The following is a 55837-nucleotide window of genomic DNA, read 5'->3' on the forward strand; positions in this document are numbered from 1 at the left end:
ATGCCCCAGTCGAACGTCGAGCGGGAGATGGAGAGGTCCTGCAGGCCCTGGCGGACGAAGTTCAGGACCTCGTTGCGCGCGGACTCGGGCTGGATGAAGTCCGGGTTGGCCTCGTAGTGGGCCAGCAGCTTCTCGGTGTACGCGCTCAGCTTGAAGAAGTAGTTCTCCTCGCTGAGGATCTCCACCGGCTTCTTGTGGATCGGGCAGAGCTTCTGGCCCGCGTACTCGCCCTCGCCGTCGAGCAGCTCGCCCGGCAGCTTGTACTCCTCGCAGCCGACGCAGTACGGGCCCTCGTAGCCGCCCTTGTAGATCTCGCCCTTGTCGTGCAGGTCCTGCACGAACTCCTGGACGCGGTCGGTGTGCCGCTTCTGCGTGGTGCGGATGAAGTCGTCGTTCGCGATCTCCAGGTGCTCCCACAGGGGCTTCCAGGCCTCGCTGACGAGCTTGTCGGCCCAGGCCTGGGGCGTGACCCCGTTGGCCTCGGCCGTGCGCATGATCTTCTGACCGTGCTCGTCCGTGCCGGTGAGGAACCACACCTTCTCGCCACGCTGACGGTGCCAGCGGGTGAGCACGTCGCCTGCGACGGTCGTATAGGCGTGGCCCAGGTGAGGAGCGTCGTTGACGTAGTAGATGGGGGTCGAGACGTAGTACGCCTTCGACCCCTGCTTCTCGGATCCAGTGGCCGCCATAAGTCGAAATCCTACTTGGCCGCCGAAGATCGACTCACACGCGTTTCGGGGGGTGGACGCGTCGTCCACCCCCCGGCACCGGCCTCCTACGGACGCCAGGCCGCGAGGACGCCCTCGTAGAGCTCGGTGTCCGTGAGCTCCCGGGGGGTGGGGCCGGCGTGGAAGAAGGACGTGTTGCCGGTCTTCAGTTTGCGCAGGTAGTCGAAGGCCTTGTTGTCGTGCTCGCCGAACGCGACGAAGGAGAAGAAGACGCCGGGGTGGTTCTTCGCGGCCTCGGTCAGGGACTGGGTCGCGGGGGTCTTGGCGTCGGGGGCGCCGTCCGTCTGGAAGACCACCAGGACGGGGGTGCCGGGCTCGTCGTTCTTCTCGTGGTGGGCGAGTACGGCCTCCACGGCGGCGTGGTAGCTGGTGCGGCCCATGCGGCCGAGGTCCGCGTGGACGTCGTCGATCTTCGTCTCGTGGTCCTCGGTGAGGGTCAGGTCGGTGGTGCCGTCGATCTCCGTGGAGAAGAAGACGACGTGGACCGTGGCCTCGGGGTCGAGGTGGGCGGCGAGGGCGAGGGTCTGGTCGGCCAGGGCCTGGGCGGAGCCGTCCTTGTAGTAAGGGCGCATGCTCGCGGAGCGGTCGAGGACGAGGTAGAGCTTCGCTCGGGTGCCGGTGAGGTTGGTCTTCTTGAGGGTGGTGGTGGCTGCCTTGTAGGCGGTGGCGAGGCTGGGGGTGTTGGACTTGATCTTGGTGAGGGGGGTGGCGGGTTTGGCGGAGGGTGCCTGGGGTTCGGGGGTCGCCTCGGCGGGGGGTGTCTGCGGCTCGGGGGTCGCCTCGGCTTCGCCTTCGGCGGGATCGTTCCCACCCGCACCACCCGTGCGGGTCTCGTTGTCGGGTGCGGGCGGCCCCTGCGGGGTGTCCTCGCCGTCGGCGGCCTGCGGCTCGGAGGTGGAGGGCTTCGGCTCCGCCTCGGCCGCTGCCGTCGCCGCGGCCGGCTTCGGCGTCGTCTCCGCCTTGGGCTCGTCCTGAGCCTTCGGCTCCGCCTTGGGCTCGTCTTCGGCCGGCTTCGGCGTCGACTCGGGCTCCGGTTCCGCCTCGACCTTCGTCTCGGCCGCCGGTTCCGCCTTGGTCTCCGGTTCCGCCTCAGCCTTCGCCTCGGGGTCCGCTTCCGAAGCCGCCTCAGGCTTCGCCTCGGGCTCCGCTTCCGAAGCTGCCTCAGCCTTCGGCTTCGCCTTGGCGTCGGCCGGCTCGGCCTTCGCCTCCGGCTCGGGCGTCGGCTCGGCCTCCGGCGTCGGGTCCGGCGCCGGCTCGGCCTTGGCCTTGGCCTCCTGCGTCGGCTCGGCCTTGGCCTCAGCCTCCTGCGTCGGCTCGGCCTTGGCCTCAGCCTCCTGCGTCGGCTCGGCCTTGGCCTCAGCCTCCTGCGTCGCCTCGGCCTTGGCCTCAGCCTCAGCCTCCTGCGTCGGCTCGGCCGTCGTCTCCAGCTCAGGCGCCGGCTCGGCCTCCGGCTTCGCTTCCGGCGTCGGCTCGGCCTCCGGCTCAGGCGTCGGCTCGGCCTCCGCCTCCTGCCTCGCCTCGGCCTTCGTCTCCGGCTCGGGCGTTGCCTCCGGCTCAGGGTCCGGGGTCAGGTTGAGGACCAGTTCCGGGGTGGGGGTGTCCGTGGCCGGGGGTTCCGTGGAGCGGTCCGGCTGCCTGGGGACCGTGATGTTGTCGAAGGCTGCCGAGACCAGATCGTGTTCGTCCGGGGACGAGGTGCGGGGCTCGGGGACCTGGGCGGTCGGGGCCGGGGCCGGCTCGGTGGTCGTCGGCTCCGGTTCCTGCGACGGACGTCGGTCCGCACCCTCTGCTTCGGCGGCGCGCGCCTTGCGCCCCCGGCCGAATGCGTTCCGCAGGAGAGTGAGAATGCCCATGTGCGCAACCCTTTGCGTGAGTTGGTACCCGTTAATCCCTGGCCAGGACGGACACGTAAGGTTAGCGGCCCGAAGTTGCTTTTCGGTCTCTGGCGGAGCCGTGGAGCGTGACGTCGGATACGTGCGGGCGATGGGCGGTGTCCGTCAGGCGCGGGAATGGGGCGCCGTCGGCGGGAAGGGCGTGCCGTCGATCCGGGCCAGGAAACGGCCCAGCACCTCGTTGAACTCCTCCGGCCGCTCCAGGTTCGGCATGTGGGCCGCGCCCTTGGACACGTGCAGGGCGGAGTCGGGCAGCAGCGCGTGCATGGCCTCCGCGTCGGCGACCGGCGTGAAGGTGTCGTCGGCGCCCACCACGACCAGCGCCGGAACCGAGACCCGGGCCAGCAGCGGGCGGTAGTCGGGGCGTTCGGCGCGGCCGCGCAGGGCGGCGGCGGCGCCCTCGGGGGACGTGGCCGTCATCATGCGGTGGACATGGGCCTTGACCTGCGGATCGGCGTACGGGGCGACCATCCGCTCCAGGACCTCGTCCGCGTAGCCGTGCATGCCCTCGGCGAGAAGGCGGGCGGCCAGGGCGGTCCGGCCCTTCCTGCCCTCGGGGGTCTCGGGGTCGGGGAAGGTGTCCGCGAGGACCAGGCCGCGCACGCGGTCGCCCAGGCGGTCGTAGCACTCCATGGCGATCTGGCCGCCCATCGACAGCCCGGCCAGGGCGAAGGTGTCCACCTCCAGGAAGTCGAGCAGTTCCACGATGTCGCGGGCGTGACGGGAGAGCGGGACGGTGCCGGGGGTCACGGGGGAGGCGCCGTAGCCGCGCAGATCGGGGGCGATCACCCGGCGCCCGGCGGAGAACGCGGCGATCTGCGGGGCCCACATCGTGCGGTCGAAGGGGTGGCCGTGGACGAGGACGAGCGGGGTGTGGGTGGAGGACGCGGGGTTTTTGTCGTCGTATGCGAGGAACGGGGGCATGTGATCGACCCTAGGGTTCCGCGTCTTCTCGGTGCAATAAAATCTTTGCCCTCGGTGCAATTCAACGCGTCGTGTGACAGGGGGACTTGTGGAGGACTACCGGCGTATCGCCGACCGGATCGCCGGTGACATCGGTTCCGGGCGGCTCCGTCCGGGGCAACGGCTGCCACCGCAGCGGGCGTTCGCGCGGCGGCACGGGATCGCAGCCTCCACGGCGGGCCGGGTGTACGCCGAACTCGTGCGCCGGGGGCTGGTGGTGGGCGAGGTCGGGCGCGGCACGTTCGTGCGGGCCACCGAGCCGGACGGGCAGCCGGGGCGGGCGCTGACCGAGGCGGCCGCCGCGCCGCCGGTGAACCTGGAGCTGAACTACCCTTCGGTGCCCGGCCAGTCGGAGCTGCTGGCCCCCGTGCTCGCGTCGCTGCTGCGGCCGGACGCCTTGACCGACGCGCTGCGGCCCGCCGCGGCCGCCGGCACGGGCGCCGCGCGGCAGGCGGTCGGCGGGCTGCTGGCCACGGAGGGCTGGCGGCCCGACCCGGCGGGACTGCTCTTCACCGGGAACGCCCGCCAGGCCGTCGCCGCCACCCTCGCCTCCCTGGTCCGGCCGGGCGGCCGGGTCGGTGTGGAGCCGCTGACGTATCCGCTGGTCAAGGAGATCGCGGGGCGGCTCGGCTGTGTCCTCGTCCCGCTCGCGGCCGACGACCGGGGGCCGCTCGCCGAGTCGGTCGCCGCGGTCCACCGTGCCGCTCCGCTGTCCGCCCTCTACCTCCAGCCGACCCTGCACAACCCGACCTCGCTGACCATGGACGCCGAGCGCCGGGCGCGGGTGGCCGATGTCGTCCACAGCCTGGGGATACCGGTCGTGGAGGACCGGATCTGGTCCTTCCTCCAGCCGTCCGGACCGCCGCCGCTGGCCGCGCTCGTCCCGGAGCTGGTGCACCTGGTCGACGGGCTGTCCAAGCGGGTCGCGCCGGGGCTCACCGTGGGGTTCGCCTCCGTGCCGGCCGGGCGGGCCGAGGCGGTGGCGCGCGCCGTCAGGTCCGGCGGCTGGAGCGCGGGGTCCTTCGCGCTGGAGGCGGCCGTGCGGTGGATAGGCGACGGGACCGTGGCGCGACTGGTCGCCGCGAAGCGGCGGGACGCCGCGCGCCGGCAGCGGCTGGTCGCCGACGAGCTGGCGGGGTTCGACGTGCGGTCCGACCCGGCCGCCTACTTCGCCTGGTGGCGGCTGCCCGCGCCCTGGCGTGCGGACACCTTCACCGCGGCCGCGCGGGCACACGGGATCGCGGTGACCCCGGGCACGGCCTTCCGGGTGGACCCGAGCCATACGCCGGACGCGGTCAGAATCGGGCTCGGTTCGGCTCCGGAGTCGGAGCTTGCCTTCGCTTTGCGGACTCTGGCCGGCATCGCGCGGGACGGGGCGGCCTCGGTCGGCGGGTGAGTCGGGCGGTCTGGCGAGCGGAGCGTGCGGCTTGGCAGCGCGGGGTGGAGGGGGTCTGGGTCTGGCCTCGCCCGGTGACCCGAGCCATACGCCGGACGCGGTCAGATTCGGGCTCGGTTCGGCTCCGGAGCCAGAGCTCGCGTGGGCTTTGCGGACACTGGCCGGTATCGCGAGGGACGGGGCGGCCTCGGTCGGCGGGTGAGTCGGGCGGTCTGGCGAGCGGAGCGTGTGGCTTGGCAGCGCGGGGCGGAGGGGGTCTGGGTCTGGCCTCGCCCGGCGACCCGAGCCATACGCCGGACGCGGTAAGAATCGGGCTCGGCTCGGCCCCGGGGTCGGAGTTTGCGCGGGCTCTGCGGACCCTGGCCAGGGTCGCGCGGGACGGGGTGGCCGCCGTCCGCGGATGAGGCGGGGCGGTGAGGCCCGGGGGCCTGCGCGGCCGCCGGGCTCGGTCAGACCTTGGCCCGGGTCGGTTCCGGGGACGGAGACTGGGTGGGCTCCGTGGAGTGCTGCTGGGGTCGGGCGGGGCGGGGTGGTCGTAGGCGGCGGGTGAGCAGGGTGGTGAGGGCCGCCCCGAGGCCGAGGCCGATCAGCAGCCAGGAGGCCGTGCGCAGGGTGCCGGTCAGGGCGTCGTAGACCGCGCCGGCGGCCGGGTGGGACACGCCTTCGGCCAGGCCGTCGAGGGTGAGGCCGCGGCCGACGACGAGGGCGAGGTTGAGCAGGCCGCCGCCCAGGGCGGTGCCGAGCGCGGTCGCCACGATCGCGCGCCGGCGGTGGACGGCCAGGGCGATGCCGGCGACCGCGAAGACGACGGCCGCGACCGGGCACCAGAAACCGGCGACTTCGAGCACGTGGAATCCCTTCCGCAGCGGTGCCACCTCGTGCGCCTCCAGCACCGGCACCGCGGTGTGCTCCACCGGGATGCGCGCGGCGAGCGTGATGTGGTCGTCGGTGAGCTGCTGCTTGACCTGGGCGGTGACGGGGGCGAGATCGACGGTGACCGGGCCGTCGTCCGCGTCGCCGGCGGTGGCGTCCCCGCGCAGGGCGCGCAGGACGGCGTCGTGGGTGACCCGGTTGCCGGTGTCCCAGGCCTTGCGGAAGGCCCGGGTCTGGGTGAAGGAGCGCACCGCCTCGTGCACGAACGGGGCGACCGAGCCCTGCAGCGGGCGGACGTGCATCCGCTGGTCCACCTCGCGCAGGATGCCGTCCCCGACGGTCTCCGCGACGGCTTCCCGCACGTCGGGGTCGGCGGCGAGCGGGGCCATCGCGGTGACGTACCGGCCCGTGTCGGCGAGTCCATACGCCGCCCAGGCCGCCAGCGCGCCGAACGGCACGAGGAGGCAGGACACGGCGATCAGGGCGGCCGACAGGGCGCTCCTGAGGCGTGGGGGCACTCTTCAAGGCAAGGGCCGCGCGTCCGGACGCGCGAGCGGAGCGCGTGCATTCGGGGGACGGGACGGGGCCGGACGGGCGGTGCGGGGCCTCGTCCGCATCGTCCGCCCCGCCCCCGTACTCCGTCCCGCTTCCTCTTGGTGGAAGCGGGGAGCCCCGGCTCCGGTGGAGGGCTCACCCGAACGGGTGTTTCCTGGTGCTGGGAGACGCCGGGCCGCGGGAAGCGGGCCCGGCGACCGGTGAGGAAGGAAGCACAGGGGAGCGCGTGGGCCCCGGCCGGGTCGTCCGGCCGGGGCCCACGCGCGTGCCGCGCGCACCGCGCTCACCGCCCCACGCGCACCGCGGTCACCGCCCCGCATGCTCCGCGCGGGCGGGACCGTGTGCTCAGCGGATGCGGTGGCCGGCCGCGTCCTCGTGCGTGTAGTACCGGTAGAACAGCACCGCGAACGTGGGCACGGCGACCGCCAGGGCCAGGACCGTGGACTCCCACACGCCGTGGCCGCGGCCGCTCAGGCTGTACAGGAAGCCGATGGCGATGCCCGTGAAGGCCGCCCACAGCACCGCGTGCACCTCGCGCCGGCAGCGCGCGGCGAAGAACTCGAGGGCCCGGAAGACGGCGAAGAAGACGACGCCCGTCGCGACGCCGAAGAACACGTTCCAGCCGGTGATGGGGCCGCCGTAGCGGGTGTTGGCGGCGGCCCAGTAGCCGTAGATCAGGCCGAGCACGATGGGCAGCGCCCACCGCGCGATCGCGTGGGTCCGCTCGTCGAAGACATCGGGCGGCCGGTGGCGGGCGGCCGCGTCCCGGCCGCCGAGTGCGGGCGCTGTCGTGCCCCGGTGCGTGCCACCGGGCGCGGGTGCCGCTTGAGCCATGAGAGCACTCCTCTCGCTCCTCGCCCCCGGACTCCAGGGCACACCTGGGGGGACGGCCTGGCAAGTCGGTCGGACGGGCCGGGTGCCCGGATGCGGCGGTTTCGATCCCGTGTTTCGCTGAGGGGCATGGAGCGCTGTCCGCCGTGACGCAAGTGGAGTCCCGGCGCCGGCGGCAGCCGCTGTGGACCGGTGGGCGGATCGCGTTGCAGGCGCTGCCCCTGCTGCTGCTCGCCGGCATCACGCTGCTGGACCTGCGGACCGGCGAGTGGTTCCGGATCGTCTCCTGGATCGTCCTGGTCCCCGGCACGGCCGCCGCCGTCTGCGGGGTGTGGACGACGGCCGGGTACGGGGTGCTGTCGCTGTTGACGTACGTCGCCGTGGACCGCGTCTGGCCCAGCGAGCACCGGGCCGGACTCGCCGACTTCCTGCTGGTCGCCCTGGGCGGCGCCCTCGCCACGCTGGCCTCCGCCGCCCGGGTGCGCCGGGAGCGGCAGATGCTGCACATGCGGGACATCGCCGACACCACCCGCCGCACCGTGCTGCGCAGGCTGCCGCCCGACTGGGGCGGGCTCGAGCACGCGGGCGCGTACCTCGCCGCCGACGTGGACGCCCGGGTCGGCGGCGACTACTACGACATCCAGCCCGGCCCGCACGGCACCCGGGTCCTCGTCGGGGACGTCCAGGGCAAGGGGCTCGGGGCGGTGGAGACGGCGGCCGCACTGCTCGGCACGTTCCGGGAGGCCGCCTACCACGAGGCGGACCTGAGGGTCGTCGCGGAGCGGCTGGAGACCCGTATGACCCGGCACCGGGCGCACCGCGTCGCGCTCGGCCGGGACGACGCCGACCGCTTCTCCACCGCCGTGCTGCTCGGTTTCCCCGAGGACGCCCCGGACACGGTCGAGCTGATCAACTTCGGCCACGAGCCGCCGCTCGCCGTCGGCGCGCACAGCGTGCGCGTCCTGCCGGCCGGCGACGGCCTGCCGCTCGGGCTCAGCGAACTGGTGTCCGGCTGCCCGCCCCTGCACCGGGTGCCGCTGGACCCCGAGGAGACCCTGCTGCTGGTGACCGACGGGGTGACCGAGGCGCGGGACAGGACCGGGGAGTTCTACCCGCTCGTCGCGGAGGTGACCCGGGCGGTCGCGGCCGACCCGCGCCGCGCCGACCCGCACCGGCTGGTGCGCCGGGTCCGCGACGGCGTGTTCCGGTACACCGGCGGCCACCTGGAGGACGACACCACGGTGTTCGCCGTCCGGCGCCTGCGCGAAGACCCCGTATAGGGACGTTTGCGGTCCTGAGCCGACCCTTTGCAGCAGCAGCGGCTACGGTGCTGGCTGTAGGGCGATCCACAGGGGAGGGACGATGCCCGGAACCGTGCTGCTGCTCGCGGCCTCGCCGCTGGGCCGGGGGCGTCTGGTGGACGCGGCCGGTGTGCTGCCCGTCCTCGCCGCGGTCGCGCCGGCGGTGCTGTCCGGCACCGACACCGCGAACGTGGTCGAACTCGCCGATCCGCTGGAGCCGCAGGCCGTCCTCACCCGGCTGCGCGCCGCCGCGGCCGCGCCCGGACCGCTCACCGTGTACCTCACCGGTCAGCTGCACCTGGACCGGCGCCAGCGCCGGCCGCACCTCGCGCTGGCCCGCACCACCCCGGCGACCGTCCGCTACACGGCCCTGCCCTGGGCGTGGATCCGGGAGGAGCTGCGGCTGCGCTCCGCCGCCGACACCGCGCTCCTGGTCGATCTGCACGCGGACGCGGAGACCTGGCGGCAACTGGCCGGGCAGCCGCTGGACTCCGGGCGCACGACCGCGGTCTACGGCCGTATCGCGCCCCCGGCCAGGGGGCGGGGGCCGGCCGAGCCGTCGTACATGAAGGCGGTGGCGACGCTGCTGCGCAGCGGGCACCGGCCGCCGCTCGCCGAGCTGCACGAGCACGCCCTGGCCCGGGCCGCCGAGCAGGGCGCGGCAGGGGACCTGGTGCTGGCCGGTCCCGGAGGCTTCGCCCACCGGCCCGCCCCGGTGCCGGCGGTGCCCCGCCCGTACCAGCCGGACGCCCCGCCGTCCGGGCCGCCCGCGGCGCAGGGCGATCCGCACGCGGCCATCAGCGACGCCGTCCGGGCCGGCCGGCACGCCGAGGCCGACGCGCTCGCCGCGCGGCAGGAGGAGGCCGCCGTGCGCGCCTTCGGCGCCGCCTCCGCCCAGGCCCTGCACTGGGCCGAGGTCCGGGCGGACCTCGCCATGTTCGCGGGGGACGCGGCGCGGAGCTGCCGGGCCTGGCTGGCGGTGGCCGGGGTGCGGCTGGCGGCGGGGCAGCCGCCGGACGCGCCCGCCGTGGAGGCGGCCGTGGACCGGGCCCACCACCAGTGGGGGACCATCACGGACGCGGCGCGGGCCCGTGAACTCGGGCCCGCGCTCGCGGAGCTGAGACTGCGGGTGCCGGGCCGCCGGCGGGGGGCGCTGGAGAACGTCCAGCGCCACCTGCGGCAGCTTCAGGCGGGATGACCCCGCTCAGCTGGTGAAGATGTAGTACTTCCAGGCGCCGTGCGTCGTGGAGTTGACGTTGTCGCCCGAGGAGAAGTTGTAGTACGAGGAGCGGACGCGGGTGCGCCAGCCGGTGCTGTGCGTTCCGGTCAGGTGGACCCGGGAGACACCGTCGGTGCCCAGCGCGAAGTACTGGGCGCCGACGCGCTGCCAGCGTCCGTCGGCGTACACGTCGATCTCGAGGCGCTGCTTGCGGCCCCGGTAGTACGTCATGTCCGTCGTGAACAGCGGGTCCTTGGACTTGTGGAAGTAGTAGTAGGTGTGGCCGCTGGTGTACTTGGTCTTGTAGTGCCCGCTCACCGACGTGGACACCCTGACCTCGGCGCCGGCCGTGCTGGACACCGAGCGCGGCTGGTAGTGGGAGTCGCCGGCGAACTTCGCGGTGACCTTGGTGTCGCGCTTCATGTCGACGACGGCGGACAGGTTGCCGTGGGAGTCGACCGTGCCGCTCTTCACCAGCTTGTTCGGCTTGTCCGCGCCGTACGGGTCGGCCCAGATCTCCACCGTGCGGTTCTTGTACGTCGAACCCAGGTGCGCGGTGAACTTCACGTCCTTGCCGTACGCGTACACCTTGCCGTTGTTGTCGACCGACAGGCTCGGCGTGGCGCGGGAGACCTGGACGCTGTCCGAGGCGGTGGCGGAGGTGTGGGTGGCGTCACCGGCGTACGTCACCGTGTACGTGACCTTGGAGCCGGCCGGCGGGGCGTCGGTGAAGGAGAACGTGCCGCCGGTGCCGAGGGTCCTGGTGCCGAGGGACTTGCCGTTCGGTGAGTCCAGGTCCGTGCGGGTCACCTTCAGCGGGGTGCCGGCGGGCAGGGCGACGCCGGCGGTCAGCTTGCCGGTGACGGTGAGCGTCTTGGTCCGGGTGCCGGTCGACGGGGCGTTCACCGTCAGGACCGGCGCGTACCTGCGGGGCTCGTCGACCCGGTGCAGCCGGGTGGAGGTGTCGTAGCCCGTCTGCGCGAACAGCGCGCCGCCGTCCGGCGTCCAGCTGATCGAGTGGCCGCCGCCCGGCGTGAAGGCGGGGGAGAGGTCGCGGACGCTCGGCGTGCCGTCGGCGCCGCCGGTGAACACGTAGGTGTCACCGTCGCTGCCGGTGTCCGCGACGGTCGCCGCGACCGTGCCGTCCGGGGCGATGCTGACCGCCTTCGGGCTGTCCGGGACCGGGTAGGTGCGCACCTCGGACAGGTCGGACAGGCGGTACTCGGTCAGGGCGCGGGTGCCGGGCCCGGCCACCACGACGTCCTGGCCGTCCGGGGTGAGGGCGGCGTCCGCGTAGGAGCCGCCCTTCTCGGCGGACACCCTGATCTTCGGGGTGCCGGAGGAGATGTCGTAGACGACGATCGGGCCGGAGCTGATGTTCGCGTCGAGCGCCAGCAGCGTGCCCGGGTTGCCGGGGGCCGCGTAGAGCCGGGGCGGGCTGGAGAAGTCGTGGCCGTCGTCGAGGCCGAGGGTGACCGCCGGGGTGCCGGCGGTCAGGTCGACCACGCCGAGCCCCGAGTCCCACTGGTCGCCGTAGCCGAACCAGAGCCTGCCGTCGGCGAGGGCCAGGCGGGACGGGGCGGTCCCGGCGCCGGTCGGGTACTCGGCGGTCTGCCGGAGCGTGCCGGTGTCGATCGCGACGATCTTGTCGGCCTCCTGCACGGCCGCGTACAGGGTGCCGCCGTCCGGGCTCAGCTCCAGGTCCCTGACCTGGCCGAGGCCGGAGACGGTGCCGACGACCTGGCCCGCGTAGTCGGTGACGACGATCTGGCTCTTGTAGCTGTCGCTGAGGAAGACCTGCTGGTGGAGGCCGTCGACCACGGTGTCGTCGACGTTCCAGACCGGGATGGACCGGTCGGTGTCGGCGTACGACGGCGCGGCGAGCGCCATCGAGCCGATCATGGCCGCCAGGGCGGCGGCCGCGGGAAGGGTGCGTATGCGCACGCTGATTCGAACCCCCCGGAACGAATGAGGAGATGGGGCGCCACGCGGCACGGCTGGTGTGAGAGCCCCCTGGGCGCCGGGCGTGGCGAGTGAGCGAAGACTAGGTCACGCCGTCGGTGAAAGCGCTGGTGGCCCCGGGTTTCTTTGCCTCCGGGATACCAGCTCTACCAGGTGAAACCCGGCTGAACCGGCATGCAGGCGTCGGTCTTGCCGCCGTTCAGCACGGCCGCGGACTCAGGTGCCTTGGCCGGCGCCGCGGACTTCGGGTAGGCGCCGCCGCTGCGCCAGTCGGGGCCCACGGTCAGCGTGACGCCCTTGACGTCGGTGGACGGGCGCACCTGGGTCAGCGGGATGCCGAGGGCCTTGGCCACGGCCTGGGCGTCGCCCTCCAGGCGGTGGCTCGTGTACAGCACGGTCGTGGCGGTTCCCGTGGCGGGCGTGACATCCGCGGCGGCCTTGGTGAACCCCTGGTCCCGCAGCGCCTTGACGACGGCGTCGGATCGGTGGAGCACGGGGGCCTCGGCGGTGGTGCCGGTGCCGTTGCGGACCCGCACGGCGAGGGCGCCGGCGGGGGCGGCGGGGTCGTCCGACACCTGCTCGGTGAGCTGTCGCCCGGCCTTGCCGTCGAGCGGGGTGTCGGTGCGGACCATGGAGATGAGCTGGTCGGCGTCCTCACCGGCGGGCACCAGCCGGTTGCGGTCCTGGGCCCACTGCACGGTGGGCAGCGTCGTCATGGTGATCCGCTCGGTGGGGACCTTCTGCAGCTCGGTCGACAGGTCGTACAGCTTCTTGACCGTGCCGAGGCCCTCGTCGACGGTGAGCGCCTTCGTCGCGGTCTCCGCGAGCCGGCGCATCTCGGTGGGGTTGCCCAGGGTGGCGTTCTCGCGGAGCTGGCGGACCATCGCGTTCATGTACATGTGCTGGGCGTGGGTGCGGCCGATGTCGGTGCCGTCCTCGAAGCCGTAGCGGGTGCGCAGCCACTGCAGGGCCTGCTCGCCCTTGACGTACGTGGTGCCCGCCTTCAGCTTGAGGCCCGAGCCGTGGCCCTCGGAGGTGTGCGACCAGACGTTCTCCTTGACGCAGACCGGGACGCCGCCGATGGCGTCCGCCATCGAGACCACGCCGGAGAAGTCGACCATCATGAAGTGGTCGATGTGGATGCCGGTCAGCTTCTCCCAGGTGGCGACGGTGCAGCCCGGGCCGCCCCGGCCCAGCGACTCGTTGGCCATGGCCAGGGTGAGCGCGCCGTACACCTTGCCGCCGTCCGGGTCGGTGCACCTGGGGATCGGGATCATCGTGTCGCGCGGCAGGCTGACCACGGACATGTCGCCGCGGTCCGCCGAGACGTGCAGGAGCATCTGCACGTCCGCGAGCGGTGGGCGGCCCACGTCGGCTTTGGAGCCGCCGAGCTTCAGGTCCGCCGCGGTGTTCCGGCTGTCCGAGCCGAGCAGCAGGATGTTCAGCGGGGTCTGGCCCGCGGCGTTCGGCGCGGCCTTGGGCGGCGTGGAGTCGCCGAGGTTCAGCCGGGCCTTGGTGATGTTGGCGTTGAGGTGCTCGTAGTAGAGGTATCCGGCGACCGCGCCGCCGAACACGAGGGCCGCCAGGGTGAAGGCCGTCCAGCGCAGGATCCGGCGTCCGCGGCGCGGTCTGCCGGAGGTGCCGTCGTCCTCGTGGCCGTCGTCGTCCCGGCCGCGGCCGGCCGGCCGCGCCTGTGCGTCCAGCGTCATTCTCTGCCTTCCCACCCCGACGGCGCCTGCCGCGTCTCCGGCTGCACCGGATCGCACACATTATCGGCGTGACGCGATGAGTTGGGGTGAGTGGTGAGATATGCCACTCCCGTACAACCTTCACAGGGGTTGACGAACTCGGCCTGACTCGTCAGTAGTTCGGATGCGGGGAGAAGGTCTCAGGGCAGGGTCCGGCCCGCGGCCGGCGGGGCCGGTGCGATGTCCGCGGCCCGGGCCGGTCCCGCGTTGGCCGCCGTGACCAGCGCCGCCACGGCGAGCACGGCCGCGGCCACGCCCCGGGCGGTGGGCTTCCGCCCGCCCGGACGGAGCCGGGCGGGGGCCGGTGCGCAGGGGCGGCCGTAGGGTTCGGATGTACGTCCGGGCACGTCGACCTCGCAACGACAGCGACCTGTTAAACATGCTTAATCCGCCGTTTAACCTAGAGGCTGACGGACGCGAACGGCAAGGCCTGCCAAGCGAGTTGAGGGTGACGGGGAGATGCCGGAACGGGATGATCCGCAGGTCGTGGGGCGGCGCGTGCAGCAACTGCGCACCGAACGCGGTCTCACGCAGCGGCAGTTGGCCGAACCGGCCTACACGCCCGCCTACATCTCCACCCTGGAGGCGGGCCGGGTCCGCGCTTCCGACGAGGCGCTGCGGCACATCGCGGGCCGGCTCGGGGTCGCCTTCGAGGAGCTGGCCGTCGGCCGGCCCGCGCACCTGGCCACCGCCCTGCGGCTGCGGCTCGCCGAGGCCCAGCGCGCCCTGGCGGACGGCGACTGCGAGGAGGCGACCGCCCGGTACTCCGGGCTGCTCGCCGAGGCGGAGGGCCACGGGCTGGTCGCCGAGCAGGCCACCGCGCTGCTCGGACTCGGCGAGACGGCCCTGCAGTCGGGCGAACTGGGGCGGGCCCGCGAGCACTTCGAGCGGGCCGAGGAGCGCCTGGCCGGGGAGTCGCTGCCCGTCCGGGTGCCGGCGGTCCGCGGCCGGGCCGTCTCCCACTACCTCGCCGGTGAACTCCGGTACGCCGTCTACCTCCTGGAGACCGCCCTCGACGAGCTGAACCGCGGCGGCCTGCACGACCCGGACGCCCTGCTGCTCCTCTACGCGAGCGTCATCGGCCCGTACATGGACATGGGCGCCCACGCGCGCGCCGCCCAGGCCGCCGAGTTCGCCCTCGCGCTCGCCCCGCGGGTCGCCGACCCGGCGCTGATCGCCCGCATGCACCGCACCGTCGCCCGCACGCTGCTCGCCGAGGGCCGGCTCGCCGAGGCCGACGCCTCCCTGGCCAAGGCGGCCGAGCTGAACCGGCAGCTCCAGCTCCGCACCGAACTCGCCAACTGCCACTGGATGCGCGGCTACGTCTGCGCCCAGAACGGCGAACTGGAGCGTGCCGAGGCCGAGCTGCGGCAGGCGCTCGCCATGTTCTCCCGGACCCGGGCGGCCCTCTACGGCAGCCAGGCCGCCGTCGAGCTGGCCGACGTCCTGCACCGGCAGGGCAGGTCCGCGGAGGCGGCCGAGCTGCTGAACGGGGTCCTCGGGGACTTCTCCTCCGAGCGCGGCGCCGTCCACGCGGCCGCCGCGCACCGCCTCCTCGGCATCATCGCCGAGGACGACCGGGACACCGAGGCTGCCGAAGAGCACTACGTCCGCGCGCTCAGCCTGCTGGAACGGGCCGGGGCGGCCGGCGACCTCGCCGACCTGTGCCGCCTGCTGGGCGACCTGCTGCGCCGCACCGGCCGGGTGGAAGCGGCCCTCGACGCCTACCGCACCGGCCTGGGCCACCGCACGGCCCCGGGCACCACCACCCTCGGCCCGGCCCCGGCCCAGCCCCCGCTGTGACGGCGGCAGGAGCGGGCGCGGCACGGTCGTCCGGCGCGGGGCGGCGCCGGACCGGGCTCGGTTGAGGGCGCCGTCCCGGCCGCTCAGACCTCGGCGCGGCCCTGCTTGCGGATGTCCGCGAGGCGCATGGCGCCGATCTGGACGGCCGCCTGGGTCGCCTCGTTCGGTACGTCGCCCAGACCGCCGTTGGTGAGCGCGAAGGAGTCCTCCCCGACACGGACGGCGGCCACGTCCATCGTGAGGACGACGTCCTGGCCGTCGGACGTCATGGTGTAGAGGGTGAGCCGCAGGCCCTGGCGGGCGTCGCCGACCTCCGGCAGCGGGGCGTCCTGCACCTGGACGTCCTCCACCAGGCCGTTCTCCGTGGTGGCGGTGAACCGGGCGCACCGCTCCGGCATCGTCCGCAGCCAGGCCAGGGCGGCGTCGACGTCGGCCGGGCGGCGCGCGCCGATCTGGTAGCGGAGCTGGGCGTCGGTGTCGGCGTCGTCCAGGCCGACGGCGACCCGGGCGGGGGCGCCGAGGAGCTCGTCCGCGTACAGCGCGTCGAGCAGGCGCTGGCACTCCGCGGTGCGGGAGCTCGCCTTGAGCAGGCCGTCGCGCCAGGTGGCCGCCCCGCGCGTCGCGGACCAGGGTGCGCCGAGGTCGTTCTGCGTCAGGAGCGCTGCCCTGGCCTGGTCGTCGGTGAGCAGGCCGTCCCCTCCGCCGGACGCCTTCGGTGTGGGCGAGGCCGCGTCGACGGTGGGCAGCGGCTGCTCGGCGGTCGGCGGGTGCTCCAGGCCGAGGGCGGCGCAGCCGGTGAGGGCGAGGAGACCGGCCGCGAGAGCGGCGAGCGGGAGGGCACGGGGGCGTATCGCGGCGGTCATCGGGGGGGCCTCCTGTGCGGACCGGTGGTGGTGCCACCTCTCACGCCACCACCGCCCACACCGGCCCACCAGCGCGACGGGCCGTCCGGGTGAGAGGACGCGCCGGCTGGCACGGATGCTCGGTGCGCGTGCCGCACGGCATTCCGGGCGCCCTGGAGTGTCCGGCTCCGGGCGTCCGGGCGGCGCCGGCTGGAACGCGCGCATGGTGTCGAGCCTCGCCGCGGCCGCCCTGAAGCGTCCGGCTTCGGGCCGCCGGGAGCGTGGGCCCGGTCGTGGCGGCGGTGCGCGGCTGGTCCGGCGGCAGGGGCGCCCGGCCGGGCTTCGGTCCGCCGCGCGTCGTGACCGCCCCGCGGCTTCGGGATGCCGGGGTGGAGCTGCCCGGCTTGAGGCGTGTTCCGGGGCTTCCGGGCGGGTCAGGGCGGTGGGGTCCGGCTTGGCGGCGGGCGTCCCGTTCTTCGGTCGGCCCCGGGCGTCCGGCCACCGCCTCGGTACCGGCTTGTTCCGGCGCTCGCCGTGACCGCCCCGCGGCTCTCAGGGCGCCGCCCAGGGCAGGTCGCCGCGCGGCCGGGGGCCGGGGGCCGGGGGCGGTCGTAGGCTGAGGGGGCCTTCGGGGGGAGTTCCTGGTGGAAGGAGACCGTCGTGGCCGGGCAGGCCGGTATTCCTGTGATCATCGACTGTGACACCGGCGTCGACGACGCCCTGGCCCTGCTGTTCGCCGTACGCCACCCGGGCCTCGACCTGCGGGCCGTCACCTGCGTGGCCGGGAACACGGACGTGGACGGGGTGGTCCGCAACACCCTGACCGTGCTGGAGCGGGCCGGCGCCCCGGACATCCCGGTGGCGCGGGGCGCCGAGCGCCCGCTGATCGAGCCGGCCCGCTCGGCCCGGCACGTGCACGGCTCGGACGGGATGGGCGACCTGGGCCTGCCCGCCCCCACCCGCGCCCCCGCCGACGTGGACGCCGTGTCCCTGCTGCGCCGGGAGATCCTGGCCTCGCCCCGCCCGGTCACCCTCGTGCCCACCGCGCCGCTCACCAACATCGCCCTGCTGCTGCGCACCCACCCCGAGGTGACCCGCAACATCGAGCGGATCGTGTTCATGGGCGGCGCGGTCGCCACCGGAAACGCCACGCCCGTCGCCGAGTTCAACGTCTGGCACGACCCCGAGGCGGCGGCCGTGCTGCTCACCGCCGGGGTGCCGATCACGATGTACGGGCTGGACGTCTTCATGCGGGTCGTCGTGCCCGGCGCCGACGTGCACCGGCTGCGCGGCAGCGCCGACCCGGGCACCCGGCTGGCCGGGGATCTCCTCGCCCACCGGCCCACCGCGCAGGGCGGCGACCCCGAGGCCGAGGAGGCGGGCGGACTCGGTGACGCGGGCGCGGTCTGCGCGGTCGCCGACCCGGCGGGCATCGCCACCCGGCTGCTGCCGGTGGAGGTCTGCCTGGCGCCCGGCCCGGCCCGCGGCCAGACGCTGGTCGACCGCCGCCCCCGCCCCGGCGAGTCCGAGATCCACGAGGGCGCCCGCGAACAGCCCCTGGTGGACGTCGCGCTGGACGTGGACGTGGACCGGTTCGTGAAGCTCTACCTCGAGACGGTCGAGGGGCCCCCGGCCTAGGCCGGCGCAGGCCGCCGACCCCGGCTCAGTCGGACGCCGCCGGGACCTGTGCCGTCCCACCGACCCCGGGTCAGTCGGACGCCGCCGGACCTGTGCCGTCCCACCGACCCCGGGTCAGTCGGACGCCGCCGGGACCTGTGCCGTCCCACCGACCCCGGGTCAGTCGGACGCCGCCGGGACCCGTGCCGTCCAGCGCTCCTCCACCCGCGCCAGCCGCCAGTACGCCAGCGCCGCCGCCCACACCACCACGAACAGCCCCACGATGACGTAGCCGACGCTGTCCAGGTCCAGCCCGGCGATCCAGCCGGTCACGGCGTCGCCCAGGGCGAACTTCTCGTGCAGGACGCCGACCAGCTCGATGGTGCCGATGAGGAACGCGACGGCGATGGACAGCCCGGTGATCGTGAGGTTGTAGAAGACCTTGCGCACCGGGTTGGAAAACGCCCACTGGTAGGCGAAGTTCATGAACGTGCCGTCGAGGGTGTCGAACAGGCTCATCCCGGCGGCGAAGAGCAGCGGCAGGCACAGGACCGCGTACCAGGGCAGTCCGGCCGCCGCGCCCGAACCGGCCATCACCATCAGCGTGACCTCGGTGGCCGTGTCGAAGCCGAGGCCGAACAGGAAGCCCAGCGGGAACATCTGGCCCGGCCGCGAGATGGACTTGGTCAGCCGCCCGAGGACGCGGTTCATGAACCCCCGCGAGTCCAGGTGCTGTTCCAGCTCACCCTCGTCGTACGTGCCGGACCGCATCGCCCGGAACACCCTCAGGATGCCGGCCAGCGCGACCAGGTTGAGGGCGGCGATGAGGTAGAGGAAGGCGCCGGAGATCGTCGTGCCCATGAAGCCGAGCACCTGGTGGGTGCGCGAGTGCTCGTCCATGACCCGGCCGGCGAGCCGGGTGCCGCCCGCGATCAGCAGGGCCAGCAGCACCACCACGCCGGAGTGGCCCAGCGCGAACCAGAAGCCCACCGACACCGGCCGCCTGCCGTCGGCCATCAGCTTGCGGGTGGTGTTGTCGATCGCGGCGATGTGGTCGGCGTCGAAGGCGTGCCGCATGCCCAGGGTGTAGGCGGTGACGCCGAGGCCGACGCCGAAGACGTCCTGGCCGACCTTGTAGTGCCCGGGGGCGACGAGCAGGAACAGCACCCCGAAGGCGACGACGTGCAGGGCGGCGATCACCCCCAGCAGCCCCGCCGTCCTGATCGTGTCCTCGCGTCGCCATCGGAAGGCAGCGGCATCGGCCATCGGATTCACGCTCCAGCACCTCGTGGATCATCTCGTGAGCTGCCGTGGCCGGTCTCCTGGCTTACGGGGTGGTGCGTTCGCCGTCCCTGCCTTCCCAGCCGTGGACACGGCCAGTGGCCCGGCGGACGCCGGACGGGACGGGAACTCCCCGATCACAGTGGCGAGGGCCGCGTCGGCATGGACCCTTGAGGGGCCGTCACCGACTTCCCGAGCACCACGGCCCGCCCACCGTAGGCGGGTGAACGCCCGTCCGCCTAGCCGGGCACCGGTGCGGGTACGCAAGATCACATGCGAGACGCCCCCGCCGTCCCGCGGGCCTTGCGGCTGCCGCGGGACGGCGGGGGTCGTGGTGGGCCGGGTGGAGGGCCGGGCCGTCAGCCCTGGGCGCCCCGCCTGCGGCGCGAGACGAGCACGAAGGCGGCTCCGCCGGCGACCAGCACGGCGGCCCCGCCCGCGATCAGCCCCGAGTTGCCGCCGCCACCGGTCTCCGCGAGGTCGCCCCCGTCGTCGCCCCCGTCCGGGGTGGGCGCCGAGCCGGCCCGCGACTCGGAGGCGGACGGGGCCGGCGCCGACTCCGTGGCGGCCGGGGACGGCGCGGCGGACGACTCCGAGTCGCTCGGCGTGGACGGCTCCGACGTGCTCGGCGCGGGCGACGCCGAGTCGTCCGCGGGGGCGCTCGGCGACGGGGACTGCGGCTGCTCGGGCGTGGTGGCGCAGTCCTTGGTGCCGCCGTTCCAGGCCGCGATCAGCTTGTCCTTGATGACCGGGTGGTCCGGGCCCTTGGGCAGGTCCCCGTGCTCGAAGCCGTCGTTCGCGCCGTTCTTGCCGTCGAATTTGACCGCGCCGCGGTAGAGGTCGATCTGCGCGAAGCAGCCCGCGTCCGGCACCGCGATGTCGAGGGAGTCGGTCTCGCCCGGCTTCACGGCCACGGTGTCGAAGTCGACGAAGACCTGCTCGCCGGAGGTGGCGAAGCTCGCGCCGTGGGCCAGGTAGGAGGCCAGCGAGGCGGTGCAGCCCGCGGCGCCCCCGGCGGCACGCACCTTGACGTGGACCTTGCCGTCCTCGGTCGGCCGGAGGTTCTGGTCGTCCACCTTCACCGAGTCGAAGAAGTTCACGCCGTCCAGCGAGAACTGGCAGCGGTCGGTGCCGGTCTCGGTGCCCGCGCCGGTGCCGGGCGCGTAGTGGCCGCCGGACCTCCAGCCGTCACCGCCGTGCGCGCCGTGGGCCCAAGCGCCGGAGGCGGCGGCGACCGAGGCGGCGCAGAGGGCGAGTGACGCGGCGCCCGTCCCCAGCAGGCGGCGCGCGGTGACACGTCTGGCTATGGACATGGGTATCCCATCGCAGAAGCTCGAGTGAGCGAAGAAGTCAGAAGAGACACGCGGCCCATTGGTCACATGCGCCACAGTGTGAGGCCATGGTGATCGGCCGTGTTGAAACCTGTCAACCTGCGTGTATGCAGAGGGCGTTCATGGCTCCGTCACAACTTCGTCACACGGGGAAGGATCCACTCCCCATCACCTGAAGGTTCCCTTTCCGGGCAATGTGGACAGGCTCTGTACTGTCGTCCTTCCCGAAGGGAGTCCGCATGGCAGACCTCTCGTCCCGGAACCCGGACTGGTGGCGCCAGGCCGTCGTGTACCAGGTGTATCCGCGCAGCTTCGCCGACGCCGACGGCGACGGGCTCGGCGACCTCAGGGGAGTCGCCCAGCGCCTGAACCACCTCGCCACGCTCGGCGTCGACGCCCTGTGGCTGAGCCCCTTCTACCCCTCGGAACTGGCCGACGGCGGCTACGACGTCGCCGACCCCCGGGGCGTCGACTCCCGCCTCGGCACCCTGGACGACTTCGACGCACTGGTGGCCGAGGCCCACCGCCTCGGTCTGAAGGTGGTCGTCGACGTCGTCCCCAACCACACCTCGCACCGGCACCCCTGGTTCGAGGAGGCGCTGCTGGCCGGCCCCGGCTCCGCGGCCCGGGACCGCTACGTCTTCCGTCCCGGCCGCGGCGCGCACGGTGAACTTCCGCCCACCGACTGGCAGTCGGTGTTCGGCGGCAGCGCCTGGCGGCGGACCGCGGACGGCGAGTGGTACCTGCACCTCTTCGCGCCCGAGCAGCCCGACCTGAACTGGGAGAACGAGGAGGTCCGCGCCGACTTCCGCGCCACCCTGCGCTTCTGGTCCGACCGGGGCGTGGACGGCTTCCGCGTCGACGTCGCGCACGGCCTCGCCAAGGACCTCGCCGAGCCGCTGCGGGACATCGGCGGCATCGGCGCCACCGGCGAGGAGGCCCTGCGGCGCGTCGCGCCCGGCAGCCACCCGTACTGGGACCGCGACGAGGTGCACGAGATCTACCGCGACTGGCGCAAGATCTTCGACGCCTACACCCCGCCCCGCACCGCGGTCGCCGAGGCCTGGGTCCCGGACGCCCGCCGCGCCCTGTACGCCCGTCCGGACGAACTGGGCCAGGCCTTCAACTTCGAGTACCTGCAGGCGTCCTGGGACGCCGACGAGCTGCGGGAGGTCATCACCGGCTCGCTCGCCACCGCCCGCACCGTCGGCGCCTCGGCCACCTGGGTGCTCTCCAACCACGACGTCGTACGGCACGCCTCCCGCCTGCTGCTGCCGCCCGGCACCGACGAGAACGCCTGGCTGCTGTCCGGTGGCCGGGCCCCGGCCGTCGATCCCGAGGCCGGTCTGCGCCGGGCCCGGGCCGCGACCCTGCTGATGCTGGCGCTGCCCGGCTCCGCGTACGTCTACCAGGGCGAGGAACTCGGCCTGCCCGAGGTCGCCGACCTGCCCACCCAGGTGCTGCAGGACCCGATCTGGGAGCAGACCGGCCACGTCCGCAAGGGCCGCGACGGCTGCCGGGTGCCGATCCCGTGGACGCCGGACGGCCCGTCGTACGGTTTCGGGCCGGGGGCCGCCTGGCTGCCGCAGCCGGAGTCCTTCGCCTCCTACGCGGTGGCGGCGCAGGCCGGCGCCGAGGGTTCCACCCTGGAGCTGTACCGCACCGCCCTGCGGCTGCGCCGGAAGCTGCTGGAGGGCGAGACGCTGACCTGGACGCCCGGCGCACCGGCCGGCGTCCTCGACTTCGCCCGTACCGAGACCTGGCGCTCGGTCACCAACCTGACCGGGCGGCCCGTACCGCTGCCGCCGGGCGAGGTGCTGCTCGCCAGCACCCCGCTCGCCGGGGCCGGTTCGCTCCCGCCGGACACCACCGTGTGGCTCGGTTAGCCCACGGTCGGGCTCGGGGTGGGGGCCGGGGCGCCGCCGCCGGAGCCGCCGCCGTCACCGGTGAGGCCGCTGAGGTTCAGCGGGGTGGAGGTCGCGTTCGGCGGCGGGGTGAGGACCACCTCCGGCTGGCCCGCGGGCGGCGGGGGCGGGGTGAGGTTGTCGGAGGGCAGCTTCGGCGGGGTGGTCTGCTGGAAGATGGTCTGGTCGAAGTCGACCAGGCCGGTCTTCTCCATCACCGTCATGTGGTCCAGCACGGTGTCGTTGGCCTGGTCGGCGAGGGCCCGCACCAGCGAGTTCTTGGTGGTGGAGCGGATCTTGGCGATCGAGTTGAAGATCGAGCCGTGCGTCATCCGCAGGATGTTGGCGAAGTCGGTGTCGAACGCCTTGCCGCTCTCCGCCTTGAGCTGGGTGACGAAGCCCTCCTGCTGGGGGCTCGCGATGTTGGGCAGCGTGATGTTCAGCATGGGCGCGATCTTGCGGCAGCTCGCGTCCAGCGCGGCGTGCCCGTCGACCAGGTGCTTGCTGGCTTCAAGGACGCCCTTCGAGGCGCCCTTCTGCAGCCCGATCTGACCGAGCGGGTACTCCCAGAGACCGGCGGCCCGCACCCTGACCACGAAGTCCCGGTCGCCCTCGGTGAGCGGCCCCCACTGCGTCTGGGCGATGATCCGTGTCTGCGAGGTGGAGACGGTGTTCAGCCCGAGCATGCTCGGGTAGGCGAGCGCGCCGAGTGTCAGGGCCATCGCACCGCCCACGAAGAGAGTTCCCGTCGCGTTCCGCGAAAAGCGCACCGTGCCTCCTGCCCGGTCGTGGATCCCGCCCCCGGCGACGCGTGGGCAGTTCGTACGCACAGCAGTACGGACACGGGGGCCGATCGTCTCTGTGTCGCGGGTAAAAACTGTGGCCGGGCGCCGACGCGGGTGAAAAGTGCCGCCGGGCGCCGGTGCGGGTCCCCGGCGCCCGCGCTCCCGGCCCCCGGGCGATTGCGATCCGTTGGCGATCGATGGATGTGCATGACAGATGGTTGGGCGAAGGTTGACCCGCCGCCGGGAGAAGGCAGACCGGAGGCGGTCCTAGATTCGCCGCATGCCCCCGCAACCGTCCCCGAGGACGCCCGCCGCGCTGCCCGTCCTGCCCTACCGCAAGCCCACCCGGGGCCGTGACTACTGGGTGCTGGACGACGTCCTGCCGGACCCCGACGCCGTACGGGAGCGGTGCCTGGCCAAGGACGACTGGACCCGCGGGTACCCGTACACCTCCGAGACCTGGCCGGGGCTGCGGGCCATGCCCGGCCTCGAACCCGGCGAACTCGAGCGGGTGGAGCGGCTGGTGAGGAAGGCGACCGGGGCCGGGAAGCTGTGGGTGCAGCGGGCGCCCGGCGGCGGCACCCTGAACCACAACTGCGTGCAGGTGGTCGGCGAGGGCGAGAGCGAGCCCCGCCCGCACACCGACTCGCGCGCGCTGTGCCGGTACGCGGCCGTGCTCTACCTCAACCCGGACGTGCCCGAGGACTGCGGCACCAGCTTCTACCGCCAGTCCCTGCCCGGCGGCCGGCTGGGCGGCAACGTCGTCCAGGCCCCGCACGACAACCTCGTGGCCGCGCTCGGCACCCGGTTCGTGGCCGCCGACGCCTTCGAGGAGGACGTGCGCGTCCCGCACCGGTACAACCGGCTGCTCCTCTACAACGCCAACATGGTGCACGGCGCGACGGGTTACTCCGGCCGGGAGCTGGCGCGCAAGCGGATGACCGCGGTCTTCTTCTGGATGGCCTGAGTCGGGCACCCGGCGGTGCCGGGACCCGGGCGTTCTGGCAGCGTGGCCCCATGGCGTACTCGGAGACGGACACCGGCGACGACCCCGACCCCTACCTGGAGCACCGGCGGACGCTGTTCGCGACGGCGTACCGGATGCTGGGCAGCGTGGCGGACGCGGAGGACGTCCTGCAGGACACCTGGCTGAGCTGGCACCGCGCGGACCGCTCGGCGGTCCGGGACCCCCGCGCCTATCTGGTCCGCACCGTCACCAACCACTCCCTGAACCGCCTCACCTCGGCCCGGGCGCGCCGCGAGCGGTACGTCGGCCCGTGGCTGCCCGAACCCCTGCTGACCTCCCCCGGTGCCCAGGAGGAGGCGGAACTCGCGGACAGCGTCTCGACGGCCCTGCTGGTGGTCCTGGAGACGCTGACCCCGGTGGAGCGGGCGGTGTTCGTCCTGCGCGAGGTCTTCGGCTACGCGCACGCGGAGATCGCCGGCTTCCTGGACCGCCCCGAACCCACGGTCCGCCAGATCGCCCGCCGGGCCCGCGAGCACGTCCGCTCCCGCCGCGCCCGCTACGACACCGACCCCGAGCGGCGGGCCACGGTCACCGCGCGGTTCATCGAGGCGTGCGCGGGCGGCGACCTGAACGCGGTGCTGGAACTCCTCGCACCGGATGTCACCTGCTGGTCCGACGGTGGCGGCAAGGTCTCCGCGGCCCGGCGGCCGCTGCACGGCGCGGACCACGTGGGCCGGTTCGTCCTGGGCGTGCTCCGCAAACCCCGGATGGCGGGCGTGGCCGTCGAGCTGGTCCCGGTCAACGGCGAACTGGGCGTCCTGCTCACCCTCGGCGGGGAGCCGGTGGGCGCCGTCACGTACGACCTGCTCGACGACCGCTTCGAAACCATCCGCGTACAGCTCAACCCGGACAAACTACGCGGCCTGCGACGCTGAGTCGCCGCGGGTGCGCGGCGCGGCCCGGCCACCGGTGAGAGCGCCGGCCCCCTCGGCCCGGACACCCACGACGGCGTCCGGACCGCACTCTTTTCCAGTGGCCGGCGCCGACCCGTAACGCGGGTGGGGTCCCATCGCGTGTAAAGGGTGACGTCCGACCACGAAGGGACACACGGTGAGGGAAGCACCCGCGGACTACCTGGAGTTCGCAATCGCCCGCAGCGGTCCGCTGTTCCGGACCGCGTGCCTGCTGACGGGCGACTGGCACCTCGCCGAGGACCTGGTGCAGGAGACCCTCGCCAAGATGTACCGCTCCTGGCGGCGGATCAGCCGCGCGGGCTCCCCGGTGGCCTACGCCGACACCGTGCTGGTGCGGACCTTCCTCTCGCAGCGCCGGCGCCGCAGCTCCACCGAGCGTCCCAGCGACCGGCTGCCGGACGCCGCCGGTCCGGCGCGGGACGCGGAGCTCCGGATGGCGCTGCTGGACGGCCTCGCCCGGATGGCGGCCAGGGACCGGGCCGTGCTGGTGCTCCGCTACTGGGAGGACCGCTCGGTGGAGGACACCGCCCAGGTCCTGCGGACGACCCCCGGCGCCGTCCGGGCGCAGAGCAAGCGCGCCCTGCAGCGGCTGCGCACCCTCCTCGGCGGCCAGTTGGCCGACCTGGCCGCCTGACCGGCCGGGCGCCGGCGCCCTCCCCGGACGACGGCCGGGCACCGTCACCCAGACACCCTCCCCAGACGAACGGAGAGCCCCACCGCCATGCCACGCGACGAGCACCGCACCGACGACTTCGAGGAACGGGTGAGCCGCGCCATGGTCGGCGCGAGTGACGAGTTCCCGCCCCACTCGGCCGACCTGGTGACCCGCTCCATCGCCCGGGGCCGCAGGATGCGCCTGTTCGGCGCCGCCCGCGTCGCCGCCGCGGCCGTCACGGTGGTCGCCGTGGGCGGCACCCTGATGGCCACGGACGCCTTCGGCACCCGAAGCGGGGCGGACGGCCGGCTCGCCGCCGACGCCTCGGCGAGCAGCCCCGCGTCCCCCGGCCGGCCCCCCTCCCGCGCCCAGGCGCCGGTCAGCGGCGAGGAGATGGTCCGCACACTGAAGAGCCTGCTGCCGCCCGGCGGGACGGTCTCCGAGGCCACGGGCCGGGGGTCCCGGTCGGACGGCGCCGTCGTCTGGCCGAGCGCCAGGCTCACGTACTCCACCGGGGCCGGTTCCTCAGGCATCGACGTCACCGTCGCGCGACTCGCGTCCGGCCTGCCCGCCGACGAGCAGGGCGCGAGCGGGTGCCTGCCGCTGGAGGTGCGCCCGTACGACAAGTGCAGCACCCGCAGGCTCCCCGGCGGCGCCCTGCTCAGCACCACCAAGTCCTTCACCTACCCCAACAGCGACACCGGCCAGAAGCGCTGGTACGTGGTCCTCACGACCGCGGACGGGGTGCAGCTGACGGCGCAGGAGTTCGGCGGCGGCGCGGAGAAGGGCGCCACCGGGGGCGCCGACCCCCTGCTCTCGACCGCCCAGCTCACGGCGATCGTGCGCAGCCCGGCCTGGAAGGGGGCGATCGACGCGCTGCCGGTCCCGGACACCGCTCCCGCCGGGCCCACCCGCACCGACCGGGCCTCCGGCGTCCGCCTGACCAGGGTGCTCGAGTCGCACCTGCCCCACGGCACCGTCTCCGACGTGAACAGCGGGACCGGCCTGGTCCAGCTGGTCCACGACGACGGCGACGGCCGGAACATGGTGGAGGTCGACGTCCAGTACGACGCGACCGCCGCGATCGGCGGCCACATGGGCTGCGCCGGCGAGTCCGGCGGCTGTGAGGCCGGGACCCTGGCCGACGGCACCCGGATCAAGAGGGTCAGGACCCGTTCGGAGAAGGGCGGCGCCGCTCAGGTCTGGCTGGTCGACACCCTGCGCCCGGACGGCCGCCGGGTGACGGTCCGCGAGGTCAACTCCTATGCCGAGAGCGCCCCGGTGACCCGCCCGCGGCCCGAACTGAGCCTGGACCGGCTGCAGGAGATCGCGCTCGACAAGGGGTTCTTCACGGACTGAGCGGGCGGTGCGCCAGTATGGGCGCGTGGACGAACTCATGGGGGAGGGAGCCGCTCGCGAGCGGCTCGAGGCGCGGTCCGTGCGGACGGCCGGGCGGCTGACGGGCGGGGCGCTGCTGGCGGCCGGGGCCGCCTGGGTGGTGCGGGGGGTCTGGGAGATCAGGCTGGCCGTGGCGGGGGAGCCCGCCTCGGGGCCGCCGGACCAGGGCGACGGGGTGCACCGGCCGCTCACCGGGCTCGAGGACTCGTACCACCTCGTGACCTCGCTGGGCGGCGGCGTCGCCCTCGTGTGCGCGCTGCTGTTCCTGGCCTGGCTGCGGCAGGTGCGGGAGAACGCGCGGGTGCTGTCGGGGCGTCCGCCGAAGTACCTCGGGATCTGGGTGTACCTCGGGTGGATCGTGCCCGTCGTGAACCTCTGGTTCCCGCGCGGGATCGTCGCCGACGCCTTCCGGGCCACCGCCCCGGAACGCAGGCTGCCCGTCTCCGTCAACGTGTGGTGGGTGCTCTGGCTGCTCGGCATGTTCGGCGGGGTCGGTCTGGTGTCGCGCGACTCGACGGACCGGATCATCGCGCGGGCCTACGAGGGGGTGTGGCCGCTGCTCCTCGCCGACGCCGCCGTGGTCGGCGCCGCGGTGGCCGGTGCGTTCGCCGTGCGGGCCGTCACCGCCGCTCAGGTGGAGCGGATCCGGCGTGGACCGGGCCGGAGTGTGACGGAGGAGTCCGCGGGCGTCGTCGGCGGCTGACGGGGAACCCGCGCGCGGGCCCGTGCGACGGCCTCGCCGCCGCGCGGGTGGTGAGGTGCTCGCCGGGCGGGGAGGATTTCATCCGTGAGTGTCATCGCCATCGTCGGGGCCGGTCCCGGGCTCGGGACCGCCGTCGCCCGCCGGTTCGGGCGGGAGGGCTACGACGTCGCCCTCGTCGCGCGGGACGCCGGGCGGCTGAACGACCTGGTCCGTGAGCTGGCCGCCGACGGGGTCGCCGCACGCGGCTTCGCCGCCGACGTGCGCCGGCCGGAGGAACTGGCGGCCGCGCTGAAGGACGCGGGCCGCGTCCTCGGCACGGTGGAGGTGCTGCAGTACAGCCCGGTACCGCACCGGGACTTCATGCGGCCGGTGCTGGAGACCCGGCACCGGGACCTGCTCGGGCCGATCGAGTTCTCGGTGTACGGGCCGGTCGTGGCGGTGCAGCAGGTCCTGCCGGGCATGCGGGAGCTGGGCCGCGGGACCATCCTGCTGGTCAACGGCGGCACGGCCGCCGTGCCCCATCCCGAGCGGGCCGGCACCTCGATCGCGTTCGCCGCGGAGAGCGCGTACGGGCATCTGCTGCACGACCGGCTGGCCGGCGAGGGGATCCACGTCGCCCAGCTGATCATCCCCGGGTCGATCACGCCCGGCCACGTGCGCAAGGACCCGGCCGTGCTGGCGGACACCCTGTGGGCCATGCACCGCGACCGGCGCGGATTCCGGCACTACGCCGACGACCTCGACGGCTGAAACCGCAGGCGGGCGGGGGTACCGGACGTTGCCCTGCGTGAAGAGCATTTGTGGGCCAATATGGTGATGTTGGCCGCATTGCTCTCTTCGAGGGGGCCTCAATGGCTGTGGAAATCCCTTCGCTCATCAAGCCGTCCCGGCTCCGAAGCCGGGGAGGGCTGCTGGGCGAGTGTCTGGCGGAGTTCCTGGGGACCTTCGTCCTCATCTCCTTCGGCTGCGGTGTGGTCGCGATGGCGGTCGCCGCGCTGCCCGGATCGGGCCGTGCCGCCACCCCGACGACCATCTTCCTGGCGGCCGGTGACTGGCTGCTGATCACCTGGGGCTGGGCGATGGCCGTGGTCTTCGGCGTCTACGTCGCCGGCGGCGTCAGCGGCGCCCACATCAACCCGGCGGTGACGCTGGCCATGGCCGTGCGCCGCGGGTTCCCCTGGGTCAAGGTGGTGCCGTACTGGTTCGCGCAGATCGTGGGCGCGTTCGCGGGAGCGGCGCTGGTCTACCTCGTCTACCACCAGGCGATCAACGCCTTCGACGCGGCCGTGCCGGGACCGAAGGTGAACGGGCACACCAACGCCACCTTCTCGATCTTCGCGACCTTCCCGGCTCCGTACTTCCACGGCGGCATCTGGGGGCCGCTGATCGACCAGATCGTGGGCACGGCCTTCCTGCTGATGCTGATCGCCGCCGTCCTCGACCTGCGCAACCAGGCCGTGAAGGCCAACCTCGCACCGCTGATCGTGGGTTTCATCGTCGCCGCGATCGGCATGTCCTACGGCGCGAACGCGGGCTACGCCATCAACCCGGCCCGCGACTTCGGGCCGCGGCTGTTCACCTGGGCTGCGGGCTGGGACAGTCTGGCCTTCCCCGGCAGTGTGGCCGGCTCGTTCAGCGCGTACTGGTGGATCCCGATCGTCGGGCCGCTGGTCGGCGCCGTGATCGGCATCCTGGTCTACGACCTGTTCATCGGCGACGTGCTGGTGGTGCGCGCCGAGCTGGGCGAACTGCCCGAGCCGGGCCGCGCCCGGGCCGTGAAGGAGGAGGACTACTAGGGCCGGCCACGACGGGACCCCCGCAGCGGGCCGCGGACTCCGCCGCCGTCCACAGGCTGTGGACCGGTCCGCCGGCCGACCCCTCGCCCCCTCACCACCCGGTCAGCAGCAGGTGGTTCAGGAGCAGGGCGAGCGCCGCCTGAGCGGTGAGCCAGGCGCGGGGACGCGGAAGGTACGCGCACGCCGGGAGCAGCCACACCGCGAACGGCAGCCAGATCCGCTCGGTCTCGGCCTTGCTCATCCCGGACAGGTCGGCGATCAGCAGGGCCAGCAGCGCGGCGCAGACGAGGACCGCCGGGCGGACGGCGGCGGGGGACGCGCGCCGGACGAGGGCCGCGACGGCCCGGCGCAGGCCCGCCGCCGTCGCCAGGCCGGTGATCAGCACGGTGCAGGCGAGGTTGGCCCACACCCAGTAGCCGTAGGGCCGGGTGCCGCCGACGCCCTGGTGGTAACGGGTCACCAGCAGGCGGTACGCCGTCCACCAGTCGAACCCCGCGAACGTGAACAGCAGCGGCACCACGGCCAGTCCGGCGAGCAGGGCCAGGAGCAGGGCGGGACGCCCGCGGACCCCGTCCCGGGCCGTCCACAGCACCGCCGCGCCGGGCAGGGCGACGAGCGTGAGCCCGTACGACAGGTAGCAGGTCAGGCCGAACAGCAGCCCGGAGGCGGCCGCCCACGGCAGGGAGCCCCGGGTGACCGCGAGGGCCAGCAGGGCCACCGCCCAGGCCGCGGCCGCCGCGAACCAGCCGTCCGCCGAGGTGCCGGTCCACACCGCGGCCGGGGCCAGCACCAGGAAGGGCGCGGCGCGGCGGGCGAACGCCTCGCCGGCCAGGGCCCGTACGGCGACCAGGACGGCCACGCAGGCCGTGGCGCCGGTGAGCACGCACCACAGCCCGGCCCAGCCGCCCCCGTGCAGCCCGGCCCGGTCGAGGAGGACGAAGGTGAGCGTGGCGCCGGGCGGGTGGCCCGCGACATGGGCCGGCCAGGGATCGGGGGTCCCCGCCACGATGTGGTGGGTGAAGTCGCGCAGCGCGGCCGGGATGTCGTGGAAGCGGCCGACGACCCGGAGGTACTCCTCGCGGGTGGTCAGGCGGCCCGCGACGCCCCGCTGCCAGCCGTCGACCAGGGCGAGGGAGAGGATCCAGGCCGTCGACGCCGCCCAGGCCGCCGCGAGCAGGGCCCGCCAGGGCAGGCGGCCGGCGAGCGACGGCCCGTACGCCACCCCGGCCGCGGCGAGGAGCACGGCGGCCGGGGTGCCGGGCCCCAGGTGCGGGTCCCACTCGGCCAGCAGGGGCGGCCAGTGCACGAACAGCGTGTGGCGGGTGGACTGGATGTGGCGGCCGGTCAGCACGGCGGCCGTCACCAGCAGGGCGGCGGCCCCGGCGGCGTACAGGTCACGGCGGAGGCCGCGGCGGGCGTCGCGGTCTGCCGGGCGGCGGTCACGGCCGGCGTCACTGCGGAGGGAGCGGGTCACGTCGGCACGTTAGGCCGCACGGCCGTGCCGGAGCCGTCGCACCGGGCGGACGTCAGCGTTTCGTCACCGGTCGCGGGCCCTTCTCCGGGCGTCCCGCGGCCTACCGTCGGCACATGCGCGACCATCCCCGGCTTCCCACCGCCCCCGGTTTCTGGCGCAGCCCCCTGCGCGGGCCCTGGTTCACCTCGGTGCTCGGCCTCGTACTGCTCGCCGGCATCACGGTGCTGTTCGTGACCGGCCTGGTGTCGTACGCCTCCTACAACCCGGACCTGTCCCCGGTGAACGACACCACGCCGGACAAGGGCGTCCTCGGGTTCTACCTGTTCGCCTGGCCGGCCGGCCCGGTGTGGCTGTACCGGTTCACCCAGGGCGTCCACGTCACCCTCGGCGTCACCCTCGTCCCGGTCCTGCTGGCCAAGCTGTGGTCGGTGGTGCCCCGGCTGTTCACCCTGCCGCCGGCCCGTTCCCTCGCGCACGCGCTGGAGCGGCTCTCCCTGCTGCTGCTCGTCGGCGGCGGGCTGTTCGAGTTCACCACCGGCGTCCTCAACGTCCAGCTCGCCTACGTCTTCCCGGGCAGCTTCTACCCGCTGCACTTCTACGGGGCCTGGGTGTTCTTCGCCGCGTTCGTGGCGCACGCCGTGCTGAAGGCGCCGGCGGCCGTGCGCACCGTACGGCGGCGGCTGGGCGGGGAGCCGGAGAGCGACCTGGCCGCCCCGCGCCCCGACCCGCCCACCGTCTCCCGGCGCGGGGCGCTGTGGCTGGTCGGCGGCGGCTCGCTGCTGCTGTTCCTGACCACGGTGGGGCAGAGCCTGGGCGGCCCGTTCCGCCGGACCGCGCTGCTCGCGCCGCACGGCGGGCCCGACCCGGGCGGCGGCCCGAACGGCTTCCAGATCAACAAGACGGCCGCGTACGCCGGGATCGACGCGGCGGAGACCGGCGAGGAGGCCTGGCGGCTCGTCGTCACCGGCCGGACCGGCACCGTGCGCCTCAGCCGCGCCGAGCTGCTGCGACTGCCCCAGCACAGCTCGTCGTTGCCCATCGCCTGCGTGGAGGGCTGGTCGACCGCCGACCAGTGGTGGCGCGGGGTGCGGCTGCGCGACCTCGCGGCGCTCGTCGGGTACGACGGCGAGGTCCCGGACGTGCTCGTGGAGTCCCTGCAGCGGCACGGCGCCTTCCGCCGCGCGGCCCTGCGCGCCAACCAGGTGGCGGACGGCCGCTCCCTGCTCGCCCTGGCCGTCAACGGCGAGGACCTGTCCATGGACCACGGCCACCCGGCGCGGATCATCGTGCCCGCAGCGCCCGGGGTGCTCAACACCAAGTGGGTGGCCCGGCTGACCTTCGGAGACCTGTGATGCGGCCCCGTCTCCCGGTCGGGAGCCCGTTCCAACTGCTGCTGTTCGCCTGCACGTTCGCGCTCGCCGGGTACGCCGGGGTGCGGCTCCTCGCCGGTGACTGGCGCGCGATCGCGCTGTGGATCGTGGGCGCGGCCCTGCTGCACGACCTGGTGCTGCTGCCGCTGTACTCGGCGGCGGACCGGGCGGTCGTCCGCGGGCTCGGCGCGGCCGGCCGGCGTGAGTGGACGTCGTACGTGCGGGTGCCCGCCGTGCTGTCGGGGCTGCTGCTGCTCGTGTGGTTCCCGCTGATCCTGAACCTGGTGGACCGGCGCTACCGCGCGGCCACCGGCATGTCCGCCGACGTCTACCTCGGCCGCTGGCTGCTGATCACCGCCGTGCTCTTCGGCGGCTCGGCGCTGCTGCTGGCGCTGCGGGTGCTCGGCGTGCGCAGGGCGACGAAGCGGCGCTCGCCGGCCGCCCACTGAGCGGCCGTCCGCCACCCGGCCCGGTCCGCGATCGCGAGCAGGGCCGGGGTGCCGGTCCGGGCCCACGGGAACGGTTCGCCGGCGGTTTCCCGGTGGTGGCGCACGACCCGCGCCTCGGCTCGCTCGTCGATGTCCGCCGGGTCGGTCTCGGCTATCAGCAGGCCGCCGGAGCGCAGCAGTTGTCCCATGCGGTGCAGCAGGGCGCCCGGGTCGCCGCCGATGCCGATGTTGCCGTCCATGAGCAGGACGGTCCCCCAGCGGCCCTCGCCGGGCAGCGGGCCGAAGACGGAGCGGCGCAGCGCCTGGCCGCCCACGGTGACGGTGCGGGTGACGGCGGCCTCGCAGACGTCGACGCCGAGCACGGTGCGGCCCTGCGCGGCGAGTTCCGCGACCAGCCGGCCCGGGCCGCAGCCGACGTCCAGGACGGCGCCCTCGCAGCGGGCCAGCACGGCCCGGTCCACGGCGTCCGCGGCGGCGCACCAGCGCTCCACGTCCAGCGGCAGCAGCCGCCCGTCGGCCAGGCGCAGGAACAGCGGGCCCCGGCCGCTGCGCAGGGCGGCGGTGTACGGATCGCAGGCCGCCCAGGCGGGCGGGGCGCCGGCCGCGCTCACCGGCCCGCCGTGCAGTCGGCGAGGCGGGCGGCGAAGGCGCCGTGCGGGGCCAGGGCGGCGACGGCGCGGGCGTCGGCGGCCGTGTCGACGTCCCGCAGCGTGGGCAGGTCCCGCACCCGCAGCCCGGCGGCCACCAGCCGCTCCCGCTGCACCGCCCCGGTCGCCGGCGTCGACATGGGAACGCCGCGCAGCAGCGCGGGCTCCGGGCGGGCCAGGCCCAGCGCCCAGAAGCCGCCGTCCTCGGCCGGGCCGAAGCACGCGTCGCAGTCCGTGAAGTCCACGGTGAGCAGGGCGGGGGTGACCTGCGGGGTGTCCATGCCGATCAGCAGGGCCGGGCCCGTGCACCGGGCGAAGGCGTCGGCGAGACGGTCGTCGAGGCCGCCGGCGCACTGGGGGACGACGTCGAAGCCGGCCGGCAGCCAGGGGCCGGGCCGGCCGTCCAGGACCAGGAGCCGGCGGGCGGCGGGGGTCTCGGCCACGGCGCGCAGGGTGTCGGCGAGGGCGGCTTCGGCGAGCGCGGCGGCCTGGGCGGGGGTGAAGGGCGGGGTGAGACGGGTCTTGACCCTGCCGGGGCAGGGCTCCTTGGCGATGACCAGGAGGGTGGTCATGGTTCGGTCTCCTTGTGCGGCGCGGGTGGTGCGGCTCCTCGGGGGCGCGGGGGGACCGCGCGGGTGGTGCGGCTCCTCGGTGGGCGCGGGGGAACCGCGCGGTCAGCCGCCGTCGCCGTGCGGCCGGGGGCCGGCGGCGGGCGGCTCGCCCAGGACCGCGCTCATGTCCCGCACCGCGTGCCAGGTGCCGCGCCAGGTGCCGGTGACCTTGGAGGCGCCGGTGCGCGGGAGGTAGGGCACGTCGTGCTCGGCGATGCGCCAGCCGGCGTCGGCGGCGCGCACCACCATCTGCAGGGGGTAGCCGCTGCGCCGGTCGGTGAGGCCGAGGCCCAGCAGGGCCTCCCGGCGGGCGGCGCGCAGCGGGCCGAGGTCGTGCAGGCGCAGCCCGGTGCGGCGGCGCAGCAGGCGGGTCAGCGCCAGGTTGCCGGCCCGGGCGTGGGCGGGCCAGGCGCCCCGGGTCTGCGGGCGCCGCCGGCCGAGGACCAGGTCGGCCCCGCCGCCCCGGACCTCGCGGACGAACGGGACCAGGTGCGCGGGGTCGAGGGAGGCGTCGCAGTCGCAGAAGCACACCACGTCCGCGGTGGCGGCCAGCAGCCCCGCGTGGCAGGCGGCGCCGAAACCCCGCCGTGGCTCGGTGACGACGGTGGCGCCGAGGGCGCGGGCGAGAGCGGCGGAGCCGTCGGTGGAGCCGTTGTCGACGACGAGGGCGCGCCAGCCGGGCGGAATGCGCTCCAGCACCCAGGGCAGGGCCCCGGCCTCGTTCAGACAGGGCAGGACGACATCCACGCCGGTGCGGGACGGTGAGGTGGTCACGGCGTTCACCCTACGAAGCCGAACCGTGACGAAGCGGACATCCGCTCCTTACGAAACCCGGACGTCGGCGCCGGGGGCGGGCCGGGGCGGCGGCGCGGTGCCAGGGTGGGAGACATGCAGCAGCCATACGCGTCACCGGACACCGGACGGCGGCCGGACACCCGGGGCCGGATCCTCGTCGTGGACGACGACCCGACCGTCGCCGAGGTCGTCGCGGGTTACCTGGACCGCGCCGGGTTCACCGTGGACCGGGCCGGCGACGGGCCGTCCGCGCTCGAACGGGCCGCCGGGCACCGGCCCGACCTGGTGGTGCTCGATCTGATGCTGCCCGGCATGGACGGCCTCGAGGTGTGCCGCCGGCTGCGCGAGCGGGGTTCGGTGCCGGTCGTCATGCTCACCGCGCGCGGCGACGAGGACGACCGCATCCTCGGCCTGGAGGTCGGCGCCGACGACTACGTCACCAAGCCGTTCAGCCCGCGCGAACTGGTGCTGCGGGTGGAGTCGGTGCTGCGCCGCGCCCGGCCCGCCGCAGCGGGCGGCCGGCTCGGCGCGGCCGGTCTGACCGTGGACCCGCAGGCCCGCCGCGCCACCAAGGACGGCGGCGAACTGCTGCTCACGCTACGGGAGTTCGACCTGCTGGCCTTCTTCATGCGGCACCCGGGCCGGGCGTTCGGCCGGGAGGAGCTGATGCGGGAGGTGTGGGGCTGGGACTTCGGCGACCTGTCGACCGTCACCGTCCACGTCCGGCGGCTGCGCGGCAAGGTCGAGGACGATCCGGCCCGGCCCCGCCTCATCCAGACCGTGTGGGGCGTCGGCTACCGCTTCGACGCCACGGGGAAGGAGGCGGTCTGACGTGCGCGACAACCTCCTCATCGCCCTCTACGCCTTCCTCGGCGCCGCCGCCACCGGCCTCGTGGGCGCGGCGGTGCTCCGCCTGATCCGCAGACGCTCCCTCACCGCCTCGCTCGCCGTGGTGGCCGCCGTCGGGGTGGTGGCCATGCTCGCCGGGACCATGGCCGTGGCGCAGGCGATGTTCCTGTCCGCGCACGATCTGCGGGTCGTCACCGCCGTCGTCGCGATGGCGGCCGTCGTCTCCCTGGCCACCGCGCTGCTGCTGGGCCGCTGGGTCGTCGCCCGCAGCCGGGAACTCACCGACGCCGCACGGCACTTCGGCGACGGCGGCGCCTTCGCCGCGCCGGCCGCCCCGGCCACCGCCGAACTGGACGCGCTCGGCCGCGAGCTGGCCGCCACCAGCGCCCGGCTGGCCGCGTCCCGCGACCGCGAACGGGCGCTGGAGACCTCCCGGCGCGAGCTGGTCGCCTGGATCTCGCACGATCTGCGCACCCCGCTCGCCGGGCTGCGCGCCATGTCCGAGGCGCTGGAGGACGGGGTGGCCGCCGATCCGGACCGCTACCTCAAGCAGATCCGCACCGAGGTGGAGCGCCTCAACGACATGGTCGGCGACCTCTTCGAGCTCTCCCGCATCCACGCCGGCACACTGCCCCTCAGCCCGGCCCGCGTCTCCCTCTACGACCTGGTCGGCGACGCCCTCGCGGGCGTCGGCGCGCTCGCCCGGGAGCACGGTGTACGGCTGGTCGGGGACGGGGTGGAGCCGGTCCCGGTGGAGGTCGACGGCAAGGAGATGAGCCGGGTGCTGGCCAACCTGCTGGTGAACGCCATCCGCCGCACCCCGGCCGACGGCACGGTCGCCGTCACCGCCGAGCGCGCGCCCGGCGGTGTGGTGCTGTCGGTGACGGACGGCTGCGGCGGCATCCCCGAGGAGGACCTGCCCCGCGTCTTCGACACCGGCTGGCGCGGCACGGACGCCCGGACGCCACCGGCGGGGGCGGGCCTGGGCCTGGCGATCGTGCGGGGGATCGTGGAGGCGCACCAGGGACACGCCACGGTGCGGAACATCCCGGGCGGCTGCCGCTTCGAGGTGACCCTCCCGGCGGCCGGAACGTAGGCCGGGGCGCCGCCGAGCCGTGTCCGGCCGAGCCGTGTCCGGGGCGCCCGCCGAGCCGGCGGAGCCCGGTCGTCCGGTCGGCGGCCGTGCCCGGACAGGCGCCGGTCGTCCGGTCGGCGGCCGCGCCCGGACACGCCCCGCTGGCCGGCCGGGTCGTACCCGGGAGTCGGTGCGCGGCGGATCCGGCTCAGGAGGTCCGTGCGAACTCCCGCATCCCCTCGGCGAATCCGACCTCCGGAATCCAGCCGAGTTCCGTGCGCAGCCGGGTCGAGTCCGCCGTGATGTGGCGGACGTCGCCCAGCCGGTACTCACCGGTGACCAGCGGCTCCGGGCCGCCGTGCGCGGCGGCCAGGGCGCGGGCCAGGTCGCCGACCGTGTGCGGCTCACCGCTGCCGGTGTTGTACGCGGTGAGCGTTCCGGGGCGCCCTCCGGCCTCCAGCGCGATGACGTCGGCGGCGGCCACGTCCCGCACGTGGACGAAGTCCCGGCGCTGCCGCCCGTCCTCGAACACCCTCGGCGGCTCCCCGCGTTCGAGGGCCGAGCGGAAGAAGGAGGCGACGCCGGCGTACGGGGTGTTCCGGGGCATCCGGGGGCCGTACACGTTGTGGTAGCGCAGCGAGACGGCCGTACCGCCGGTGCAGCGGGCCCACGCGGCGGACAGGTGCTCCTGGGCGAGCTTGGTGGCGGCGTAGACGTTGCGCGGGTCGGCCGGGGCGTCCTCGGCGACCAGCCCCGGGGCCAGCTCGGCGCCGCACGACGGGCAGTCCGGTTCGAAGCGGCCGGCCGCCAGCCGGTCCTCGGCGCGCGGGCCGGGACGTACGACGCCGTGCGCCGGGCACTCGTAGCGGCCCTCCCCGTACACCACCATCGAGCCCGCCAGCACCAGCCGCCGCACGCCCGCCCGGGCCATCGCGGCGAGCAGGACGGCGGTGCCCAGGTCGTTGCGGGAGACGTACTCGGCCGCGTCCGAGACGCCGTCGCCGAGGCCCACCATGGCCGCCTGGTGGCAGACCGCGTCCACCCCGGCGAGCGCGCGGTCGACCGCCGCCGGGTCGCGCACGTCGGCTCCGGGGTCGTCGCGGACGTCGAACACCACCGGCTCGTGCCCGCGCGCCCGCAGGGCGTCGACGACATGGGACCCGATGAACCCGGCACCGCCGGTGACCAGTACGCGCATACGCCCACGCTAGGCGCGCACCCGGCCCCCGCCCCCTCGCGCGGACGGCGCGTCACGGGTCCGTAAGGACCCCGTCACCGGCGGCCGGGGCGGGACGCGCCCGGCGGGCGGCGAGGACGGTGCCGACGCAGGCGAGCACCCCGATCGTGCCCGCGACGGCCACGAGGCCGTAGGCCGGGACCCAGTCGTCGCCCGCCGGATAGCGCCGGCCGCACAGACGGTTGACGGCCGGCCGGGAGGCGGCCACCTCCAGGCACACCCGGACGCCCGCCCTCGGCTTCGTGCCGTACGGAAGGTCGAACAGTTCCCGGTGGGTGGCGTAGCGGCGGACGCCCACCGTGTAGGCGATCTCCATCCGCACGCCCCCCTTGGGTTCGGGCACCGCGCGCTCGACGACACCGGTGACCCGCCGGGGCGCGGCGTCGATCCGCCGGGCGTCCTGCCGCTGCCGGGCCACCGCGAGCGCGGTGGACACGGCGAGCGCGCAGCACACCGCCCCGATCACCCCGCAGGCGATCCACGTCCGCTTCCCCACCCTCGCCATGCGCGGACCCTAGTGCCCCGCCGGGCCCGCCGGGGAGGTGCGTCAGTGCGAAGCGGAGCCCGCCGCACCCGACTTCGGGGCCTTCGTGGCCGGCGCCTTCACCAGGTCCACGTCCTGCTCCCGGACGTAGGCGAGCCGGTGCCCGAACTGGATCTCGTAGTAGCGCTCGCGGCCCTTCACCACCGGGTAGGGCGCGCTGCCGTACGACTTGCCGGCCCAGGTGCCGAGGACGCTGGACCGCGTCACGTACCGCTGGCCCGCGCGGAGGTCGTACGGCAGCGGCGACTCGGGCTGTTCGTCCACGCCGTCCGGGTAGGCGTCCTCGTCGGGCAGCGCGCGCCCGAACACCGGGATCTCGCTCAGGCCTTCCTTGGGCGTGACCATCCGGCCGGCCGCGCCGACCGCCGTCGGGTGCTTCTTCGGATTCTTGAACCAGGCCTTGTTGCCCTGGAACCAGATCGCCGTCCAGTCGCCGCTGCGCCCGGCGACCGCGAAGGTCTGGCCGGCCGAGACCCGCGAGCCCAGGTCGTTGACGTCCTCCGTGGAGTCCTCGCCGTCCGGGTGCCGGCCCATGTCCTGGATCAGGGGCGCGCTCTCGGACGGCTCGGTGTACAGGCGGACGGCGCTGGAGCCGTGCGGTGCGCACGGGTCGCCCTTCCCCGTGCACCCGGTGAACCGCGGCTTGTGCGTGGCGTAGTCGGGCAGCACGGTCACCATGGGGCTGTCCGGTCCGGCCGTCGCCTTCAGCGGGGCGCCGAGCAGGTCGAAGTAGTGCCGCCAGTCCCAGAACGGGCCGGGGTCGTCGTGCATGTCGGGGATGGAGTCGGCGGTCGGGGCGGGCACGTTGTCGTGGCCGAAGATGTGCTGCCGGTCCAGCGGAACGCCGTACTTCCGCGCCAGGTAGCGCACCAGGCGGGCCGAGGTCCGGTACATCGACTCGGAGAACCAGGCGTCGGGCTGGGTGAGGAAGCCCTCGTGCTCGATGCCGATCGAGCGGGCGTTGACGAACTGGCTGCCCGAGTGCCAGGCCTCGTCCTTGGTCTTGATGTGCTGGGTGACGTGGCCGTCGCGGGAGCTGATCGAGTAGTGCCAGGAGGCCTCCGTCGGGTCCTGCACGGTCTTGAACATGTTGGGCAGGATCGCCTCGGTGTCGTGGATGACGATGTAGTCGATCTTCTGGTCCCGGGGCCGGTCGGCGAGGTCGTGGTTGCCGTAGCCGCCGTCGTCGTCGGTCGTGGCGTAGGAGGCGCTCAGCCACGAGCAGGACAGCTCCGGCGGGCACTCGGGGTCCTGCGCACGCTGCGGGCCGGACTGGCCGGCCGGGTTCCAGCGCACCTCGGGGCGGGCGGCCAGGGTGACCCGCTGGCCCACGTCGGTGGTGCGGTGCGCGCCCTGCCGGATCACCTCGAAGACGTCGTGCGCGTACGTCGCCGCCTCCGCCTTGTCGCTGGAGCCGGAGAAGCGGGTCACCGCGTCCCACCAGTCCGCCGGGTTCTGGCTCAGCGGCCTGCCGAGCGCCTTCTGGGTGGCCGCCAGCAGGGCGGCGCCGCCGCGCACGTTGGCGGCGGCGTCCAGCCGCAGCCGGTCCGTCGCCTCTCCGGTGAGGCGGGCGGCCCGGCGCAGGTCCGCCGCCCGCTGTTCCGGACCGCCGCGCGCGGGCCGGGCGGCGGGCCGGGGCGAGGGTCCCGCCGCCCCCGTGAGGCCGGGGTCCACCAGGTGCATCGGCCCGTAGCCGCCGCCGGTGCTCGGGACGCCCGGATGGGAGTCCCAGCGCGACTGCAGATAGGACACGCCCATGAGGACGCTCACCGGCACGTGGTAGTCCTGCGCGGCGGTCGCGAAGTCGCCCTGGAGCCGCCGGTCCTCGTTCTCACCGTCGTCGGACGACGGCCAGGCCAGCAGCGGCAGCAGGAGCGCCGCCGAGGCGGTGGCGCAGATCAGCCCGTTGCGGCCGCGTACGGCGCCGGGGACACGGGACTTGACACGACTCCACATATGCAAGGGCCTCCGACCGCGCTCGTCCTGCCCCGGGGGAGCGGGTGCTCCACCGCCACCCCTTGTACGCTGCCGTGCCCGCCGCGCCACGTCGCGCCAAGGGTCACTGGCGTGGACCAGTGACCCCGCCCAGGCCACCCGGTCGGCGGCGTGGACGCTCAGTCCTCGGCCGGGTCCACCCGCCAGTCGGGGTGCCCGGGCATCGGCGGGGTGTGCGGCCCGTACAGCCACGGCGTCAGAAACGGTTTCAGGTCCCGGCCCGCGACCTCGGAGGCGAGCGCGACGAAGTCCGCGGTGCCGGCCGCCCGGCCCCGGTAGCGGGTCACCCAGGTGTGTTCGATCCGCCCGAAGGTCTCCTCGCCGACCTCCTCGCGCAGCGCGTAGAGCACCAGCGCGGAGCCGTCGTAGCGGATGTTGCGGAAGAGGGACGGTTCGGTGGGCTCGGCGGGCGCCCCGTCGTCGTGCCGCCACTGGTCGTGCTGTTCGTACGCGTCCCGCATCGCGTCCTCCAGGGAGACCCCACCGTGCGACTCGGAGTAGAGGCGTTCGTAGAAGCGGGCGTGACCCTCGCTCAGCCACAGGTCCGACCACCGCCGCAGGGCGACGCTGTCGCCCGTCCACTGGTGGGTCAGCTCGTGCACCAGGTCGCGCTCGGCGTGCACCCGGTCGCCCAGCAGGCTGTCCCTCGGCACGACGGACAGCGACTGGGTCTCCAGCGCGACCGGCAGATCGGTGTCGGCGACGAGCACGCCGTAGCGGCGGAACGGGTAGGGGCCGAGCCGCTGTTCCAGCCAGGCCAGGTGTTCCGGGGTGAGGGAGCGGTGCTCCGCGGTGTCCGCGACGAGGTCCTCGGGCACGACGTCCCGGACCGGCAGCCCGTGCGGCCCGGTGCCGTCGGCGAACTCGAACCTGCCGATCGCCACCTGGACGAGCTGGGCCGCGATGGGCTCCTCGGAGTCGTACGTCCACCGGACGCGCCTGCCGGGTTGCGGAGCCCGCTCGACGAGCCGGCCGTTGGCCACCGCCTGACGGTCCGCCGGGGTCGTGATGTGGAAGGTGAACGGCGCGCGCAGGCTGGGGTGGTCGTCGGCCGGAAAGATCATCTTGGCGCCGTCGGGCTGCGGGTAGAGCACGGTGCCGTCGGGGGTGGGCACCCAGCCGTACTCACCGATCGCGTCGCGGCGGTGGCGGCGCTGGGCGGGGTCGGCGGTGTAGGTGACCCGCACGGTGAAGGAGGCGCCGTCCGCGACCGGCCGCGCCGGGGTGACGACGAGTTCGTCGCCGTCGCGCTCCGCCCGCGCGGGACGGCCGTCGACGGTGACCTCGTGCAGCGTGTTGCCCGCGAAGTCCAGGTCGAAGCGGGACAGGGTCTGGGTGGCGGTGGCCGTGACGGTGGCGCCGGCCGCGAACGGCGTGCCCGGCGCCCGCCAGTCGAAGACGAGTTCGTAACGGCGCACCGTGTAGCCGCCGTTGCCGTCGAGCGGCAGCAGCGGGTCGCCGATGCCCCGGGCGCCGGGAGAGGGCGCCGCTGCGGAGACGCCCGCGTCGGCGCCGGGCGCCTCGCGGGCCGGGCGGGGGGCGGTGCGGTCCGCCTGGCAGGACAGGGCGCAGGCCAGCAGGGCGGCGCCGGCGAGTACGAGGGCGGTACGGCGGCCGCGCGGGCGTGCGGTGCGGGCACGGCTGCCGGCCCTCGTGGTTCTCATGGCCGCACTATGTCAGTAAAGCGATGAATCAACGCTTATTTTCCTATGAACACTCTCACTCCTGTCTGTCACTTCTTCACCCGGTTTACGGCATAGTGACGGGCGTCCTGCACCCGCCCCAGGAGGAAACGCATGCTCGGCACCGACTTCCGCACCGGATCGCCCGTCTGGCTCGACCTCGGAAGTCCGGACACCGACGCGAGCGCCGCCTTCTACGGCGCCGTCTTCGGCTGGCAGTTCGCCTCCGCCGGCCCGGAGGCGGGCGGCTACGGGTTCTTCCTGAAGGACGGCAGCACCGTCGCCGCCCTCGGCCGGCTCACCGAACCGGGCGCCGTCCCGGCCTGGACGACGTACTTCCACAGCGACGACATCGAGGCCACCGCCCGGGACGTGGTCGCGGGCGGCGGAACCGTGCGCGTCGAGCCGATGAGAGTGGGCGAGGGGTCGATGGCCCAGTTCACCGACCCGCAGGGCGCCCGGTTCGCGGTGCTGCGGTCCCCGATGGGGCTGCAGCGGACCAGCGAGGACAACGCGCTGGTCTGGGTCGAACTGCACACCACCGAACCGGAGTCGGCGATCCGGTTCTACGCCGGGCTGTTCGGCTGGCGTTCGGCGGAGATGACGGCGCCCGGCATGGCGTACCAGGTGCTCAGCGTCGCCGACGGCGACCAGCAGGAGGGCGCGTTCGGCGGTGTGGCCCCGCTGCGGGGCGGCCAGGGGGACCCGCGCTGGGTGCCGTACTTCGCCGTGTCCGACCCGGAGGCCGTCGTCGCCGCCGGACGCGACAACGGCGCGACGGTGCTCATGCCCGCCGTGGACGTGCCCGACGTCGGCACCATCGCCTGGCTGAGCGCGCCCGACCGGTCCGTCTTCGCCGTCCTGCGGCCTAACCCGCGCCAGGGCTGAGGAGTCCGCCGCCGGGCGGACGGCCTCGGCCGCCCGGGGTGTTCCGTTACGCCGTTCCGGTGCCCCTCCCGCCGCAGTTCGCCGCTTCGCGCCCGCGCCGCGCATTGAATGCACCGTGCCGCGTGAGGGACGGCCGCTCCGTGCCGTCCCTTCGCGCGTCCATGGCCATGCCCGCGTACCCGGTGCCCGGCGGGCACCGGAGGAGAAGGGACTCGGATGCGCGTACTGCGCCGTTTCCTGTGGAGCGCGCTCGCCTCGACGCTCCTGTTGCTCGGGGTCACCCCGGCCCCCGCCCAGGCCGCCGGAGCGCACCTGCGCCACGACGGCCGCGCCTGCCCGGTCACCCACCGGACGGCGAACGTCACCAAGGCGCCGCCCGAGGGGCTGGAGAACTACTACCGCGACGACTGGCGGCTCGGCCCCAGCCATCTCCCGGTCACCGGCCCCGTCGCGCGGATGCTCAAGGGCTGGAAACCGCAGGACGGCACCTCCTCGTACTGGTTCCTCGGCTGCTACTGGCAGACCAGCCAGCAGAACGTCTCCGGCTGGTGGTACCCGGACAACAACGGGTTCGTGCTGCGCGACGGCCGCCCGGTGCAGCGGACGGAGACGCTGCGCAAGGGGCAGCTCGTCGACCTCTTCGGCAGCGGCCGCGGCAACTTCCTGGCACCGGCGGGCACGCCGTACGCCAAGCGGGCCATCCCGCCTACCAACCTCGACGAGTACGACCCGGCCGCCCCGCCGTTCAACTACCACCTCTACCGCGTCACCGAGGACTTCACGGTCCAGGCCGGTCCCATCAGGCCCTGGTTCGGCCAGCCGGGACTCGGGCGGCAGTACGTGACGGGGAAGACCGTGCCGGAACTCGTCGCCGGCAAGAAACTGCTGGAGATCACACCGGCGGCGTAGGGCCCGCGGGCGCCCCCGGCTCAGGCGCCGGGGGCGCGGAAGGCGACCTGCCGGCGGGCGGCCTCGTCGAGCTCCTCCAGGGTGAGCAGCGGAGTGGCCCGGGTGAGCAGGGCGCCGCTGGCCTTCACATGGAGGGAGACGGCCGCCATGGCCGCCGGGTCGGGGAAGTCGACGACGAGCACGATGTCGTCCGCCCCGAAGGCGAAGTACATGGCCTCGACGCTTCCGCCGAGGCCGGAGACGACCTGCTCGACGGCGGCGCGGCGGCCGCTGCCGCCCTCGTCGAGCAGCCCCTTCGTGCCGTCCGCGGTGTAGCTGGCCTGGATGAGGAACTTCGGCATGACGCTCCCTGCCCGTCGGTGATCGGTTACGCACAAGGGATTTCCCGTCCCGGCCCCGGCCGCCCCCCGCCGCGCGGCCGGAATCACCCGATGGGCGGCGGTCCCGGCGCGGTGATGCCACGTCATGCGCCGTGCGCTCACCGCTCCGGTGACCCGTCACTCACGAGGAGAGCGTCCAGCGGGGTGCCGTCCTGTTCCAGGCCGTCTCCCACGCGGCGAGGTTGTGCCGCCGCACGGCCCGGGCCGCGGTGCCGTAGGCGGCCGCGCCGGCGCCGGCGGTGGCCAGGGCCGCGCAGATCGCCCAGCCCATGCAGCGGGAGCGGATCTCCTCGGTGGTCATCGGCGCCCCGGTGATCCGACCGTCCCGGTCGGCCCAGACGTGCACGGTGCTGCCCGCGCGCAGGCCGGGTTCGACCTCGGTCCGCACGGTCCGGGTACGGCCGTCGGGGCCGTCGACGAGGACCCGCGCCGGGTACCGCGTCAGGGCGGCCTCCGCCGAGCCCGGTTCGGGGTGCCGCGGCACGTCCCGGAGCAGGACCGCGGTGGTGGGTCGCCGGGTCTCGGCCTGGTGCTGGGCGGTGCGGGCGTAGTGCCGTCGGGCGGTGTCGCCGGCCAGCAGGGCGACGACGGGGGCGGCCGCGAGCACGGCCGCCAGCAGACCGAGGCCGAACCACCCGAGGAGCAGGTCCGAGCGGCGGCGCAGGGGATTGCCGCGCAGCCGCCACAGGGTGACCCGGGGCAGGTCCTCGGGAGGCGGCTGTGCGGGCGGGGGTACGCGGCCGGCCAAGGCGACCTCCTTCCGGTGAGGGGGACGGCGCACGGGAGGACGGGCTAGGAGGGGTGCGGGCCGGGTGGCAGGAGGGCGCCGGACCCGGTCGTGGCGGGGTGGCGGTGGGCCGCTTCCAGGAGCCGCGCGGCGCCGCGCACCGCGGCGGTGTGCGGCGCCCGGACGACGCGGAGCGGCACGTCCAGCCGGCCGGTGAGCCGGTGGGTGATCTCCGGCCGCAGCGCGCCGCCGCCCGCCAGCAGGGGGCCGCGGCGCAGCGCGTCGAGGGTGGCGCTGGTGCGGTCCTGCCGCACCATCGCGGCCACCATGGCGGTCACCGCGTCGCAGAGGTCCGCGGGCGGCAGGGTGTCCAGGTCGCCGGTGCCCAGAGCGGTGCGGCGGGCGTCCACGACGGCGCCGTCGGACAGCAGCACCACCTCGGTGAGGTGCGCGCCGATGTCCACCACGAGCACGGGCCGGGCCTGGTCCGCGCCCGCGGCCAGCGCGACGGCCCGGGCGCTGGGGACGGTCAGCACGCCGCGCGGACGCAGCACGCCCACGGCGGTGCGGGCCGCGTCCCGGTAGGCGACGCCGTCCAGCACCGGGGCGGTGACGATGACCAGCGGCCGGGCGAGGCGCGGCAGCCGGTCCGAGAGCAGGCGCTCCAGCATCCTGGCGCAGCCCGGGGTGTCGACGATGGCGTCCCGCTGGGCGGGGTGGACCGCGCCGGTGCCGGGAAAGGTGACCGTGGGCACGTCGAGGACCAGTCCCCGGCCGGCGATCCAGGCGCGGGTGCGGGCGCTGCCCAGGTCGAGGGCGACCCCGCAGCACCGGCGGCACCGGGGCCAGGGCCGGTGCCCGGTGGCGCCGGGGCGCCGGACGCCGTTCATCGGCCGGCCTCCCGGACCTGCTGGCAGCGCGCGCAGTAGCGGGCCTGCGGCACTATCAGCAGCCGCTCGCGGTCGATGGGCCGGCGGCACAGGTGGCAGGCGCCGTAGCTGCCCCGGTCCATGCGGTCGAGCGCCGCGACGACGTCGCTGAGGACCATGCGGGCGGAGGCGGCGAGCTTGACGTGCACCTCCACCTGCCCGGCGGTGCTCTGCCGCAGCAGGTCGTCGGTGCGGGACGGGACGGCGGACGCGATCTGCACCAGCTGCTCCTGCCGGAACAGGCGCTGCTCGTGGAGGTTCTCGCGCAGCGCGGCCACGTCCTCGGGCGACAGGTGCGGGTGCGGGAGCGGCGCGTGCCCCGCTGGGGCACTTGGCCCGGTGTCGTGCGTTTCCGGGTCGCCGATGATCTGGTGGGTCACCACTTCACCCCTTGGGCAGAGCGGAACGAAAGGCGGGTCGGGGACAGGGGAGGGCGCGGGCTCAGGGAGCGACGCGCCGGCAGGTGACGCAGTAGCGGGTGTAGGGCAGGATCTCCAGCCGCTCCACCGGCACGGGCTTGGCGCAGTTCTCGCAGGTCCCGTAGGTCCCCGCCGCGACCCGGGCGAAGGCGTCGTCGATCTCCTTCAGCACCCGCTCGATGGCGGTCCGCTGGGCGGACATCAGCTGGTCGTCCGCCGGGTGCCCGGTCTCGTTCACCGCCTCGAGCTGGACCAGCCGGGTGCCGCGCGCGTGCTCCAGGCGCCGGCGGGCCTCGTGGGCGGTGAGGCTGCGCAGGTGGCCATCGGCGGCGGGAGTGTCGATCGACATGGTGCTTCCCTCTCTCGGTCCCGGACGGTTCGGGGTGTCGGACGGCCGGTCCGCCGTCGTCTCGACCCTCGCCGATCACGCCGCCCCTGCCCATCGGGCGCGGAACCCATTTACCGAGCGTCACGAACCCTGCCCGGGCCGGGCGTGGGTGGACGGCGGCGGAGAAAATGGGCCACGCGCCCCATCGCCCCGGCGTGTCGGCGACGGGCAGGCTGGGGGCGGCCAGGGCAGCGGCCCGCCCGGGGCGCCCGATGCCCGACAGTGGAGGCAGGCCGCATCGCGAAAAGGAGGCGTACGTCCGGTGTCCCTGTTCTGGCGGATCTTCGGACTCAACGCCGTGGTGCTGGGCACGGCCACGGCACTGCTGCTGTGGGCTCCGGTGACCGTCTCCGTCCCGGTCGTGCTGACCGAGGCCGTGATCCTGCTGGGCGGTCTGGCGGTGATGCTGGTCGCCAACGCCGGCCTGCTGCGCTGGGGTCTGGCCCCGCTCGACCGGCTGACGAAGCTGATGACCACCGTGGACCTGCTCCGTCCCGGCCAGCGGCTGCCCGCGCACGGCGGCGCCGAGGTCGCCGAGCTGATCCGCGCTTTCAACGCGATGCTGGAGCGGCTGGAGCAGGAACGCGCCACCAGCAGCGCCCGCGCCCTGTTCGCGCAGGAGGCCGAACGCCGCCGTATCGCGCAGGAACTGCACGACGAGGTGGGGCAGAGCATGACCGCGATCCTGCTCGCCCTGAAACGGGCCGCCGACCAGGCCGGCGAGCCGCTGCGCGGGGAACTGCACCAGATGCAGGAGATCACCCGGGAGAGCCTGGACGAGGTGCGCCGCCTGGTGCGCCGGCTGCGGCCCGGCGTGCTGGACGACCTGGGCCTGGTCAGCGCGCTGACCTCGCTCACCGAGGACTTCGCCGCGCACACCGGGCTGCAGGTGCAGCGCCGCTTCGACGCCGACCTGCCCGCCCTGGAGCCGGAGACCGAGCTGGTCTTCTACCGGGTCGCCCAGGAGGGCCTGACCAACGCCGCCCGGCACGCGGACGCCGAACGCGTCGTCGTGGCCCTGGACCACGGCGAGGGCAGGGTGGAACTGGCCGTCACCGACGACGGCTGCGGCATCGAAGCCGCCCGGGAGGGCGCCGGCATCCGCGGCATGCGGGAGCGGGCCCTGCTCATCGGGGCCCACCTCGACATCACCTCCGCGCCCGGTGCGGGCACCCGGGTGCGCCTCACCGCCCCCGTTCCCAGGAAGCAGCCGTGACCATGCCAGCCACCCCGATCCGCATCCTCCTCGCCGACGACCACGCGCTGGTCCGGCGCGGCGTGCGGCTCATCCTCGACCAGGAGCCGGACCTGGAGGTGGTCGCCGAGGCGGGCGACGGCGCCGAGGCCATCGCGATGGCCCGCACGCACGACGTCGACCTGGCCGTGCTGGACATCGCCATGCCCCGGCTGACCGGACTGCAGGCCACCCGCGAGCTGATCGCGCTGAAGCCGGGGCTGCGCGTCCTGATGCTGACGATGCACGACAACGAGCAGTACTTCTTCCAGGCCCTGAAGGCCGGCGCCTCGGGCTACGTGCTGAAGTCCGTCGCCGACCGGGACCTGGTCGCCGCCTGCCGGTCCGCGATGCGCGACGAGCCCTTCCTCTACCCGGGGGCGGTCACCGCCCTCATCCGCAACTACCTCGACCGGGTGCGGCACGGCGAGGAGACGCCGGACCAGATCCTCACCCCGCGCGAGGAGGAGGTCCTCAAGCTGGTCGCGGAGGGGCACTCCTCCAAGGAGATCGCCGAGATCCTCTTCATCAGCGTCAAGACCGTGCAGCGCCACCGCGCCAACCTGCTGCAGAAGCTCGGTCTGCACGACCGCCTGGAACTCACCCGCTACGCCATCCGCGCCGGCCTCGTCGAACCCTGACCCCGGCACCCCGACCGCCCGGTGCCCCGGCCGCCAACTCCCCGGCCGGGCCCGGGCCCCCACGCACCGTCACCGCCATGAAAGGGGACCGGCGCATGCACCGGACACCGCGCACCCCCCTTCGTGCGCCCGCCTTCACGGCCCTCCTGGCCCTCCTGCTGACGGCCCTCGCCCTCCTCACCGCCCAGCCGGCCGACGCCGGACCCGTCCGCCTCCCGCAGGCGGCCGCCGCTTCCCCGGCCGCCCCGGGCGACGAGAGCAGCGCCGTCGCGTTCGCCGACGAGCCGTGTGCCGGCGTGCGTGCCGCCCGGGCCGCGGTGCGGCAGGAGGCCCCCGGGGAGCGTCCGGTGCCGCACGGCCCGCTCGCCGTGGCCGTACCCGGTGCGCAGGCGGCGCCGCCCGGCGGTGTGCCGGGCGACGGCGAGCGGGCGGCCGCGCCCTTCCGCTGGGACCGGGCGGCGGCGGATCGCGGGCGGGCGCCACCGGCCGGGCCGGCCCGCGCCTGAGACCGGCGCGGCCGCCCGCTCCGCCCCTTCATCCGCCGACCCATTCACCCGTGCCATCCGCCGCGGCCGTACGGCCGCAGCCGTGGCATGCCCGCCGGAGGCCCGTGTTGATCCGCTCCGCCCGGGTGAGGGCGCTGCTCGCCCTCACCGTGATCGCCGTGTCGCTGTACATCGCCCTCACCGTGCCGGTCCGTCTCGGACTCGATCTGCGCGGTGGCACCCAGATCGTGCTCCAGACGCGTTCCACCCCGACCGCCACCGCCGACCGCGAGGCCACCGACCGCACCCTGGAGGTGCTGCGCGGCCGCATCGACGCGCTCGGCGTCGCCGAACCCAGCCTCGTCCGCTCCGGTGACGACCGGATCATCGTCGAACTCCCCGGTGTACGGGACCCGAAGCGGGCGGCCGAGGTACTGGGCCGCACCGCGCAGCTCACCATCCACCCCGTGACCGGCGTCGTCGCCGCCGGGCAGGACCGGACCGGGGAGCCGGCCCTGCCCGACGAGTCGGGCCGGCGACTGCGCCTGGGCGAGGCCGCCCTGACCGGGCAGCAGGTCACGGACGCCGCCGCCCGTTTCGACCAGGAGTCCGGCGCCGGCTGGCACATCACCGTCGACTTCGGCGGCGCCGGCCGCGCCGAGTGGGCCCGGCTGACCGGGGAGGCCGCCTGCAAGCCGGTGGGCGACCCCGGCCGCCGTATCGCCATCGTCCTCGACGACAAGATCATCTCGTCGCCGGAGGTCGCCCCCTCGGTGGCGTGCGGCACCGGCATCACCGCCGGCTCCACGCAGATCACCGGCTCCTTCGATGACGCCGAGGCCCGCGAACTCGCCCTGCTCGTCAAGGGCGGCGCCCTGCCGGTGGCCGTGGAGACGGTGGAGCAGCGCACCGTCGGCCCCACCCTGGGCGCCGAGGCGATCGCCGCCAGCACCTGGGCGGCCGTCATCGGCACCGCCCTGACCTCGCTGTTCGTCATCGCCGTCTACCGGCTGATGGGCATGCTCGCGGCCCTCGCCCTGCTCTGCTACGGCCTCGTCTCCTACGCCGCCCTGGCCGCGCTCGGCGCCACCCTGACCCTGCCGGGCCTGGCCGGGTTCGTCCTGGCGATCGGCATGGCCGTGGACGCCAACGTGCTCGTCTTCGAACGCGCCCGCGAGGAGCACGCCGCACGTCAGCGCCCCACCCCGCGCTCGGCGGTGGCCGCCGGGTTCCGCAACGCCTTCAGCGCGATCGCCGACTCCAACATCACCACCCTGATCGCGGCGGCCCTGCTGTTCTTCCTCGCCTCGGGACCGGTGCGCGGCTTCGGCGTGACCCTCGGCATCGGCGTCCTCGCCTCCATGGTCAGCGCGCTGCTCATCACCCGGGTCCTCGCCGACCACGCCGCGTCCCGCCCCTGGCTGCGCGCCCGCCCGCACCTCAGCGGCATCGCCACCACCGGCCCCGTCCGCGACCGCCTGCTGCGCCGCGACCCGCAGCTGATGCGCCGGCCCCGCCGCTGGCTGGCCGCCTCCGCCGTGCTCCTGGCCCTCGCCGGAGCCGGCATCGGGCTGCGCGGGCTGGACCTCGGCGTCGAGTTCACCGGCGGCCGGCTGGCCGAGTACACCACCGGCGCCCCGGTCGACCCGGACCGGGCTCGCGCCGCGCTCGCCGACGCCGGGTTCCCCCGGGCGGTCGTCCAGTCCTCCGGCGAGGACCGGCTGACGGTCCGCACCGGGGCGCTGACCGACGCCCAGGCGGCCGAGGTCACCCGGACGGTCGGCGCCCTCGGCGGCGGGGCGGACCGGGTCCGCGACGAACTGATCGGGCCCAGCCTCGGCGAGGAGCTGCGCCGCAACGCCCTGATCGCGCTCGCCCTGGCCCTCGGCGCCCAGCTCCTCTACCTCGCGGCCCGCTTCCGCTGGGTGCTCGGCACCGCGGCGGTCACCGCGCTGGCCCACGACGTGGTGATCCTGCTGGGCGTCTTCGCCTGGCTGGGCAAGCCGGTGGACGGCGTGTTCCTCGCCGCCCTGCTGACCGTCATCGGTTACTCGGTGAACGACTCCGTCGTCGTCTTCGACCGCATCCGCGAACTGCGCCGGCGCCACCGCGGCTCCCCGCTGCGCCGGGTCGCCAACCAGGCGATCCTGCAGACGCTGCCCCGCACCGTGAACACCGGCATGGGAGCCGCGCTGATCCTCACCGCCCTCGCGGTCCTCGGCGGGGACTCCCTCACGGACTTCGCCCTCGCCCTGCTCATCGGCCTCGCGGTCGGCACCTGGTCCTCGGTCTTCGTCGCCGCGCCCGTGGCGATCGAACTCCAGGACCGGACCGGCGGACGCCGGCGGGGCGCGGGCTGAGGGGGGAGGGCGGCAACCGTGGGACGCCCGCGGGGCGGGACCGGAGCCGAACGGCCACCGGCGTTCCCGCCCCGCGCGGGCTAGGATCCGGGACCATGGCGCTGACCGTGCACGACGTGGACCGGTTCGAGGCGTCCAGGCCCCGCCTGGAGGCCATCGCCTACCGCCTGCTCGGCTCGGCGGCCGAGGCGGAGGACGCCGTGCAGGAGACGTTCCTGCGCTGGCAGGCCGCCGACACCGACCGTGTCGAGGTGCCGGAGGCCTGGCTGACGAAGGTGCTCACCAACCTGTGCCTGAACCAGCTCACCTCGGCCCGCGCGCGGCGCGAGACGTACGTGGGCCAGTGGCTGCCCGAGCCGCTGCTCGCCGGGGACCCGATGCTCGGCCCCGCCGACACCGCCGAGCAGCGCGAGTCGGTCTCGTACGCGGTCCTCACCCTGCTGGAGCGGCTGTCGCCCAACGAGCGCGCGGTGTACGTGCTGCGGGAGGCGTTCGACTACCCGCACCGGGAGATCGCCGAGATCCTCGACCTCACCGAGGCGGCGAGCCAGCAGATCCTCCACCGCGCCAGGAAGCACGTCGCGGAGGGCAGGGCCCGCACCGAGATCGACGAGGCCGCCGCCCGGCGGATCGTGGAGGAGTTCCTCGCGGCCGCCACCAGCGGCCGGACCGAGCCCCTGGTGCGGCTGCTCACCCAGGACGCCGTCGCGATCGGCGACGGCGGCGGCAAGGTCCCGGCCCGCACCAAGGCGTTCGAGGGCGCCCTCGCGGTCGCGAAGTTCATGCGCGGTCTGTTCAAGCCCGGCAAGGGCAAGCGGAACCTGGTCGGCGGCTCGCCGGAGATCCACGCCACCACGGCCAACGGCGGCCCCGCCGTCGTGGCGGTCCTCGACGGCCGGGTCATCGGCGTCCTGTGCCTGGAGGTCACGGCCGACGGCATCGCCGCGTTCCGCAGCCAGGCCAACCCCGACAAGCTCGTCCGCGCGACCGAGCGCTGGGCGGCCGCCGACCACGGAGAACCCCTGCTCACCATCTTCTGATACGGATGTGACCTGCTTCACATCCCGAACCTGTCAGGAAACGACGGGCCGCCCGGTTCAAGGGGCGAATCCGCTGAAGACAGGAGCAGGGACATGCAGCACCGCATCGTCGTCCTCGGAGCCGGATACGCCGGGGCCATCGCCGCCGGACGCCTCGCCCGGCGGCTGCGCCCCGAAGACGTCGCCATCACCCTCGTCAACGCCGAGCCCGACTTCGTCGAACGGGTCCGGATGCACCAGCTCGCGGCCGGCCAGGACCTGCCGCCCCGGCCGCTCGGCGAGATGTTCGCGGGCACCGGGGTGCGACTGCGCATCGCGAAGGTCACCGGCGTCGACGCCGACCGCCGGACGGTGGCCGTCGAGACCGCCGACGGCGCCGAGGAACTGGCGTACGACACGCTCGTGTACGCCCTCGGCAGCGGCTGGAACGACCAGGGCGTCCCCGGCGCCGCCGAGCACGCCCACGACGTCGCCGGCCGGGCCGGCGCGCTCCGGCTGCGCGAGCGGCTGGCCGGCCTGGACGCCGGTCGGGCGGTGGTCGTGGTCGGGGGCGGCCTCACCGGCGTGGAGGCCGCGACCGAGATCGCCGAGGCCCGCCCGGACCTCGACGTCGCCCTCGCCGCCAGTGGCGCCCTCGGCGACTGGCTGTCGCCCAAGGGCCGCGCGCACCTGCGGAAGGTCTTCGGCCGGCTCGGCGTCACCGTGCACGAGCACACCGCCGTCACCGCCGTCGAGGCGGACCGGGTCGTGACCGCCGACGGCGGGTCCGTTCCCGCCGCGGTCACCGTGTGGACCACCGGCTTCGCCGTCCACCCGATCGCGCGGGCCACCACCCTGGAGGTCACCGACACCGGCCGGATCGTGGTCGACGGCACCATGCGCTCGGTGTCCCACCCGGACGTGTACGCCGTCGGCGACGCGGCCATGGCGACGGGCGCGGGCGACAAGCCGCTGCGGATGTCCTGCGCCTCGGGCGTGCCCATGGCGTGGCAGGCCGCCGACGCCATCGCGGCCCGCCTCACCGGCGGCAGGCCGCCGAAGGCGCGGCTGAACTACTTCAACCAGTGCGTCTCGCTGGGCCGCGAGGAAGGGCTGATCCAGTACGTCACCGCCGACGACCGGGCCGTCCGGGCGGCCCTGACCGGACGGCTCGCGGTCTTCTACAAGGAGCTGGTCTGCAAGGGCGCGGTCTGGGGCGTCGCCAACCCGACGCTCGGCGTCCCGAGCCGGCGCCGCCGCGTCGTGCGGCAGCCGGACCGGGCGGGCAGGCCGGACCGGGCGGCCGAGGCGGACCAGGCCGCCGAGGCGGTCGCCTGACCGCGCCGCCCGGCGGGCGCCCTCGCGGTGGGGGCGCCCGCCGCCCGCCGTTCGTCACGGCTCCGTCGCGGGCCAGTCCAGCAGCCGGGCGCCGATCGTGGCGGTCTGCAGCGTGAAGCGGTGGGCCGGGTCGGAGAGGTCGGCGCCGGTGAGCCTGCGGATGCGGTCGAGCCGGTAGGTCATGGCCCGCACGCTCAGCGACAGCCGGCGGGCCGCCTCGGCGGCGACGCAGCCGGAGTCGAAGTAGGCGGTGAGGGTGTCCAGCAGCGGCCGGGCGCCGCCGCGGGCGGCCGTGAGCGGGCCCAGGGTGCCCAGGACCAGGTCGGTCAGGGCCTGGCGGTCGCGGGCGAGGACCGGGTAGACGAGCAGGTCGGCCGCGTACAGCACGGGGGCGCGCAGCCCGAGGCGCTCGGCCATCTCCAGGGCGTTCAGGGCCTCTTCGTACGACTGGACCACCCCGCCGGGGCCGGGCTGCGGGCGGCCGACGGCGACCCGGCCGCCGTCGGTGGCGGCGTGCGCCTGCTCGGCGAAGTAGGGCAGCACCTCGTCCTCGTGGCCGGGCGCGATGCACAGCAGCCGGCCGTCCTTGGTGGTCAGCAGGACTTCGCGGTGGCCGAAGCGGGCCATCAGCGCCCGCTCCACCCGCCGGGGCACCGCGTCGCCCTCGTCGTAGCCGGTGGGGCCCTGGGCGACGGCCACGGCGTGGGCGTGGGACAGCCGCAGGCCGAAGCGTTCGGCGCGCTCGGCGAGCCTGCCCAGATCGCTGCGGCCGAAGAGCAGGTCGTCGATGAACTCCCGCCGCGCCGCCTCCTCCTGGCGCACGGCGAGGCGCTGGGCCCGCTCGTACCCCTCGGCGAAGGCGTCCACCGCCTGCTGCACGGCGGCCAGGGCGCTGTCGGCGGAGCCGGGTGAGCGCGGCCAGGCGGCCCGCGTCGCGGCGAGGTGGGCGCCGACCAGGGAGCGCAGCCCGTACCCGGCCTCGGCGGCCTGTTCCCCGAGGGCGCGCCGGGACGCCAGCTCGGGGCGGGTGAGGCGCCGCCCGGTGGCCGACACCTCGGCCAGGATGTGGGCGTAGCCCTCCAGGAAGTGCTCGGGAATCTCCCGTTCCGCCATGCCGCCCCCCTGCGTGCCCAGGATTCCGGTGACGGCCCCTCAGCGCCCCCCGGCACGCTGACCCTAGTGAACGTTGCCGGGAACCGGCAATGCGCCGGCCGGTGCCGGTCGGGCAGCATGGCGTGCGGGGAGCAGCACGGACGGCTCCGGTGCCGGACACCGGCAGGTGCCCGGCACCGGGCCGGAATCGGACGCCGTCGACCGTGCCGCCCGCACCGAAGGCCGTGAACGTCCGCACCCGGGAGGCCCGATGATGACGTCGTTCCTGATCCCGCCGGCCGTGGCCGCGCTGATCACGGCGCTCTGCACGGCTGTACTGATCCGCCGGGACCGGCGCCGGATGACGCCGTCCTGGAGGTCCGCGGCGCCCCCTGCGGGCGCCGAATGGCACCCGGTGGAGCGCGGGGAGCGTCCGTCCCGGCGGGAACGCGGGTGAGCTCGGCGAGGGGCAGCCGGACCCGATGACGCCCGCTCCCGGCCCACGGCGCCGCGGACACCCCTGCCGGTCCGGCGCGCCGTACGGGCGGTGTAACTTCGCGCCGTGTCCATAGCGTTCGTCTCCCTCGGTGTCCTGGCGGCCCTGCTGGCCGTGGTCAACGCCGCGCAGGCCTTCCTCGGCCGCCAGCTCGTCAGGCCCTCGGCGAGCACGCGCCCGGCCCGCTGGCTCCGCGCCGAGTCGGCGGTGGCCGCCGTCGTCCTGTCCGGCGCCTCCCTGGCGGCCTTCGGCACCCTGGCCGGCGGCCAGTGGCCCCCGC

Annotated in this window: 51 protein-coding genes and 1 riboswitch (2 of these 52 cut by a window edge); of the genes, 26 read left to right on the forward strand and 25 right to left on the reverse strand. The window is 74.7% G+C overall.

The window, feature by feature from the left end:
* The 3 genes from metG to ACZ7JA_RS10425 form a co-directional block, all read right to left on the reverse strand.
* A protein-coding gene (metG, locus tag ACZ7JA_RS10415) for a methionine--tRNA ligase (RefSeq protein ID WP_351662100.1) crosses the window boundary here: on the reverse strand, positions 1-689 show its start. Its footprint begins 925 nt before the window's first position; the window shows 689 of its 1614 coding nt (coding positions 1-689); the start codon lies at positions 687-689; the stop codon falls past the left edge of the window.
* 86 nt (positions 690-775) lie between these two features.
* On the reverse strand, positions 776-2581 hold the full coding sequence (locus ACZ7JA_RS10420; protein ID WP_470807883.1) for a VWA domain-containing protein: 1806 nt from the start codon (positions 2579-2581) through the stop codon (positions 776-778).
* Between the two features lie 144 nt (positions 2582-2725).
* Positions 2726-3544: an alpha/beta fold hydrolase gene (locus ACZ7JA_RS10425; protein ID WP_450750064.1), complete on the reverse strand. Its 819-nt coding sequence runs from the start codon at positions 3542-3544 to the stop codon at positions 2726-2728.
* An 88-nt stretch (positions 3545-3632) separates the two neighbouring features.
* Between ACZ7JA_RS10425 and ACZ7JA_RS10430 the strand changes: the two genes are divergently transcribed.
* On the forward strand, positions 3633-4979 hold the full coding sequence (locus tag ACZ7JA_RS10430) for an aminotransferase-like domain-containing protein (RefSeq protein ID WP_470807969.1): 1347 nt from the start codon (positions 3633-3635) through the stop codon (positions 4977-4979).
* Between the two features lie 449 nt (positions 4980-5428).
* On the opposite strand, the gene ACZ7JA_RS10435 is transcribed toward ACZ7JA_RS10430, so the two are convergent.
* Together ACZ7JA_RS10435 and ACZ7JA_RS10440 are read right to left on the reverse strand one after the other, a co-directional pair.
* On the reverse strand, positions 5429-6370 hold the full coding sequence (locus ACZ7JA_RS10435; protein ID WP_393432211.1) for a hypothetical protein: 942 nt from the start codon (positions 6368-6370) through the stop codon (positions 5429-5431).
* Positions 6371-6752: 382 nt separating this feature from the next.
* Positions 6753-7241 (reverse strand): hypothetical protein, encoded by a 489-nt coding sequence (locus tag ACZ7JA_RS10440; protein WP_389300444.1) that lies wholly within the window; start codon positions 7239-7241, stop codon positions 6753-6755.
* Positions 7242-7384: 143 nt separating this feature from the next.
* Between ACZ7JA_RS10440 and ACZ7JA_RS10445 the strand changes: the two genes are divergently transcribed.
* Together ACZ7JA_RS10445 and ACZ7JA_RS10450 are read left to right on the forward strand one after the other, a co-directional pair.
* The gene (locus tag ACZ7JA_RS10445) at positions 7385-8518 is read left to right on the forward strand and encodes a PP2C family protein-serine/threonine phosphatase (protein WP_470807884.1); all 1134 of its coding nucleotides are present in this window, start codon (positions 7385-7387) and stop codon (positions 8516-8518) included.
* An 82-nt stretch (positions 8519-8600) separates the two neighbouring features.
* Positions 8601-9737 (forward strand): hypothetical protein, encoded by a 1137-nt coding sequence (locus ACZ7JA_RS10450; protein WP_389300450.1) that lies wholly within the window; start codon positions 8601-8603, stop codon positions 9735-9737.
* A 6-nt stretch (positions 9738-9743) separates the two neighbouring features.
* On the opposite strand, the gene ACZ7JA_RS10455 is transcribed toward ACZ7JA_RS10450, so the two are convergent.
* Both ACZ7JA_RS10455 and ACZ7JA_RS10460 read right to left on the reverse strand, forming a co-directional pair.
* Positions 9744-11702, reverse strand: a complete 1959-nt coding sequence (locus tag ACZ7JA_RS10455) for a YncE family protein (RefSeq protein WP_450750060.1) — start codon at positions 11700-11702, stop codon at positions 9744-9746.
* A gap of 164 nt (positions 11703-11866) precedes the next feature.
* Positions 11867-13429, reverse strand: coding sequence for an LCP family protein (locus tag ACZ7JA_RS10460; RefSeq protein ID WP_470807885.1), 1563 nt, complete (start codon positions 13427-13429; stop codon positions 11867-11869).
* 498 nt (positions 13430-13927) lie between these two features.
* Here ACZ7JA_RS10460 and ACZ7JA_RS10465 point away from each other — a divergent pair, with 498 nt between their 5' ends.
* Complete coding sequence (locus ACZ7JA_RS10465; RefSeq protein WP_389448843.1) at positions 13928-15271, forward strand: helix-turn-helix domain-containing protein; 1344 nt, start codon at positions 13928-13930, stop codon at positions 15269-15271.
* 83 nt (positions 15272-15354) lie between these two features.
* On the opposite strand, the gene ACZ7JA_RS10470 is transcribed toward ACZ7JA_RS10465, so the two are convergent.
* On the reverse strand, positions 15355-16134 hold the full coding sequence (locus ACZ7JA_RS10470; protein ID WP_389448846.1) for a hypothetical protein: 780 nt from the start codon (positions 16132-16134) through the stop codon (positions 15355-15357).
* Between the two features lie 639 nt (positions 16135-16773).
* On the opposite strand from ACZ7JA_RS10470, the gene ACZ7JA_RS10475 reads away from it, so the two are divergent.
* Positions 16774-17751 (forward strand): nucleoside hydrolase, encoded by a 978-nt coding sequence (locus tag ACZ7JA_RS10475; RefSeq protein WP_470807886.1) that lies wholly within the window; start codon positions 16774-16776, stop codon positions 17749-17751.
* 159 nt (positions 17752-17910) lie between these two features.
* On the opposite strand, the gene nicT is transcribed toward ACZ7JA_RS10475, so the two are convergent.
* Positions 17911-18996 (reverse strand): Nickel transporter NicT, encoded by a 1086-nt coding sequence (gene nicT, locus ACZ7JA_RS10480; RefSeq protein WP_470807887.1) that lies wholly within the window; start codon positions 18994-18996, stop codon positions 17911-17913.
* 29 nt (positions 18997-19025) lie between these two features.
* Positions 19026-19230: riboswitch (cobalamin riboswitch) on the reverse strand.
* A gap of 140 nt (positions 19231-19370) precedes the next feature.
* Positions 19371-20324, reverse strand: a complete 954-nt coding sequence (locus tag ACZ7JA_RS10485; RefSeq protein WP_351672465.1) for an LAETG motif-containing sortase-dependent surface protein — start codon at positions 20322-20324, stop codon at positions 19371-19373.
* Positions 20325-20581: 257 nt separating this feature from the next.
* On the opposite strand from ACZ7JA_RS10485, the gene ACZ7JA_RS10490 reads away from it, so the two are divergent.
* Entirely contained in the window at positions 20582-22228 is a 1647-nt protein-coding gene (locus ACZ7JA_RS10490; protein ID WP_389448856.1) for a glycoside hydrolase family 13 protein, read from the forward strand.
* Here ACZ7JA_RS10490 and ACZ7JA_RS10495 read toward each other — a convergent pair.
* A complete protein-coding gene (locus ACZ7JA_RS10495; protein ID WP_351672469.1) occupies positions 22225-22968 on the reverse strand; it encodes a DUF4142 domain-containing protein in 744 nt (247 codons plus the stop codon). The two genes, ACZ7JA_RS10490 and ACZ7JA_RS10495, sit on opposite strands and share 4 nt — an antisense overlap.
* A gap of 343 nt (positions 22969-23311) precedes the next feature.
* Here ACZ7JA_RS10495 and ACZ7JA_RS10500 point away from each other — a divergent pair, with 343 nt between their 5' ends.
* The 7 genes from ACZ7JA_RS10500 to ACZ7JA_RS10530 all read left to right on the forward strand — a co-directional run bounded on the left by ACZ7JA_RS10500 (position 23312) and on the right by ACZ7JA_RS10530 (position 29524).
* Entirely contained in the window at positions 23312-23998 is a 687-nt protein-coding gene (locus tag ACZ7JA_RS10500) for a DUF6445 family protein (protein WP_470807888.1), read from the forward strand.
* Between the two features lie 50 nt (positions 23999-24048).
* On the forward strand, positions 24049-24933 hold the full coding sequence (locus tag ACZ7JA_RS10505) for an RNA polymerase sigma-70 factor (RefSeq protein WP_450746170.1): 885 nt from the start codon (positions 24049-24051) through the stop codon (positions 24931-24933).
* A gap of 175 nt (positions 24934-25108) precedes the next feature.
* Complete coding sequence (locus ACZ7JA_RS10510; RefSeq protein ID WP_351672475.1) at positions 25109-25606, forward strand: SigE family RNA polymerase sigma factor; 498 nt, start codon at positions 25109-25111, stop codon at positions 25604-25606.
* Positions 25607-25693: 87 nt separating this feature from the next.
* Positions 25694-26986 carry a hypothetical protein gene (locus tag ACZ7JA_RS10515; protein WP_470807889.1) on the forward strand — a complete coding sequence of 431 codons (1293 nt, stop codon included), beginning with the start codon at positions 25694-25696 and terminating at the stop codon, positions 26984-26986.
* A 37-nt stretch (positions 26987-27023) separates the two neighbouring features.
* Complete coding sequence (locus tag ACZ7JA_RS10520; protein WP_470807970.1) at positions 27024-27728, forward strand: DUF4328 domain-containing protein; 705 nt, start codon at positions 27024-27026, stop codon at positions 27726-27728.
* Positions 27729-27812: 84 nt separating this feature from the next.
* Complete coding sequence (locus tag ACZ7JA_RS10525) at positions 27813-28478, forward strand: SDR family NAD(P)-dependent oxidoreductase (protein ID WP_351672479.1); 666 nt, start codon at positions 27813-27815, stop codon at positions 28476-28478.
* Positions 28479-28579: 101 nt separating this feature from the next.
* Positions 28580-29524, forward strand: coding sequence for an MIP/aquaporin family protein (locus tag ACZ7JA_RS10530; RefSeq protein ID WP_351672481.1), 945 nt, complete (start codon positions 28580-28582; stop codon positions 29522-29524).
* Positions 29525-29615: 91 nt separating this feature from the next.
* Here ACZ7JA_RS10530 and ACZ7JA_RS10535 read toward each other — a convergent pair whose 3' ends face one another.
* Positions 29616-30998 carry a hypothetical protein gene (locus tag ACZ7JA_RS10535; protein ID WP_450748642.1) on the reverse strand — a complete coding sequence of 461 codons (1383 nt, stop codon included), beginning with the start codon at positions 30996-30998 and terminating at the stop codon, positions 29616-29618.
* Positions 30999-31111: 113 nt separating this feature from the next.
* Here ACZ7JA_RS10535 and ACZ7JA_RS10540 point away from each other — a divergent pair, with 113 nt between their 5' ends.
* Entirely contained in the window at positions 31112-32350 is a 1239-nt protein-coding gene (locus ACZ7JA_RS10540; RefSeq protein ID WP_351672483.1) for a molybdopterin-dependent oxidoreductase, read from the forward strand.
* Between the two features lie 346 nt (positions 32351-32696).
* Here the strand turns inward: ACZ7JA_RS10540 and ACZ7JA_RS10545 are convergent, their stop codons facing one another.
* From ACZ7JA_RS10545 to ACZ7JA_RS10555, 3 genes are all read right to left on the reverse strand, one after another.
* On the reverse strand, positions 32697-33428 hold the full coding sequence (locus tag ACZ7JA_RS10545; RefSeq protein WP_351672485.1) for a methyltransferase domain-containing protein: 732 nt from the start codon (positions 33426-33428) through the stop codon (positions 32697-32699).
* Positions 33425-34036, reverse strand: coding sequence for a TIGR04282 family arsenosugar biosynthesis glycosyltransferase (locus tag ACZ7JA_RS10550; RefSeq protein WP_470807890.1), 612 nt, complete (start codon positions 34034-34036; stop codon positions 33425-33427). The genes ACZ7JA_RS10545 and ACZ7JA_RS10550 overlap by 4 nt, the downstream gene beginning before the upstream one ends.
* Before the next feature lie 102 nt (positions 34037-34138).
* Positions 34139-34858: a glycosyltransferase family 2 protein gene (locus ACZ7JA_RS10555; RefSeq protein ID WP_351672489.1), complete on the reverse strand. Its 720-nt coding sequence runs from the start codon at positions 34856-34858 to the stop codon at positions 34139-34141.
* A 105-nt stretch (positions 34859-34963) separates the two neighbouring features.
* Between ACZ7JA_RS10555 and ACZ7JA_RS10560 the strand changes: the two genes are divergently transcribed.
* The gene (locus ACZ7JA_RS10560) at positions 34964-35701 is read left to right on the forward strand and encodes a response regulator transcription factor (protein ID WP_389448873.1); all 738 of its coding nucleotides are present in this window, start codon (positions 34964-34966) and stop codon (positions 35699-35701) included.
* 1 nt (position 35702) lies between these two features.
* Positions 35703-36815 (forward strand): sensor histidine kinase, encoded by a 1113-nt coding sequence (locus ACZ7JA_RS10565; RefSeq protein ID WP_470807891.1) that lies wholly within the window; start codon positions 35703-35705, stop codon positions 36813-36815.
* Positions 36816-37002: 187 nt separating this feature from the next.
* On the opposite strand, the gene ACZ7JA_RS10570 is transcribed toward ACZ7JA_RS10565, so the two are convergent.
* The 4 genes from ACZ7JA_RS10570 to ACZ7JA_RS10585 form a co-directional block, all read right to left on the reverse strand.
* Positions 37003-37992, reverse strand: coding sequence for an NAD-dependent epimerase/dehydratase family protein (locus ACZ7JA_RS10570; RefSeq protein WP_389300501.1), 990 nt, complete (start codon positions 37990-37992; stop codon positions 37003-37005).
* Between the two features lie 52 nt (positions 37993-38044).
* A complete protein-coding gene (locus ACZ7JA_RS10575) occupies positions 38045-38536 on the reverse strand; it encodes a hypothetical protein (RefSeq protein ID WP_470807892.1) in 492 nt (163 codons plus the stop codon).
* A gap of 42 nt (positions 38537-38578) precedes the next feature.
* Entirely contained in the window at positions 38579-40531 is a 1953-nt protein-coding gene (locus tag ACZ7JA_RS10580) for an N-acetylmuramoyl-L-alanine amidase (protein ID WP_351672499.1), read from the reverse strand.
* A gap of 158 nt (positions 40532-40689) precedes the next feature.
* Positions 40690-42234: a M1 family metallopeptidase gene (locus tag ACZ7JA_RS10585; RefSeq protein ID WP_470807893.1), complete on the reverse strand. Its 1545-nt coding sequence runs from the start codon at positions 42232-42234 to the stop codon at positions 40690-40692.
* Positions 42235-42366: 132 nt separating this feature from the next.
* Between ACZ7JA_RS10585 and ACZ7JA_RS10590 the strand changes: the two genes are divergently transcribed.
* Both ACZ7JA_RS10590 and ACZ7JA_RS10595 read left to right on the forward strand, forming a co-directional pair.
* Complete coding sequence (locus ACZ7JA_RS10590) at positions 42367-43140, forward strand: VOC family protein (protein ID WP_470807894.1); 774 nt, start codon at positions 42367-42369, stop codon at positions 43138-43140.
* A 216-nt stretch (positions 43141-43356) separates the two neighbouring features.
* On the forward strand, positions 43357-44049 hold the full coding sequence (locus ACZ7JA_RS10595) for a TNT domain-containing protein (protein ID WP_351672504.1): 693 nt from the start codon (positions 43357-43359) through the stop codon (positions 44047-44049).
* A gap of 20 nt (positions 44050-44069) precedes the next feature.
* Here ACZ7JA_RS10595 and ACZ7JA_RS10600 read toward each other — a convergent pair whose 3' ends face one another.
* From ACZ7JA_RS10600 to ACZ7JA_RS10620, 5 genes are all read right to left on the reverse strand, one after another.
* Entirely contained in the window at positions 44070-44390 is a 321-nt protein-coding gene (locus ACZ7JA_RS10600; protein ID WP_351672506.1) for a GYD domain-containing protein, read from the reverse strand.
* A 160-nt stretch (positions 44391-44550) separates the two neighbouring features.
* Complete coding sequence (locus ACZ7JA_RS10605; protein ID WP_470807895.1) at positions 44551-45177, reverse strand: Rv1733c family protein; 627 nt, start codon at positions 45175-45177, stop codon at positions 44551-44553.
* Positions 45178-45221: 44 nt separating this feature from the next.
* Entirely contained in the window at positions 45222-46046 is an 825-nt protein-coding gene (locus ACZ7JA_RS10610; RefSeq protein ID WP_470807896.1) for a rod shape-determining protein, read from the reverse strand.
* Positions 46043-46468, reverse strand: a complete 426-nt coding sequence (locus ACZ7JA_RS10615) for a TraR/DksA family transcriptional regulator (protein WP_389448889.1) — start codon at positions 46466-46468, stop codon at positions 46043-46045. Before ACZ7JA_RS10615 ends, ACZ7JA_RS10610 begins: the two co-directional genes overlap by 4 nt.
* 58 nt (positions 46469-46526) lie before the next feature.
* Positions 46527-46853, reverse strand: coding sequence for a TraR/DksA family transcriptional regulator (locus ACZ7JA_RS10620; RefSeq protein ID WP_351672511.1), 327 nt, complete (start codon positions 46851-46853; stop codon positions 46527-46529).
* Positions 46854-47154: 301 nt separating this feature from the next.
* Between ACZ7JA_RS10620 and ACZ7JA_RS10625 the strand changes: the two genes are divergently transcribed.
* The 6 genes from ACZ7JA_RS10625 (at position 47155) to ACZ7JA_RS10650 (ending at position 53969) form a co-directional block, all read left to right on the forward strand.
* Positions 47155-48108, forward strand: a complete 954-nt coding sequence (locus ACZ7JA_RS10625; RefSeq protein ID WP_389300527.1) for a HAMP domain-containing sensor histidine kinase — start codon at positions 47155-47157, stop codon at positions 48106-48108.
* Between the two features lie 2 nt (positions 48109-48110).
* Positions 48111-48767: a response regulator transcription factor gene (locus ACZ7JA_RS10630; protein ID WP_351672515.1), complete on the forward strand. Its 657-nt coding sequence runs from the start codon at positions 48111-48113 to the stop codon at positions 48765-48767.
* 95 nt (positions 48768-48862) lie between these two features.
* The gene (locus ACZ7JA_RS10635; RefSeq protein ID WP_470807897.1) at positions 48863-49273 is read left to right on the forward strand and encodes a hypothetical protein; all 411 of its coding nucleotides are present in this window, start codon (positions 48863-48865) and stop codon (positions 49271-49273) included.
* 107 nt (positions 49274-49380) lie between these two features.
* Positions 49381-51612: a protein translocase subunit SecD gene (secD, locus tag ACZ7JA_RS10640; protein ID WP_470807971.1), complete on the forward strand. Its 2232-nt coding sequence runs from the start codon at positions 49381-49383 to the stop codon at positions 51610-51612.
* Positions 51613-51707: 95 nt separating this feature from the next.
* Complete coding sequence (locus ACZ7JA_RS10645) at positions 51708-52652, forward strand: RNA polymerase sigma-70 factor (protein ID WP_351672519.1); 945 nt, start codon at positions 51708-51710, stop codon at positions 52650-52652.
* Positions 52653-52745: 93 nt separating this feature from the next.
* Positions 52746-53969, forward strand: a complete 1224-nt coding sequence (locus tag ACZ7JA_RS10650; RefSeq protein ID WP_470807898.1) for an NAD(P)/FAD-dependent oxidoreductase — start codon at positions 52746-52748, stop codon at positions 53967-53969.
* A 54-nt stretch (positions 53970-54023) separates the two neighbouring features.
* Here ACZ7JA_RS10650 and ACZ7JA_RS10655 read toward each other — a convergent pair whose 3' ends face one another.
* Positions 54024-55082: a PucR family transcriptional regulator gene (locus ACZ7JA_RS10655; RefSeq protein WP_389448909.1), complete on the reverse strand. Its 1059-nt coding sequence runs from the start codon at positions 55080-55082 to the stop codon at positions 54024-54026.
* Between the two features lie 250 nt (positions 55083-55332).
* On the opposite strand from ACZ7JA_RS10655, the gene ACZ7JA_RS10660 reads away from it, so the two are divergent.
* A complete protein-coding gene (locus ACZ7JA_RS10660) occupies positions 55333-55518 on the forward strand; it encodes a hypothetical protein (protein WP_470807899.1) in 186 nt (61 codons plus the stop codon).
* Positions 55519-55623: 105 nt separating this feature from the next.
* Positions 55624-55837, forward strand: the 5' portion of a protein-coding gene (locus tag ACZ7JA_RS10665; protein ID WP_470807900.1) for a hypothetical protein. Its footprint extends 74 nt past the window's final position; only the first 214 of its 288 coding nucleotides appear in the window; its start codon is at positions 55624-55626; its stop codon lies beyond the right edge, outside the window.

The organism is Streptomyces sp. NPDC038135 (genome assembly GCF_055601245.1).

Coding starts and splice junctions, on each gene's coding strand:
- ACZ7JA_RS10420 (WP_470807883.1), bottom strand. CDS start 2,581: ATGGGCATTCTCACTCTCCTGCGGAACGCATTCGGCCGGGGGCGCAAG.
- ACZ7JA_RS10425 (WP_450750064.1), bottom strand. CDS start 3,544: ATGCCCCCGTTCCTCGCATACGACGACAAAAACCCCGCGTCCTCCACC.
- ACZ7JA_RS10440 (WP_389300444.1), bottom strand. CDS start 7,241: ATGGCTCAAGCGGCACCCGCGCCCGGTGGCACGCACCGGGGCACGACA.
- ACZ7JA_RS10450 (WP_389300450.1), top strand. CDS start 8,601: ATGCCCGGAACCGTGCTGCTGCTCGCGGCCTCGCCGCTGGGCCGGGGG.
- ACZ7JA_RS10460 (WP_470807885.1), bottom strand. CDS start 13,429: ATGACGCTGGACGCACAGGCGCGGCCGGCCGGCCGCGGCCGGGACGAC.
- ACZ7JA_RS10465 (WP_389448843.1), top strand. CDS start 13,928: ATGCCGGAACGGGATGATCCGCAGGTCGTGGGGCGGCGCGTGCAGCAA.
- ACZ7JA_RS10470 (WP_389448846.1), bottom strand. CDS start 16,134: ATGACCGCCGCGATACGCCCCCGTGCCCTCCCGCTCGCCGCTCTCGCG.
- nicT (WP_470807887.1), bottom strand. CDS start 18,996: ATGGCCGATGCCGCTGCCTTCCGATGGCGACGCGAGGACACGATCAGG.
- ACZ7JA_RS10485 (WP_351672465.1), bottom strand. CDS start 20,324: ATGTCCATAGCCAGACGTGTCACCGCGCGCCGCCTGCTGGGGACGGGC.
- ACZ7JA_RS10490 (WP_389448856.1), top strand. CDS start 20,582: ATGGCAGACCTCTCGTCCCGGAACCCGGACTGGTGGCGCCAGGCCGTC.
- ACZ7JA_RS10495 (WP_351672469.1), bottom strand. CDS start 22,968: ATGGCCCTGACACTCGGCGCGCTCGCCTACCCGAGCATGCTCGGGCTG.
- ACZ7JA_RS10500 (WP_470807888.1), top strand. CDS start 23,312: ATGCCCCCGCAACCGTCCCCGAGGACGCCCGCCGCGCTGCCCGTCCTG.
- ACZ7JA_RS10505 (WP_450746170.1), top strand. CDS start 24,049: ATGGCGTACTCGGAGACGGACACCGGCGACGACCCCGACCCCTACCTG.
- ACZ7JA_RS10515 (WP_470807889.1), top strand. CDS start 25,694: ATGCCACGCGACGAGCACCGCACCGACGACTTCGAGGAACGGGTGAGC.
- ACZ7JA_RS10520 (WP_470807970.1), top strand. CDS start 27,024: ATGGGGGAGGGAGCCGCTCGCGAGCGGCTCGAGGCGCGGTCCGTGCGG.
- ACZ7JA_RS10530 (WP_351672481.1), top strand. CDS start 28,580: ATGGCTGTGGAAATCCCTTCGCTCATCAAGCCGTCCCGGCTCCGAAGC.
- ACZ7JA_RS10540 (WP_351672483.1), top strand. CDS start 31,112: ATGCGCGACCATCCCCGGCTTCCCACCGCCCCCGGTTTCTGGCGCAGC.
- ACZ7JA_RS10550 (WP_470807890.1), bottom strand. CDS start 34,036: ATGACCACCCTCCTGGTCATCGCCAAGGAGCCCTGCCCCGGCAGGGTC.
- ACZ7JA_RS10560 (WP_389448873.1), top strand. CDS start 34,964: ATGCAGCAGCCATACGCGTCACCGGACACCGGACGGCGGCCGGACACC.
- ACZ7JA_RS10570 (WP_389300501.1), bottom strand. CDS start 37,992: ATGCGCGTACTGGTCACCGGCGGTGCCGGGTTCATCGGGTCCCATGTC.
- ACZ7JA_RS10575 (WP_470807892.1), bottom strand. CDS start 38,536: ATGGCGAGGGTGGGGAAGCGGACGTGGATCGCCTGCGGGGTGATCGGG.
- ACZ7JA_RS10580 (WP_351672499.1), bottom strand. CDS start 40,531: ATGTGGAGTCGTGTCAAGTCCCGTGTCCCCGGCGCCGTACGCGGCCGC.
- ACZ7JA_RS10585 (WP_470807893.1), bottom strand. CDS start 42,234: ATGAGAACCACGAGGGCCGGCAGCCGTGCCCGCACCGCACGCCCGCGC.
- ACZ7JA_RS10590 (WP_470807894.1), top strand. CDS start 42,367: ATGCTCGGCACCGACTTCCGCACCGGATCGCCCGTCTGGCTCGACCTC.
- ACZ7JA_RS10595 (WP_351672504.1), top strand. CDS start 43,357: ATGCGCGTACTGCGCCGTTTCCTGTGGAGCGCGCTCGCCTCGACGCTC.
- ACZ7JA_RS10600 (WP_351672506.1), bottom strand. CDS start 44,390: ATGCCGAAGTTCCTCATCCAGGCCAGCTACACCGCGGACGGCACGAAG.
- ACZ7JA_RS10610 (WP_470807896.1), bottom strand. CDS start 46,046: ATGAACGGCGTCCGGCGCCCCGGCGCCACCGGGCACCGGCCCTGGCCC.
- ACZ7JA_RS10620 (WP_351672511.1), bottom strand. CDS start 46,853: ATGTCGATCGACACTCCCGCCGCCGATGGCCACCTGCGCAGCCTCACC.
- ACZ7JA_RS10630 (WP_351672515.1), top strand. CDS start 48,111: ATGCCAGCCACCCCGATCCGCATCCTCCTCGCCGACGACCACGCGCTG.
- ACZ7JA_RS10635 (WP_470807897.1), top strand. CDS start 48,863: ATGCACCGGACACCGCGCACCCCCCTTCGTGCGCCCGCCTTCACGGCC.
- ACZ7JA_RS10645 (WP_351672519.1), top strand. CDS start 51,708: ATGGCGCTGACCGTGCACGACGTGGACCGGTTCGAGGCGTCCAGGCCC.
- ACZ7JA_RS10650 (WP_470807898.1), top strand. CDS start 52,746: ATGCAGCACCGCATCGTCGTCCTCGGAGCCGGATACGCCGGGGCCATC.
- ACZ7JA_RS10655 (WP_389448909.1), bottom strand. CDS start 55,082: ATGGCGGAACGGGAGATTCCCGAGCACTTCCTGGAGGGCTACGCCCAC.
- ACZ7JA_RS10660 (WP_470807899.1), top strand. CDS start 55,333: ATGATGACGTCGTTCCTGATCCCGCCGGCCGTGGCCGCGCTGATCACG.